52 protein-coding genes and 1 pseudogene (2 of these 53 running past the window's edge) are annotated in these 57,671 nt (G+C 56.9%); 37 read left to right on the top strand and 16 right to left on the bottom strand.

The annotated features are described in order from the left end of the window. On the top strand, window positions 1-1,722 hold the 3' portion of the coding sequence (locus P349_RS19650; RefSeq protein WP_032651080.1) for an efflux RND transporter permease subunit. The gene continues 1,356 nt to the left of window position 1, outside the view; 1,722 of the gene's 3,078 nt are visible here — the last part of the coding sequence; its start codon lies off the left edge, out of view; the stop codon is at window positions 1,720-1,722. Between the two features lie 22 nt (window positions 1,723-1,744). Here the strand turns inward: P349_RS19650 and P349_RS19655 are convergent, their stop codons facing one another. Further along, window positions 1,745-2,512: an arylamine N-acetyltransferase family protein gene (locus P349_RS19655; protein WP_032651079.1), complete on the bottom strand. Its 768-nt coding sequence runs from the start codon at window positions 2,510-2,512 to the stop codon at window positions 1,745-1,747. 96 nt (window positions 2,513-2,608) lie between these two features. On the opposite strand from P349_RS19655, the gene P349_RS19660 reads away from it, so the two are divergent. Beyond that, complete coding sequence (locus P349_RS19660; protein ID WP_032651077.1) at window positions 2,609-4,063, top strand: aminotransferase-like domain-containing protein; 1,455 nt, start codon at window positions 2,609-2,611, stop codon at window positions 4,061-4,063. Here P349_RS19660 and P349_RS19665 read toward each other — a convergent pair. Beyond that, complete coding sequence (locus P349_RS19665; protein ID WP_032651076.1) at window positions 4,035-4,919, bottom strand: LysR family transcriptional regulator; 885 nt, start codon at window positions 4,917-4,919, stop codon at window positions 4,035-4,037. The genes P349_RS19660 and P349_RS19665 overlap by 29 nt on opposite strands. Window positions 4,920-5,047: 128 nt before the next feature. On the opposite strand from P349_RS19665, the gene P349_RS19670 reads away from it, so the two are divergent. Continuing rightward, window positions 5,048-6,028 carry an NAD(P)H-dependent flavin oxidoreductase gene (locus tag P349_RS19670; RefSeq protein WP_032651075.1) on the top strand — a complete coding sequence of 327 codons (981 nt, stop codon included), beginning with the start codon at window positions 5,048-5,050 and terminating at the stop codon, window positions 6,026-6,028. Between the two features lie 40 nt (window positions 6,029-6,068). Here the strand turns inward: P349_RS19670 and P349_RS19675 are convergent, their stop codons facing one another. Then, a complete protein-coding gene (locus tag P349_RS19675; protein WP_032651074.1) occupies window positions 6,069-7,124 on the bottom strand; it encodes an SDR family oxidoreductase in 1,056 nt (351 codons plus the stop codon). 97 nt (window positions 7,125-7,221) lie between these two features. Between P349_RS19675 and P349_RS19680 the strand changes: the two genes are divergently transcribed. Both P349_RS19680 and P349_RS19685 read left to right on the top strand, forming a co-directional pair. Further along, a complete protein-coding gene (locus P349_RS19680) occupies window positions 7,222-8,109 on the top strand; it encodes a LysR family transcriptional regulator (RefSeq protein ID WP_024909159.1) in 888 nt (295 codons plus the stop codon). Window positions 8,110-8,191: 82 nt separating this feature from the next. Further along, on the top strand, window positions 8,192-8,461 hold the full coding sequence (locus tag P349_RS19685; RefSeq protein ID WP_032651072.1) for a hypothetical protein: 270 nt from the start codon (window positions 8,192-8,194) through the stop codon (window positions 8,459-8,461). A gap of 12 nt (window positions 8,462-8,473) precedes the next feature. Here P349_RS19685 and umuC read toward each other — a convergent pair whose 3' ends face one another. The 3 genes from umuC to P349_RS19700 form a co-directional block, all read right to left on the bottom strand. Continuing rightward, complete coding sequence (umuC, locus tag P349_RS19690) at window positions 8,474-9,736, bottom strand: translesion error-prone DNA polymerase V subunit UmuC (RefSeq protein WP_032651070.1); 1,263 nt, start codon at window positions 9,734-9,736, stop codon at window positions 8,474-8,476. After that, window positions 9,720-10,154, bottom strand: coding sequence for a translesion error-prone DNA polymerase V autoproteolytic subunit (gene umuD / locus P349_RS19695; RefSeq protein ID WP_024909162.1), 435 nt, complete (start codon window positions 10,152-10,154; stop codon window positions 9,720-9,722). Before umuD ends, umuC begins: the two co-directional genes overlap by 17 nt. Window positions 10,155-10,313: 159 nt before the next feature. Beyond that, window positions 10,314-11,180 carry an aldo/keto reductase family oxidoreductase gene (locus tag P349_RS19700; RefSeq protein ID WP_032651069.1) on the bottom strand — a complete coding sequence of 289 codons (867 nt, stop codon included), beginning with the start codon at window positions 11,178-11,180 and terminating at the stop codon, window positions 10,314-10,316. 144 nt (window positions 11,181-11,324) lie between these two features. Here P349_RS19700 and tcp point away from each other — a divergent pair, with 144 nt between their 5' ends. After that, window positions 11,325-12,986, top strand: coding sequence for a methyl-accepting chemotaxis citrate transducer (tcp, locus tag P349_RS19705; RefSeq protein WP_024909164.1), 1,662 nt, complete (start codon window positions 11,325-11,327; stop codon window positions 12,984-12,986). A 27-nt stretch (window positions 12,987-13,013) separates the two neighbouring features. Here the strand turns inward: tcp and smrA are convergent, their stop codons facing one another. Together smrA and P349_RS19715 are read right to left on the bottom strand one after the other, a co-directional pair. Beyond that, window positions 13,014-13,577 carry a DNA endonuclease SmrA gene (gene smrA, locus P349_RS19710; protein ID WP_032651068.1) on the bottom strand — a complete coding sequence of 188 codons (564 nt, stop codon included), beginning with the start codon at window positions 13,575-13,577 and terminating at the stop codon, window positions 13,014-13,016. Window positions 13,578-13,933: 356 nt separating this feature from the next. Continuing rightward, a complete protein-coding gene (locus P349_RS19715; RefSeq protein WP_032651067.1) occupies window positions 13,934-14,845 on the bottom strand; it encodes a LysR family transcriptional regulator in 912 nt (303 codons plus the stop codon). Between the two features lie 175 nt (window positions 14,846-15,020). On the opposite strand from P349_RS19715, the gene P349_RS19720 reads away from it, so the two are divergent. The 7 genes from P349_RS19720 (at window position 15,021) to uspE (ending at window position 22,190) form a co-directional block, all read left to right on the top strand. Beyond that, window positions 15,021-16,331, top strand: a complete 1,311-nt coding sequence (locus P349_RS19720; protein WP_032651066.1) for a M20 family metallo-hydrolase — start codon at window positions 15,021-15,023, stop codon at window positions 16,329-16,331. Further along, the gene (locus P349_RS19725) at window positions 16,331-17,776 is read left to right on the top strand and encodes a M20 family metallopeptidase (protein ID WP_032651065.1); all 1,446 of its coding nucleotides are present in this window, start codon (window positions 16,331-16,333) and stop codon (window positions 17,774-17,776) included. The genes P349_RS19720 and P349_RS19725 overlap by 1 nt, the downstream gene beginning before the upstream one ends. Before the next feature lie 36 nt (window positions 17,777-17,812). Then, a complete protein-coding gene (abgT, locus tag P349_RS19730) occupies window positions 17,813-19,339 on the top strand; it encodes a p-aminobenzoyl-glutamate transporter (protein WP_032651064.1) in 1,527 nt (508 codons plus the stop codon). Window positions 19,340-19,349: 10 nt separating this feature from the next. Next, complete coding sequence (ogt, locus tag P349_RS19735; RefSeq protein WP_032651063.1) at window positions 19,350-19,865, top strand: methylated-DNA--[protein]-cysteine S-methyltransferase; 516 nt, start codon at window positions 19,350-19,352, stop codon at window positions 19,863-19,865. Between the two features lie 183 nt (window positions 19,866-20,048). Next, window positions 20,049-20,801 (top strand): fumarate/nitrate reduction transcriptional regulator Fnr, encoded by a 753-nt coding sequence (fnr, locus tag P349_RS19740; protein WP_006174991.1) that lies wholly within the window; start codon window positions 20,049-20,051, stop codon window positions 20,799-20,801. Window positions 20,802-20,947: 146 nt separating this feature from the next. Beyond that, the gene (locus P349_RS19745) at window positions 20,948-21,130 is read left to right on the top strand and encodes a hypothetical protein (protein WP_014883604.1); all 183 of its coding nucleotides are present in this window, start codon (window positions 20,948-20,950) and stop codon (window positions 21,128-21,130) included. Between the two features lie 109 nt (window positions 21,131-21,239). After that, entirely contained in the window at window positions 21,240-22,190 is a 951-nt protein-coding gene (gene uspE / locus P349_RS19750) for a universal stress protein UspE (protein WP_024909171.1), read from the top strand. Between the two features lie 122 nt (window positions 22,191-22,312). On the opposite strand, the gene pntB is transcribed toward uspE, so the two are convergent. Together pntB and pntA are read right to left on the bottom strand one after the other, a co-directional pair. Then, window positions 22,313-23,701 (bottom strand): Re/Si-specific NAD(P)(+) transhydrogenase subunit beta, encoded by a 1,389-nt coding sequence (pntB, locus tag P349_RS19755; protein ID WP_024909329.1) that lies wholly within the window; start codon window positions 23,699-23,701, stop codon window positions 22,313-22,315. 10 nt (window positions 23,702-23,711) lie between these two features. After that, on the bottom strand, window positions 23,712-25,241 hold the full coding sequence (gene pntA, locus P349_RS19760; RefSeq protein WP_032651061.1) for a Re/Si-specific NAD(P)(+) transhydrogenase subunit alpha: 1,530 nt from the start codon (window positions 25,239-25,241) through the stop codon (window positions 23,712-23,714). Between the two features lie 535 nt (window positions 25,242-25,776). Here pntA and ydgH point away from each other — a divergent pair. The 7 genes and pseudogenes from ydgH to tus all read left to right on the top strand — a co-directional run bounded on the left by ydgH (window position 25,777) and on the right by tus (window position 32,761). Next, the gene (ydgH, locus tag P349_RS19765) at window positions 25,777-26,721 is read left to right on the top strand and encodes a DUF1471 family protein YdgH (protein WP_024909331.1); all 945 of its coding nucleotides are present in this window, start codon (window positions 25,777-25,779) and stop codon (window positions 26,719-26,721) included. A gap of 184 nt (window positions 26,722-26,905) precedes the next feature. Continuing rightward, window positions 26,906-28,288, top strand: coding sequence for an amino acid permease (locus P349_RS19770; protein ID WP_023335474.1), 1,383 nt, complete (start codon window positions 26,906-26,908; stop codon window positions 28,286-28,288). 39 nt (window positions 28,289-28,327) lie between these two features. Beyond that, window positions 28,328-29,050, top strand: coding sequence for a dihydromonapterin reductase (gene folM, locus P349_RS19775; RefSeq protein WP_032651058.1), 723 nt, complete (start codon window positions 28,328-28,330; stop codon window positions 29,048-29,050). Window positions 29,051-29,160: 110 nt separating this feature from the next. After that, on the top strand, window positions 29,161-29,877 hold the full coding sequence (gene rstA / locus P349_RS19780) for a two-component system response regulator RstA (RefSeq protein WP_024909333.1): 717 nt from the start codon (window positions 29,161-29,163) through the stop codon (window positions 29,875-29,877). 247 nt (window positions 29,878-30,124) lie between these two features. Then, entirely contained in the window at window positions 30,125-30,385 is a 261-nt protein-coding gene (locus P349_RS19785; protein ID WP_032651056.1) for a hypothetical protein, read from the top strand. A gap of 74 nt (window positions 30,386-30,459) precedes the next feature. Beyond that, window positions 30,460-31,758 (top strand): two-component system sensor histidine kinase RstB, encoded by a 1,299-nt coding sequence (gene rstB, locus P349_RS19790; RefSeq protein ID WP_032651054.1) that lies wholly within the window; start codon window positions 30,460-30,462, stop codon window positions 31,756-31,758. Window positions 31,759-31,831: 73 nt separating this feature from the next. Then, window positions 31,832-32,761: pseudogene (gene tus, locus P349_RS0124085) on the top strand (DNA replication terminus site-binding protein). Here tus and fumC read toward each other — a convergent pair. Continuing rightward, window positions 32,762-34,156: a class II fumarate hydratase gene (gene fumC, locus P349_RS19795; RefSeq protein WP_032651052.1), complete on the bottom strand. Its 1,395-nt coding sequence runs from the start codon at window positions 34,154-34,156 to the stop codon at window positions 32,762-32,764. Between the two features lie 182 nt (window positions 34,157-34,338). Next, window positions 34,339-35,985, bottom strand: a complete 1,647-nt coding sequence (gene fumA, locus P349_RS19800) for a class I fumarate hydratase FumA (protein ID WP_023311463.1) — start codon at window positions 35,983-35,985, stop codon at window positions 34,339-34,341. 199 nt (window positions 35,986-36,184) lie between these two features. Here fumA and manA point away from each other — a divergent pair, with 199 nt between their 5' ends. Then, window positions 36,185-37,369 carry a mannose-6-phosphate isomerase gene (manA, locus tag P349_RS19805; protein WP_032651050.1) on the top strand — a complete coding sequence of 395 codons (1,185 nt, stop codon included), beginning with the start codon at window positions 36,185-36,187 and terminating at the stop codon, window positions 37,367-37,369. Between the two features lie 214 nt (window positions 37,370-37,583). Continuing rightward, window positions 37,584-39,116, top strand: coding sequence for a YdgA family protein (locus P349_RS19810; protein ID WP_032651048.1), 1,533 nt, complete (start codon window positions 37,584-37,586; stop codon window positions 39,114-39,116). 121 nt (window positions 39,117-39,237) lie between these two features. Here P349_RS19810 and P349_RS19815 read toward each other — a convergent pair whose 3' ends face one another. Beyond that, window positions 39,238-40,266, bottom strand: a complete 1,029-nt coding sequence (locus P349_RS19815) for a Mal regulon transcriptional regulator MalI (RefSeq protein ID WP_032651046.1) — start codon at window positions 40,264-40,266, stop codon at window positions 39,238-39,240. A gap of 177 nt (window positions 40,267-40,443) precedes the next feature. Here P349_RS19815 and malX point away from each other — a divergent pair, with 177 nt between their 5' ends. The 3 genes from malX (at window position 40,444) to add (ending at window position 44,355) form a co-directional block, all read left to right on the top strand. Next, window positions 40,444-42,036, top strand: a complete 1,593-nt coding sequence (gene malX, locus P349_RS19820) for a maltose/glucose-specific PTS transporter subunit IIBC (RefSeq protein WP_032651044.1) — start codon at window positions 40,444-40,446, stop codon at window positions 42,034-42,036. Between the two features lie 48 nt (window positions 42,037-42,084). Then, complete coding sequence (locus tag P349_RS19825; protein WP_032651043.1) at window positions 42,085-43,257, top strand: MalY/PatB family protein; 1,173 nt, start codon at window positions 42,085-42,087, stop codon at window positions 43,255-43,257. Window positions 43,258-43,353: 96 nt separating this feature from the next. After that, complete coding sequence (gene add / locus P349_RS19830; protein WP_032651041.1) at window positions 43,354-44,355, top strand: adenosine deaminase; 1,002 nt, start codon at window positions 43,354-43,356, stop codon at window positions 44,353-44,355. Between the two features lie 52 nt (window positions 44,356-44,407). On the opposite strand, the gene P349_RS19835 is transcribed toward add, so the two are convergent. Next, on the bottom strand, window positions 44,408-45,448 hold the full coding sequence (locus P349_RS19835; RefSeq protein ID WP_032651040.1) for an oxidoreductase: 1,041 nt from the start codon (window positions 45,446-45,448) through the stop codon (window positions 44,408-44,410). A 243-nt stretch (window positions 45,449-45,691) separates the two neighbouring features. Here P349_RS19835 and blr point away from each other — a divergent pair, with 243 nt between their 5' ends. The 12 genes from blr (at window position 45,692) to gstA (ending at window position 55,857) form a co-directional block, all read left to right on the top strand. Next, window positions 45,692-45,817, top strand: a complete 126-nt coding sequence (gene blr, locus P349_RS0124080) for a division septum protein Blr (RefSeq protein WP_169814161.1) — start codon at window positions 45,692-45,694, stop codon at window positions 45,815-45,817. 231 nt (window positions 45,818-46,048) lie between these two features. Continuing rightward, a complete protein-coding gene (gene ydgT / locus P349_RS19840; protein WP_013096896.1) occupies window positions 46,049-46,264 on the top strand; it encodes a transcription modulator YdgT in 216 nt (71 codons plus the stop codon). A gap of 86 nt (window positions 46,265-46,350) precedes the next feature. Continuing rightward, window positions 46,351-46,791: a DUF2569 domain-containing protein gene (locus P349_RS19845; protein ID WP_024909347.1), complete on the top strand. Its 441-nt coding sequence runs from the start codon at window positions 46,351-46,353 to the stop codon at window positions 46,789-46,791. A 76-nt stretch (window positions 46,792-46,867) separates the two neighbouring features. Further along, window positions 46,868-47,449 (top strand): electron transport complex subunit RsxA, encoded by a 582-nt coding sequence (gene rsxA / locus P349_RS19850; protein ID WP_008500564.1) that lies wholly within the window; start codon window positions 46,868-46,870, stop codon window positions 47,447-47,449. After that, the gene (rsxB, locus tag P349_RS19855; RefSeq protein WP_032651039.1) at window positions 47,449-48,027 is read left to right on the top strand and encodes an electron transport complex subunit RsxB; all 579 of its coding nucleotides are present in this window, start codon (window positions 47,449-47,451) and stop codon (window positions 48,025-48,027) included. The genes rsxA and rsxB overlap by 1 nt, the downstream gene beginning before the upstream one ends. After that, entirely contained in the window at window positions 48,020-50,041 is a 2,022-nt protein-coding gene (gene rsxC, locus P349_RS19860) for an electron transport complex subunit RsxC (RefSeq protein ID WP_032651037.1), read from the top strand. The genes rsxB and rsxC overlap by 8 nt, the downstream gene beginning before the upstream one ends. Further along, window positions 50,042-51,094, top strand: a complete 1,053-nt coding sequence (gene rsxD, locus P349_RS19865; protein ID WP_032651036.1) for an electron transport complex subunit RsxD — start codon at window positions 50,042-50,044, stop codon at window positions 51,092-51,094. Window positions 51,095-51,104: 10 nt separating this feature from the next. Continuing rightward, complete coding sequence (gene rsxG, locus P349_RS19870; RefSeq protein WP_032651034.1) at window positions 51,105-51,725, top strand: electron transport complex subunit RsxG; 621 nt, start codon at window positions 51,105-51,107, stop codon at window positions 51,723-51,725. 2 nt (window positions 51,726-51,727) lie between these two features. Continuing rightward, a complete protein-coding gene (locus P349_RS19875; protein ID WP_023617347.1) occupies window positions 51,728-52,414 on the top strand; it encodes an electron transport complex subunit E in 687 nt (228 codons plus the stop codon). Next, the gene (nth, locus tag P349_RS19880; RefSeq protein ID WP_008500570.1) at window positions 52,411-53,046 is read left to right on the top strand and encodes an endonuclease III; all 636 of its coding nucleotides are present in this window, start codon (window positions 52,411-52,413) and stop codon (window positions 53,044-53,046) included. The genes P349_RS19875 and nth overlap by 4 nt, the downstream gene beginning before the upstream one ends. Before the next feature lie 591 nt (window positions 53,047-53,637). Next, window positions 53,638-55,146: a dipeptide/tripeptide permease DtpA gene (gene dtpA, locus P349_RS19885; RefSeq protein WP_024909352.1), complete on the top strand. Its 1,509-nt coding sequence runs from the start codon at window positions 53,638-53,640 to the stop codon at window positions 55,144-55,146. 105 nt (window positions 55,147-55,251) lie between these two features. Then, the gene (gstA, locus tag P349_RS19890; RefSeq protein WP_032651032.1) at window positions 55,252-55,857 is read left to right on the top strand and encodes a glutathione transferase GstA; all 606 of its coding nucleotides are present in this window, start codon (window positions 55,252-55,254) and stop codon (window positions 55,855-55,857) included. A gap of 90 nt (window positions 55,858-55,947) precedes the next feature. Here gstA and pdxY read toward each other — a convergent pair whose 3' ends face one another. Both pdxY and tyrS read right to left on the bottom strand, forming a co-directional pair. Further along, on the bottom strand, window positions 55,948-56,808 hold the full coding sequence (gene pdxY / locus P349_RS19895) for a pyridoxal kinase PdxY (protein WP_024909354.1): 861 nt from the start codon (window positions 56,806-56,808) through the stop codon (window positions 55,948-55,950). A gap of 66 nt (window positions 56,809-56,874) precedes the next feature. After that, window positions 56,875-57,671: the 3' portion of a tyrosine--tRNA ligase gene (gene tyrS / locus P349_RS19900; protein ID WP_023335449.1), read on the bottom strand. It continues 478 nt past the right edge of the window; the window shows 797 of its 1,275 coding nt (coding positions 479-1,275); its start codon lies off the right edge, out of view — the gene reads right to left on this strand; it ends in the stop codon at window positions 56,875-56,877.

Here is a 57,671-nt window from a genome sequence, read left to right as displayed (position 1 = left end):
TTTATTCCCGTTGGTTTTGCGGCCTCCAGCGCCGGTGAATACTGCTTTTCCCTGTTTGCGGTGGTGCTCATCGCCCTGCTCTGTTCCTGGGCTGTCGCGATCCTGTTTTCGCCGTTGACGGGGACGTGGCTGCTGCCGGAAAAAGTCAGACATCACGCGGCGGGACCGGGAAGGATCGCGCGCGGGTACGGCCGGCTTTTACGCCTGGCGCTCCGCCACCGGCTCTCCACCGTGCTGATTGCGCTTGCCGCGCTGGGGTTGTCAGCGTACGGCACGACGTTTATGCAGGGCGAGTTTTTCCCTGCCTCCGACAGGCCTGAACTGCTGGTCAGCCTGACGCTTCCGGCCAACGCCTCGCAGCCGGAAACCCTCAGAGAGGTGGAAAAGCTGGAAAAAGCGCTGGCCGACAACGGCAATATCGATCGCTTTTCGACGTACGTTGGCTCAGGCGCCATCCGTTTTTACCTGCCGATGGACGTGCTGCTGGAAAATGAAAATATCGCCCAGATGGTTGTGGTGGCTAAGGATCTTGAGGCGCGGGATCGTCTGCACGCACAGCTCAACACGATCCTGGCGACGCAGTTTAGCGACATCATCACGCGGGTGTCGCCCCTTGAGCTGGGGCCGCCCGTCGGCTGGCCAATCAAATACCGGGTGAGCGGGCCGGATTATCTGCAGGTCCGGGCGTTTGCGAACCGACTCACGGACGCGATTGGCCGCTCCCCGTACTCACGCGACGTTAACCAGACGGCCGGAGAGCCGGAGAGGGTCATCACCCTTAAGGTGAATCAGACGGCGGCCAGAGCAGCGGGAATATCGTCAGAAAGTCTCGCCCGCACGCTGAATACCGTCTGGTCCGGCAGCGTTGTCACGTCCATCAGAGATAACGACCGCCTTGTCGACGTGGTGCTCTGGGCCACAGACAATGCGCGCCACAGCACCGCCACCCTCTCCTCACTCACGATTCAGGGGAACGACGGTAAAAAAATTCCGCTCAGCGCCGTCGCGACGCCGGTCTGGGGCGTGGACGATCCGGTCATCTGGCGTCGCCAGCGCGTGCCCTTTATCACGGTGCAAACGGATCTTGCCCCGGGGCTGAAGGCTGAAGCGGTATCCGCGGCGCTGCGTCCGGCGGTCGATAAACTGCGCGCGAACCTGCCGGCAGGTTACGGCATTGAAGAAGGCGGCGCGGTTGCCGAATCGGATAAGGGGAACAACTCCGTCTTTACCGTTCTTCCGGTAACGCTGGTCATCATGCTGTTGCTGCTGATGCTTCAGCTGCGGCGATATTCCCGGATGCTGCTGGCACTCCTGATGGCCCCGTTTGGTTTACCGGGGATCGTGCTGGCTATGCTGCCCGGCGGAACGCCGATGGGGTTTGTCGCGCTGCTGGGCGTCATCGCCCTGGCGGGGATGATCGTGCGGAACGCGGTGATATTGATTAGCGAGGTTGACAGCAATCTTGCTCAGGGGATGACAAACGATGCCGCGATTATGGCGGCTGCGGAACACCGGGCCAGACCCATCTGTCTGACCGCCTGTGCCGCCATTCTGGGCATGATCCCCATTTCTCACCAGGTCTTCTGGGGTCCAATGGCCTATGCCATCATCGGCGGGCTGCTGGTTGCGACGCTGGTGACGCTGACCGTGTTACCCGCGTCGTTTAGCCTGCTGTTACAGTGGGGCGCTCAGCGCAAAGCCACAGAAGATGAACTGCGCTGAGGCTCCACCCTTGCCCGGCTGATTACGCGGCGGTCAGTGCAAAACGGTCCTTCAGGACATGGCGGATTTCATCCTCCGCCAGCTGCCGCGTTTCAGTGCCGTTCGCGGTGATGGTTTTCAGCATATCGCCCAGTAAAATCTGACGTCCTTCCGGGCTGTGCTGCACCACCACCCGCTTCTGCACAAAGATCGCATCCGGGTGCGTGGAGTTAAGGTAGTTGGCCGGGACGAAATCAATCCATTCCTGAGGCGCGAGATCAAAGCCGTATTGCCGGGCCCACTCCCCCTCCACCTTCGCCTCAAGCAGATATTCGCCCTCCGCACTGCGGCTTAGCCGAAACGTGTCGAAATCCTGCGTGATATCCACATCAAGCGTGTCCAGCGCCATTGGCGCACGAATGCCGTAGCTGCCGAACCCGAGGTCGCAAAGCCACTGTCGGCTCTCCACCTCGGCAATCAACGCCATATGGGTTTTCGGCCGCCGCGCGGGGTAGAACATCGGGCGCGCCGCCACGAAACGGTAAGGTATCCCTAACGCCGCCAGCGCCATGGCAAAAAGCCCGTTTACCTCGTAGCAGTAGCCGCCGCGCCCCTGCGTTAACACCTTATCGGCAATGTCGTCTGGCGCCAGCGAGACAATTTTACCCGCCTGTACGTCCAGATTCTCAAAGGGAACGGAAAAGAGCTGATGACGCATCAGCGCATGCAGGGTGGCCGTATCGGCCGCCGCCGGTCCGGTGTAGTTTATGCGTTTGAAATAGGTGGAAATGTTGAAATTATCGCTATGCATAATGCCTCCTTGTCCTGAACATGCCGGACACTATAGATGGCGCACATCATTGGCTGTATAGTCAGTTTTATCGAAAATTAGCCTGAACAGATACCCATGTCTGCTCCGTCCCAGTCGTCCCCACACTATCGCCGAATTGCCGAGATGCTGCGCCTCACGCTGACGTCTGGCGCGCTGCGCGCCGGTGACAGGATGATCTCCGCGCGTAAACTGGCCGAGCGCGAGCACGTTAGCCTTCCGACGGCGCTGGAGGCCCTTCGCTGCCTCGAGGCTGAAGGGCTGATCGTTGCGCGCCCGCGTTCAGGTTACTACATCCGCCAAACCAGCTTGCCACCGCGCGTGGAGCCCGCGCGCTCCCCGGCAGGCCCGGTCCCCGTCACCTTGTCCACCGTGGCCCGGTCGCTGTTCAGCAGTGCAGAAGCCCGACTGATACCGCTGGGCGCCGCCCTGCCCGATCCCGCGTGGCTGCCAGGAGACGCGCTGCAGCGGGCGTTACACTCTGCGGGCCGTCGTCTGGACGCGCATGGACAGAGCTACAGCCTGCCCCCGGGAAGAGCAGACCTACGAAGTAAGATTGCCGCGCGTTCTGCGCAATGGGGAGCCCGGTTCGGCGCGGACGATCTCATTATCACCTCGGGCGCGACGCAGGCGCTGCGCCTGGCACTTCGGGCCGTGTGTCAGCCAGGTGATGTGGTGGCAATTGAGCAGCCCGCCTACTTTGGCACGCTCCTGCTGCTGGAGGATTTAGGCCTGAAGGCCTTAGCGATCCCCACCGACCCTGTGGAAGGCCTGCTGCTGGAACCGCTGACTGACGCCATTCGCTGCCATCGCCCCGCTGCCGTCCTGGCCTCACCCACCGTGCAAAACCCGTTGGGTGCCAGCATGCCCGTCGCACGCAAGCAGGAACTGGTTGCCCTGCTTGAAGAGGCAGAAATTCCGTTGATTGAGGACGATGTTTACGGAGATCTGGTCGGTGAGGGGCAACGCCCTCCGGCCTGCAAGGCGTTCGACCAGAGCGGGAATGTGATTTACTGCAGCTCCCTGTCTAAAACGCTTGCGCCGGGGTGGCGAATCGGCTGGATTGCCGCCGGACGCTACCACACGCAGGTCTTGCAGGCCCGCATGGCCGGAGACTGGGCCGGTGCGCCGCTGCTGGAAGCCGCGACGAGCGAGATGCTGGCAAGCGGAGACTACGACCGTCACCTGCGGCGGCTAAAGCGGCGTATCGCAGAGGGAATAGCCGCCGTCGTGGCGCGGGTCGAGGCCAGTTTTCCCCCCGGAACCCGCGTTAGCGTACCCGCAGCCGGTTTCCTGCTGTGGGTAGAACTGCCTCAGCAGATCAACGCCCTGGAGGTGCATCGTCGCGCGCTGGCGCTGGGTATTGGCGTCAGCCCCGGTCCCCTGTTTTCTCCTGGCGCAGAACTCACGCACTTTCTGCGGCTAAACTGCGCAAACGAGCCGACGCCCCGCCTGCTCAATGCCGTAGGGCAGATTGGGGCCCTATGCCATGAACTGGCCGTTTTCACACCAGACTCTCCAGCCACTCGGTAAATACCCGCACTTTGCGGGAGAGGTGACGGTGTGGGTAGAGCAGTGACAGCTTGCGGTCCGGCGAGCGATAGGCTGGCAAGACCTCAACCAGCAGGCCGCGGTCAATGTAAGGCTGGAGAAAGAGATTCATCCCCTGCATTAACCCCAGCCCGGCCAGGCCTGCCGCGATGTAGGCCTCGGAGTTATCCACCACAAGCTTACCGGGCAACGTCATCTCCGCGACGCCTTCTGGCTTGGTAAACGTCCACGGATGAATATGTCTGCTGCTGGTATTAATCCAGTTGATGGCCTGATGTTTGCGTAAATCATCCGGCGTTTCTGGCGTACCGTGTTTTGCCAGCCAGGCCGGGCTGGCGCAGGTCGTGATTTTGATGTTCCCGATTTTACGCGCGATATAATCGCCGTCGTCCAGCTCTCCCACCCGCAGCACGCAGTCCAGGCCATCCCGCAGCATATCCCGACGGCGGTCAGAGCTGCTCAGAATGATGTCGATCTCAGGATGCTGACGATAAAAATCAGGCAGATTGGGTATCACCCGCAGCGTAGCAAAAGAGACCGGCATATCCACACGCAGCTGACCGTGTATTGCCCGGTCCGTACCAAACGACTCCAGTAATTCGTCCGCCTGCGCCAGCAGGGGTTTACTCTGGCGATAGAACGCCTCCCCATCCGGCGTCAGGCTAATCCGACGCGTTGTGCGCTGCAGGAGCCGCGTGCCGCTGTGTTGCTCCAGAAGCTGTAACGCTTTGGTGACTGCAGGGCGATGGACCTGCAGATTCTCCGCAGCCTGGGTAAGACTGCCTGACTCGACAATTTCAATAAAAATTCGAATAGATTCAAAGAGGTTTATTTGCATAAAGGATTTCAAACCGCGAACGGGATATTGTTATTGATTTTATAACAGTGATGAATCTTTTAGGCTATTTATCCTAACAATATTGCACCCTACACTCTCCTCCATTCAAACGTAAGGGAGAGTCTGCTATGAAAAATAACCGTATCTGTCAGATCCTGGGTATCGAAAAGCCTGTTATTCAGGGGCCGTTATCCTGGCTTACCGATGCCCGTTTAGTTGCCGCGGTCAGCAATGCCGGCGGGCTCGGCGTGCTGGGACCCAATGCAGGCTTAACCGCCGACACCGCGGTCTCCACGCCGGAAGCGACAGCCGAAAAAATGCGCGAAGAAATTCGTAAAACTAAACGGCTGACCGAAAAACCGTTTGGCGTGAACCTGATCCCCACCGCCGTTAATGACGTCTGGACTGGACCAATTCTTAAGGTGGTGAAAGAGGAAGGCGTCAGGGCCGTGGTGTATACAGGCTATGGGGAAGGCAGCATTATTCCCGCGCTGTTCAGTGAGTTAAAAGAGGCAGGGATCGCTATTATCTACCGCGACATCAATCCCACGCCGGAAAACACCCGTCTCGCAGAAGATCTGGGGGCAGACATTATCGTCGCCACCGGTTTTGATGAGGGCGGAACGTTACCCGCAACGGCGCTGGGCACCTTTTCCATCGTGCCGCTGATTGCCGATGCCGTGAAGCACATCCCGGTGATGGCCGCGGGCGGTATTACCGATAATCGCACCGCCAGAGCAGCACATGCGTTAGGTGCGGAAGGCGTGTTTGCCGGATCGGTCTTTATCAGTACCGAAGAAAGCCGCGTGCCGCAGGGGGTCAAAGAGAAAATTGTTGCCGCCAACGGCCTGGACTTGCTGCTTTTTCGCACCGTGCCCCATTACTACCGCGCGCTTCCCGGCAAGCTGGCGGAAAAACTGGCATCGATGGATAAAGCAGGCGCAAGCAACGACGCGCTGGGCAAGACGATGGGCGGATTACGGGGCCTGCGTCTGGGCATGCTGGAAAATAACACCGATGAAGGCTATATCGCGCTCGGCACGGGAATTGGGAACATCCGCAGCGTGAAAAGCGTGGCCGAGATCGTCAATCTGTTAGCGGTTGAGTAAGCCCTCGGCGTCCTGACGGTTATCAGGACGCCCTGTGTTTTCAGGGAATAATTCGCGCGGCTCTCAGTTGCGCAAACAGGCGGAAAAACATCTCATCGGTCGCCTGCATTTGCGTAAAGCCCGCCCTGCGCAGCTTGCTCCCGTCACCGAACATGTCGTAATCCCAGCTAAAGACAAAATCGGCAAACCGCCCGTCGCTTAGCTGCAAAATATCCGCTTCCACCAGCCGCTCTCCGGCAAGCTCGCGCCATACGCCGCGATAGTCGTTAAACAGCTGATGAAATGACAACCTCACCGGCGGCGCAGAGTCCAGTTCAAACCAGCGTGCGATGCGCGGCCACAGCTCGCTCCAGCGCCAGATATCGCCATTGTTTACGTTGAAGGCCTGATTCTGTGCCGCAGGTGACGTGGCGGCCCACAGCGTTGCCTCGGCCAGCAGCCCGGCGTCGGTATGGTCAACAATGCTGTGCCAGGTCTGTTCTGAACCGGGAAAACGCAGCGGTAAACCCAGCGCCTTACACAGGGAGGCGTACAGAGCGATGCTCAGCGCAAGATTCATGGCATTGCCCGGCACCGCGCTCCCCACCACGCCCGGCCTGATGGCATTCCAGTGCCAGCCTTTCCCCCGCTGAAACTGGCTGAGCCACGTGAGCTGCGCGGCGTTAAATTCGGCACCCGCTACGCCGGGATCGCTTTCCCGCGCCGGGGTTTTAAACGGCCCCAGATGCGCACCATAGACTTTATACCCCTGCATCAGGCTTACCGTCTGCAAAGTTGCCGTCTTTTCGAGGGTGCTGACCAGATTACGCAGCATGGTGACGTTCGGCTCAACCATGTCTGTCCAGTTCGCCGCGTTCGCCCAGGCGCTGTAAAAAATGTGGGTGACACCGTTCAGGGCGTGCAGCGCCCGTGTAGTGTCCTGCGCATCCAGTAAATCGACGTTCACCACGGGGATGCCGTCAGGATGAGATGCGGCATGGCGGCTAAGGCCGATCACCTCCCACTGATTGTTCAGGAGCGTGTTGACCAGCTGTCTGCCGACTATGCCGCTGGCGCCCGCGACCAGGGCGACGTTGTGTTGCTGCATCTTGTTCATGGTGTTTCTCCGCAAAGGGTGACAGACGCAGTGTGATATATTATTTTTTCTGGAGATATCCCCTGAAACCGATGGCACTTATAAGCAGAATCATTAAATGAATAATAAGCTCAATGCCATTTCTACCTTTCTGCGCGTCGCTGAAGCGGGCTCGTTTTCTGCGGCCGCCCGTCAGACCGGTATTAAGCAGTCCGCCGTCAGTCAACAGATCGCGGCGCTTGAGGAATCACTGGGTGTGGTACTGCTGCACCGTACGACGCGTAAGATGAAGCTGACCGAACAGGGTGAACGTTACCGGCGTGATATGCAGCTTGTGCTGGACGCCATGGGAGAAGCGGAGAGGCGTTTACATCCTGTCGATCATAGCGTTCAGGGACGCGTCCATGTCCAGTTACCGAGCGGCCTGGGGCAGATTTTTTTGCCGCATCTGCTGGCGCTGCAGCGTCTGCATCCCGAGCTGCAGCTGATGCTTTCCCTGGATGACCGCCTTGCCGATCTGGTGACGGAGGGCGTGGATGTCGCGATACGGCTGAGCAGTGAGCCCCCGCAGGCGCATGCGGCGCGCGTGCTGGGGCGTATTGAAACCAGGCTGTTTGCCGCCCCCGGCTTTCAGGCGGTACGCGCCGTCAGCGAGCTGGCGACGCTGCCACACGTGCGGTTCAGCGGCATTCCGCTGGGTGCTCCCCTGCGCCTGATGTCTGACGAGGAGACGGTCGAGGTCAACGTGAATACTGTTTTCCGTGCCAACACCAGCGACGCGCTGCTGCAGGCGCTGGAGTCCGGCATTGGTATCGGCGGTATGCAGCAGCCGCTCGTGACACGCGCGCTGCAAACCGGCACGCTGGTACCGGTGCTGCCCGACTGGCGGTTACCCGATCGCTTCCTCTATGCCGTCTATCCTGACGCCCGCTTTATTCCGCAGCGCGTCAGAAAGGTCGTCAGCGTGATTGAGCAGTTACTGCCTGAAATAATAAAGAAAAACTGATTGTTTCCGCCGTAAATCACGTGCATTTTTTAATCGCAAAGAATAGAGTGTTTTTACCGTATTCCCTCTTTCTGGAGCACGTATGCCGGATTACCGTTTTTTCCAAAAAGGCCCGAACCTCATTGCGATTGAGAGCGCAAACACCGATGCGGCCGCTCAGCTCATCGCTCAGGGGTTTGAAAAACAGTTTGAGGAGATCGGCGCTGCGGATGAAAAAGAGGCACTTACCCGCCTTGCGGATATCCGTAAAAATAATGAGATCGATCGCCATAACTTCCTGTCCGGAGCGGGCGAAATGCCGCTGATCGGCGTGCTGGCGGCTGCGGCAACCTGGTTGATGCAAAAGAAATAACGCAACCATCCTCTACCTCGCCACCGGCAAATCGGCGTACCGCGTCGTATAGGCCGGTGACAACATCTCTCGCTTCATTGCCCACGGTTTCTCAATCCCCTGCCCGGCGAACCATATCTTCCCTTTGCCGGAGTGATTTACGCTGTCGATCATCTCCATCAGCGCCGCGCTGTTGGCGCGCAGACGATTATCGTCAAACAAATTAAGCTGGGCGACGCCGCTGCTGAAAAAATCCGCCAGCATGACCCCGGCCTTCATATAGCGATACCCATCAAGCCATATCCGCCCCAGCGCCTCCGTGGCGGCGCGGATGATATCGCGCGAGTCATTGGTGGGCGTCATCAGGGTGACAGAAGCCTGATTGCCGTAATAAATTTCGTTGTCAGCGTGCGGGCTGGTGCGCACAAACACGCTGATAAAACGACAGTATTGATGCTCGCCGCGCAGTTTCTCTGCGGCGCGTTCCGCGTAGGCGCAAATCGCCTGATGCATCTCTTCGTATTGGGTAATGCGGTGTCCAAACGAACGGCTACAGATAATTTGCTGCTTCGTGGGGGTGTACTCTTCCATGTCAAGGCAGGGCTCGCCGCGAAGCTCGCGGGCCGTACGTTCCAGTACCACGTTGAAATGTTTGCGAATGACCCAGGTTGATGCTTCCGCCAGCTCCAGCGCTGTGGTAATCCCCATCGCGTTCAGTTTTTTCGTGATGCGCCGCCCTACCCCCCACACCTCCTCTACCGGCACCTTTGCCAGCAGTTTACGCTGCCGCTCCCGGCCTGAGAGATCGACCACGCCGCCGGTGCCCGCCCACCGCTTCGCCGCATAGTTGGCCAGCTTCGCCAGCGTTTTTGTCGGGGCAATGCCGACGCCAACGGTTAAGCCCGTATTTTTATAGACCTGCGTGCGCATCTGGTGTCCGAACGCTTCCAGTGCAAGGCAGTTACCGATCCCTGAAACGTTCACGAACGCCTCGTCGATCGAGTAAATTTCTATGGCCGGAGCGAGATCCGTCAGCGTCTGCATCACCCGACTGCTGAGATCGGCATACAGCGCATAGTTCGAACTAAAGACGTAAACCCGCGACGGATAGCCCTTCTCTTTGAATTTAAAATAGGGCTCCCCCATTTTTATGCCGAACTGCTTTGCCTCCGGCGACAGTGAAATAATGCAGCCGTCGTTATTGGACACCACCACGATGGGCTTCCCCTGCAGATCGGGGCGAAATACCTTCTCGCAGGAGGCATAGAAGCTATTCACATCAACCAGCGCGAACATGTTTATGCGTTTTAAGCGTGTGGGTGACGACGCCGAAGATCTGCAGCTCCTCTTCGGACTGAAAGGTAATCGGCTGATAGCGGGCATTATGTGGCAACAGCCTCAGAACCGGGCGGGTCTGTAGCTCTTTCACCGTAAACTCACCGGCGACCGACGCCACGACGATGTCCCCATGTTCGGCATTTAACGAACGATCGACCACCAGCAGATCGCCGTCGCCGATCCCCGCGCCAATCATGGAGTCTCCACTCACCTTGATAAAATAGGTCGCACTGGGGTGTCTCACTGCCAGCCGGTTAAGATCGAGACGATCTTCCACATAGTCCTGCGCCGGACTGGGGAAGCCACAGGCTACACGCTCTGCAAACAACGGTAATTCAATAGATTGGTTTGGATGATAAGAAAAGAGAGTGTCCATAGTGCCTTTCTCGCCAGATACTGTATATAAATACAGTATTACGGATTGTGGCCAGGGATCAAGGTCATTTCCGGAGGCGAACCCAAACGCGTTGAAGTGTCAGAAGATTTAAAACGCGCAAAGCCCGGAAGCACATGTCCGGCTTTGCGCCTGTGACGATCAGTCCATCAGCGTATTCAATGTTTCCAGTGCGTCAGGCGGCAGCTGCAGTTCCCCTGCCGCGAGGTTTTGCCGCAAATGCGCCACGGAAGAGGTGCCCGGGATCAGCAGGATATTTGGGGAACGCTGCAGCAGCCATGCCAGCGCAACCTGCATTGCCGTGACGCCCAGTGAATCCGCCACAGCCTTCAGCCCGGACGATTGCAGCGGCGTAAAGCCGCCCAGTGGGAAGAACGGCACATACGCAATCCCCTGCTGCGCCAGCAGATCCACCAGCGCGTCGTCACCCCGGTTCACAATGTTGTACATATTCTGCACGCACACCACCGGCACCAGCTTCCGGGCTTCCGCGACCTGGGTGGCCGTGACGTTGCTCAGGCCAATATGCCGCACCAGCCCCTGCTGCTGTAATTCGGCCAGGGTGGAAAGCGGTTCAGCAATCGATCCTTCCGCCGGCCCGTGTGCGCTAAACATGATCCGCAGATTCACCACGTCCAGCACGTCCAGCTGCAGATTACGCAGGTTGTCATGCACCGCCTGCGTCAGTTCCTGCGCGGAAAAGGCCGGCAGCCAGGCGCCTTTGTCATCGCGACGGGCGCCGATCTTGGTGACAAGCGTCAGATCGTCCCGGTACGGGTGAAGCGCCTCGCGGATCAGCTGGTTAGTGACATGAGGGCCGTAAAAATCACTGGTATCAATGTGGTTCACCCCCGCCGCCACCGCTTCGCGCAGCACCTCCAGCGCGGCCTGCTTATCCTTCGGCGGCCCAAAGACGCCAGGCCCGGCCAGCTGCATCGCGCCGTAGCCCAGCCGTTTCACCGTCCGCGTCCCGAGCGCGTACGTCCCGCTTTTATCAATGCTGCTCATGTTGACCTTCCTCATAAAAATGATCCGGATTTACAACAGGTTCCCTCAGGGAGCCCTTAGTTAAGCGCGAGTTAAATTAAAGTTTAAATTCTATACGACGATAGTATTGGTGTACCTCTGCATCCTTTCTAACGGACGACCGCTATGCTGAAAAATCTGCACGTGATTACCGGTATTATCTTTGCCCTCACCATATTCTGTCTGCTGCAAGTTGTCACGGGAGGGTTGTTCTACTCTGCCGTCAGTAACGATCGCCATAACTTCCAGAACTCCGGCGTGCTCAATGCCCAGCAGGAAAGCCTGAGCGACAGCGTGAACACGCTGGTGAAAACGCGCGTCACCGTCACCCGCGTGGCGATCCGCTATCTGAAAAACCAGCGTGACCCGGCTTCCCTGGCGGCGATCAATAAGCTGCTTGGCACCGCAGGCGACTCGCTGGCAAAAGCCGAAGCCTATAACAAAGAGTGGCAGAAACTGCCGCAGGTTAAGGGCCAAGAGGCGGCATTGACCGACGAGATGCAGAAATCCTGGAACCAGATGCACGAAGTGATGCGCTTATCGATTGAGTATCTGCGTGCCGATAACTATCAGGCCTATGGGGATCTGGACGCGCAGCAGGCGCAGGACGACATGGAAGCGGTCTATAACCGCTGGCGCGCCGAAAACAACACCCTGCTGAAGGCCGCAACCGAAGAGAACCAGAGCAGCTTCACGCAGATGCAGTGGACCCTGGCGGCAATTCTGCTGGCCGTTATCGCGGTTCTGGTGGTCATCTGGCAGGGTTTACAGCACCTGCTGTTAAAACCACTCCATTCCATTATGAACCATATTCGCGCCATTGCAGGGGGCGACCTGACGCAGGATATCGCAATATCTGGCCGCAACGAGATGGGTCAGCTGGCCGCTGGCCTGCATGAGATGCAGCAGTCGCTGGTGACCACCGTCAGCGCCGTGCGCGGAAGCACCGATTCCATCTACACCGGCGCAGGCGAAATTGCTGCAGGAAGCAACGATCTGTCCGCCCGCACCGAGCAGCAGGCCGCTTCGCTGGAAGAGACTGCCGCCAGCATGGAAGAGCTGACTGCGACGGTTAAACAGAACTCCGATAACGCCCGTCAGGCCACGCTGTTGGCGAAAAACGCCTCTGAAACGGCCGCGCGCGGCGGTCACGTCGTGGATAACGTGGTTCGCACCATGAACGAAATCGCCGACAGTTCGCAGCAAATTGCGCATATTACCAGCGTGATCGACAGCATTGCGTTCCAGACGAACATTCTGGCGCTTAACGCCGCGGTGGAAGCGGCACGCGCCGGAGAACAGGGGCGTGGTTTTGCGGTTGTTGCTGGCGAAGTCCGTACGCTGGCGAGCCGCAGCGCGCAGGCGGCGAAAGAGATCAAAGGGCTTATCGAGAACTCCGTCAGCCGGGTGAATACCGGTTCTGAGCAGGTCAGCGAGGCGGGCACCACCATGAAGGAAATTGTCGCTGCCGTCACCCGCGTGACCGATATCATGGGTGAGATTTCATCGGCCTCTGACGAGCAGAGCCGCGGTATTGAGCAGGTGAGCCTGGCCGTTTCGCAGATGGACAGCGTGACGCAGCAAAACGCCGCGCTGGTGCAGGAGTCCGCCACGGCGGCTGCGGCGCTGGAAGATCAGTCCGAGCAGCTGCGTCAGGCGGTGGCCGCGTTTCGTCTGAACGGCAAAGAAAAAGCGGTCGCTCCACGCCCGGCCAATCTGAAAACGCCACAGCTGCTGCGCCCGGCAACGACAAACGCCTCCACCGACAGCAACTGGGAAACGTTCTGAGTCTCAGGCGGGCGAGAATATCGCCCGCTAGCGGCTGCGCTTGGCGTGCCGCTCCCAGTTCTCCTGTTTTGCTTCATCGGATTTTCGCAGTGAAACGTAACATGCCCCGCTGCCGCCGTGATGCGGCAGCGCCACGCAGAAGGCCTGTACATCCTCGAACTCGGTTAACCAGCGCGCCAGGTAGCTGCGCACCACATTCGGATGCGAGTTCTGCTCCCGCCCTTTCCCGTGAATAATAATCAGGTTACGTAACCCGTCACGTCTGGCCTGGCAGATAAAAGAAAACAGCATCTGACGGCAGCGTTCGGCAGGCTGACGCAAGAGGTTTAAGCTGGCCTGGCGGGCATATTTGCCCGAGCGTAGCTTATCGATAACGCCCTGCTGCACCCCTTCGCGCTGGAACGCCAGCGGTTCTTCCAGGGGAAGAAGGTCAAGAAAATCGAGCGTCAGGAAGTTATCCAGCTGTTCACTATCCACCTCCTGTCGCGTCCGCGTATTGCGGCTGGGCTGCCAGTGAATATCCGGGCCACGCTTCAGCGGCTGGACATCTTCCATGGCGTCAAGAAAAAAGGATTTGTCGTCAGGGTTCATGGATATCCTCCGGCTACAACTGAGGACGGTACTATACCTGCGCCCGAGACAGGCCTCAATCACCGTTACAGGCCGTCGTGCGCAACAAATATTAACCTGATGAATATATATAGTATTTATAAAATAAACTTAAATATGACTTAACTAAAATTTCAGCAAAGATGAAATAAGTGATTTGTGTTAAATTTTCGTAAAATCAAACACTCAATATCCTTTCATTTTGCGGGAAAGGTGTTATACCTAAATATACCTGCTTCATGGATATAATACTCAGGATTGGCGAAAGGACGCACTGCTGTGTGTACTGGAGGATCTGTCTGATGTCGGGCAGATCCTGTTTTTTTATTATCTCACTTTCACGCCACGATTATTTTCCTCGCTTCCCGCCTGAACTGTGTAATTAATGATTCAGCCAGGGGCGTCTGACGTGAATCGCGGCGCTGAATTAAATAATATGCTGCTTTTGGAAGCGACTCGACAACCGGCAGCATGACCAGGCGATGCGCCAGCAGCGGGTCACACCCTAGCTCCTGCGGCAATATGCTTAGAAAATCACTTTGCGCAACCAGGCTAATACAGGAGGAAAAGGTTTCACAGACCACACCAATTCGCGGTATTTGCGAGCGATGGCTAAATACCTCTTCTAACTGCTTATAATAACTTCCCCGCGGGGTCGGCATTGTCCAGTTATAATGCAGAAGTTCATTAATAGACGTTGCTCCCGTCGCCGGATGCCCTTCCCGACAAAATACCGCAAACGGTTTTTCGAAAAGTTTTTCAAACGTAAATTCCTGGTCGTAAGGCCCCTGATAATAGGTATTGATGGTGAAATCCAGTTCGCCCTGGCGTAATTCATTGATCATCGATACCAGCTGCCCTTCCATAATCCGCACCTTGACCTGCGGATGCTGCGCGTGAAAGCGGGTAATGACGGCGGGCATCAGGCTGCGTGAAACGCTGGCCCCCATCCCGATGTTGATCTGCCCGGCCAGCTCCCCCTGCCGCTGACGAATGTCATCCTGCGCCGCGCGCAGCTCTTCCAGGATCAACCTGGCACGCTGGTAAAAACCCTCACCGCATTCCGTCAACGCGACGCCCTTACTCCTGCGCACGAAAAGCTGCGCCGCCATGCCCTCCTCCAGCTCTTTGATGGATTTGGTCAGCGCCGGCTGGGAAAGATTCAGCGTCCTGCTGGCACCGCGAATGCTGCCCTGACGCGCAACCTCAACAAACGCCCGGATTTGATGAAATTTAATCTGAAATGACATAGCCCGACCGATAACCGTTGTTTATCAGAGTAAAGAAACTGTCATCTACTTTAATGGAAAGGGATGTGCGAGGGTAATTCCTGAACGGTTAAAACTGTGAAAAATCGGTTAGTGATAAGTAAAAACTATCACAGCGTGAAGCAGTTCACATATTTTAATGATGACAGGAACAGATATGGACACACTGGCGCAGTACATCCAGACGTTAACCCCGCAGCTGAGCGCATGGCGTCGTGATTTTCACCATTTCGCGGAATCCGGTTGGGTAGAGTTTCGTACCGCCGCGAAAGTCGCGGAAATCCTGGACTCGCTGGGTTACGAACTGGCGATGGGGCGCGACGTGGTCGATGCCGAAAGCCGGATGGGGCTGCCCGATGCCGCTACCCTGGCGCATGAGTTTGCCCGTGCGCGGGCGCAGGGCGCGCCTGAGAAATGGCTGGCGCCGTTTGAAGGCGGCTTTACCGGCATTGTGGCCACCCTGAATACCGGCCGCCCTGGCCCAACCCTGGCGTTTCGCGTGGACATGGACGCCCTTGATCTCAGCGAAGCGCTCGACGACAGCCATCGCCCGTTCCGCGACGGGTTTGCCTCCTGCAACGCAGGAATGATGCACGCCTGCGCGCACGACGGCCACACCACCATTGGTCTGGGGCTGGCGCAGGTGCTTAAGCAGAATGAAGCCCGGCTGAACGGCACCATCAAGCTGATCTTCCAGCCCGCCGAAGAAGGTACGCGCGGCGCGCGCGCCATGGTTGCCGCCGGGGCGCTGGATGACGTGGACTATTTCACGGCTATCCATATTGGTACTGGCGTGCCTGCCGGAACGGTGATCTGCGGCAGCGATAACTTTATGGCCACCACCAAGTTCGACGTGAGCTTCACCGGCGTGGCCGCACACGCGGGCGGTAAGCCGGAGGACGGTCGTAACGCCCTGCTCGCCGCCGCGCAGGCCACCCTCGCTCTGCACAGTATTGCCCCGCACAGCGAAGGTGCCTCCCGGGTGAACGTCGGGGTGATGCAGGCGGGCAGCGGACGCAACGTGGTGCCCGCCAATGCTCTGATCAAAGTTGAAACCCGCGGCGAAACCGAAGTGATTAATCAATACGTCTTTGAACGCGCGCAGGCGGTGATTACCGGCGCGGCGGCGATCTACGGCGTGAACGCCGAGATGCGCCTGATGGGGGCTGCCACCTCCAGCGCACCGACGCCGGCCTGGGTGGATTATCTGCGCGAGCAGGCGAGTCAGGTTTCCGGGGTTGTTCACGCCATCGATAAGGTGAAGGCGCCAGCAGGCTCCGAAGACGCCACACTGATGATGGCCCGCGTGCAGCAGAACGGCGGCATGGCGTCCTATATGGTGTTTGGCACGGAGTTGAGCGCCGGACATCACAACGAAAAATTCGACTTCGATGAGCAGGTCATGCCTGTCGCCATCGAAACGCTGGCGCGAACTGCGCTCAATTTCCCGTGGACGCGAGGTGTGTAATGCAGGAGAACTACGCTTTTATTGCCGATGCGATCGACACGCGATGTCGGACGTTAACCGATATTGCCGATGCGATCTGGGATCGTCCCGAAACCCGCTTTGAAGAGTTCTGGTCCGCCGAACGGCTGGCCAGCGAGCTGGAAGCAGAAGGCTTCACGCTGACCCGCGAGGCAGGCGGTATTCCAAATGCCTTTATCGCCAGCTTCGGCAGCGGGAAACCGGTTATCGCCCTGCTGGGCGAGTACGACGCGCTGGCCGGATTAAGCCAGCAGGCACACTGCGCGACCGCGCAGACCGCCACGCCGGGAGCCAACGGCCATGGCTGCGGGCATAACCTCTTAGGCACCGCGGCGCTGGCGGGCGCGGTGGCGGTGAAAAGCTGGCTGGAGCAGCACGGCGGCAGCGGAACGGTGCGTTTTTACGGCTGTCCCGGTGAAGAAGGTGGCTCCGGGAAAACCTTTATGGTGCGCGAAGGTCTGTTTGATGACGTCGATGCCGCCGTCACCTGGCACCCGGAAGCCTTCGCCGGGATGTTTAACGTCAGCACGCTGGCGAATATTCAGGCCGCCTGGCGTTTTCACGGCGTGGCGGCGCACGCGGCCAACTCCCCTCACCTGGGACGGAGCGCGCTGGACGCCGTGACGCTGATGACCACCGGCACCAACTTCCTCAACGAACACATCATTGAGAAAGCGCGCGTCCATTACGCCATTACCGATACCGGCGGGATTTCGCCCAACGTGGTACAGGCGCAGGCCGAGGTGCTGTACCTGATCCGCGCCCCGGAGATGGCCGATGCGCAGCAGATCTACGAGCGCATCGAGAAAATCGCCCAGGGCGCGGCGCTGATGACCGAAACCACCGTCGAATGCCGCTTTGATAAAGCCTGCTCCAGCTACCTGCCGAACCGCACGCTTGAGGCGGCTATGTATCGCGCCCTGCAGCACTACGGCACGCCGGAGTGGACCGATGAGGAGCGAGAGTTTGCCCGCCAGATCCGCGCCACGCTGACGCCCAACGATCTGCAAAACAGCCTGAAAAATATTGCCGCCACGGGTGGCGAAGCGGGTAAAGCCTTTGCCCGTCGTCATCAGGCGACGCTGCTGGTGGATGAAGTCGCGCCCTACGCTATTACCGACAACGTGCTGGCGGGCTCAACGGACGTGGGCGACGTCAGCTGGAAAATGCCGGTCGCCCAGTGCTTCAGCCCCTGCTTTACCGTCGGCACACCGCTGCACACCTGGCAGCTGGTGTCCCAGGGGCGTACTTCCATTGCTCACAAAGGCATGCTGCTGGCCGGAAAAGTGATGGGTGCGACCGCGCTCAATCTGCTGCAGGACGCAGCGCTGCTGAACAAATGCCGTGAAGAGTTCGAACAACAATTACAAGAAAAACCGTACGCGTGTCCGATCCCCCAGGGCGTGACACCGTCACCTTTAAAATAAAAAAACACAACAACACAACACTCCCGAGGAACGCCCATGAGTATGTCATCCATACCTTCGCATTCCCCATCCGGTAAGCTCTATGGCTGGGTTGAAAGGATTGGCAATAAAGTGCCGCACCCTTTCCTGCTGTTTATCTATCTGATTGTGATTTTGATGGTCGCCACCGCCGTGCTCTCCGCCTTTGACGTGAGCGTGCGCAGCCCGGCTGACGGCAGCCTGGTGGCGGTGAAAAACCTGCTCAGCGTTGACGGACTGCACTGGTTTTTACCTAACGTCATCAAAAACTTCAGCGGTTTCGCCCCGCTGGGCGCCATTCTGGCGCTTGTGCTGGGCGCCGGGCTGGCAGAACGCGTTGGCCTGCTGCCCGCATTAATGGTGAAGATGGCTTCCCACGTCAGCGCGCGGTACGCGAGCTACATGGTGCTGTTTATCGCCTTCTTCAGCCATATCTCCTCCGACGCCGCGCTGGTGATCATGCCGCCGATGGGGGCGCTGATTTTCCTCGCCGTCGGGCGTCATCCCGTGGCGGGCCTGCTGTCGGCGATTGCGGGGGTGGGCTGCGGATTCACCGCTAACCTGCTGATCGTCACCACCGACGTGTTGCTCTCGGGCATCAGCACGGAGGCGGCGAAGACTATTGATGCGGCAATGCACGTCAGCGTGATCGACAACTGGTACTTTATGGCCTGCTCGGTCATTGTCCTGACGATTGTCGGCGGGCTGATTACCGATAAGATCGTCGAGCCGCGCCTGGGCAAATGGGAAGGCCGTAGCGATGAAAAGCTGGAGACCCTGAGCAAAGAGCAGCGCTTCGGCCTGCGCGTGGCTGGCGTGGTCTCGCTGGCCTTTATCGCGCTGGTGGCGCTGATGGTGGTCCCGGAAAACGGCATATTGCGCGATCCGGTTAAACATACGGTCCTGCCGTCACCGTTTATTCAGGGCATTGTGCCGCTGATTATCCTCTTTTTCTTTGTCGTTTCGCTGGCCTACGGTATCGCTACCGGCAAAATCCGCCGTCAGGGCGATTTGCCGCAGCTGATGATCGAGCCGATGAAGGAGATGGCGGGCTTTATCGTGATGGTGTTCCCGCTGGCGCAGTTTGTGGCGATGTTTAACTGGAGCAACATGGGCAAGTTTATGGCCGTGGGCCTGACCGACGCGCTGGAGGCTGCCGGATTAAGCGGCGTACCAGCGTTTGTCGGCCTGGCGCTTCTGTCATCCCTGCTGTGCATGTTTATCGCCAGCGGCTCCGCCATCTGGTCGATTCTGGCCCCGATCTTCGTACCGATGTTTATGATGCTGGGGTTCCACCCGGCTTTTGCCCAGATTCTGTTCCGCATCGCGGACTCTTCGGTTATTCCGCTGGCGCCGGTTTCGCCGTTTGTTCCGCTGTTTTTAGGCTTCCTCCAGCGCTATAAACCCGAGGCCAAACTGGGTACCTACTATTCGCTGGTTTTACCCTACCCGCTTATCTTTTTAGGGGTATGGCTGGTGATGCTGGTGGCGTGGTATCTTGTCGGCCTGCCGATTGGACCGGGGATTTACCCGAGGCTGAACTAAAGGAATGAGGATGCTGAGATTACTCGAAGACAAGATTGCGACGCCGCTCGGCCCGCTGTGGGTGATCGCGGACGAGCAGTTCTGCCTGCGCGCCGTCGAATGGGAAGAGCACAGCGACCGCATGGAAGAACTGCTTGCGATTCACTACCGCTCACAGGGATATGAACGTATCCGCGCCACCAATCCGGGCGGGCTGAGCGACAAGCTTGCGGCGTACTTCGAAGGCGATCTCAGCATCATCGATACTCTGCCGACCGCCACGGCGGGCACGCCTTTTCAGCGCGAAGTGTGGCAGGCGCTACGTTCGATTCCATGCGGGCAGGTCATGCATTACGGCCAGCTTGCGGAGCAGCTAGGCCGCGCAGGAGCAGCACGCGCGGTGGGTGCCGCGAACGGCTCTAACCCGGTGAGCATCGTGGTACCCTGCCATCGCGTCATTGGCCGTAACGGTACCATGACAGGCTATGCCGGTGGCGTGCAGCGAAAAGAGTGGCTGCTGCGTCACGAAGGGTATCTCTTGCTCTAGTTCCCAGGCTTTTTGTGCTTAATTTTCTACCGGTTAGGCTAAAAATCCATAATCAAGCTGTGGAATTTCAAGAAGATGGCGACACGTTGCCGTCTCTTGTCCTTATTGAGGGTTTGTCAGGCTTACGTACTTACCAAAAAGATGTTAAAATTGACCAATATCAATTAAGGCTTGAGCAAACCTATGATCCCGGAAAAGCGAATTATACGACGCATTCAGTCTGGCGGTTGTGCTATCCATTGCCAGGATTGCAGCATCAGCCAGCTCTGTATCCCGTTTACCCTGAATGAGCATGAACTCGATCAGCTTGATAATATCATCGAGCGCAAAAAGCCTATTCAGAAAGGGCAGACGCTGTTTAAAGCGGGAGACGAACTGAAATCGCTCTATGCTATCCGTTCTGGCACCATCAAGAGCTACACCATCACCGAACAGGGTGATGAGCAGATCACCGGCTTCCATCTGGCGGGCGACCTGGTGGGCTTTGATGCTATCGGCACGGGCCATCACCCGAGCTTTGCTCAGGCACTCGAAACCTCAATGGTTTGTGAAATCCCGTTTGAAACCCTGGACGATCTGTCCGGCAAGATGCCTAACCTGCGTCAGCAGATGATGCGTCTGATGAGCGGTGAGATCAAAGGCGATCAGGACATGATCCTGCTGCTTTCCAAAAAGAATGCAGAAGAGCGCCTGGCCGCGTTTATCTACAACCTCTCCCGCCGCTTCGCCGAGCGTGGCTTCTCGCCGCGTGAATTCCGTCTGACGATGACGCGTGGCGATATCGGTAACTACCTGGGTCTGACCGTGGAAACCATCAGCCGTCTGCTGGGTCGTTTCCAGAAAAGCGGGATGCTGGCCGTTAAAGGTAAATACATCACTATCGAAAACGGTGAAGCGCTGGCCGTTCTTGCCGGGCACGCCCGCAACGTGGCATAACTTTCCACCTGTTGATGACCAGACTGATAAATTCTTGTGATTTATTGGTCTGGTATAATCACTTTCGTTTCAAGATATTTTCACCGTAGTACGTCCCCACACAGCGCCCGAAAGGTTCTCGTTGAGGTTATGAATTGAGAGAAAGTTTGTTTTTCGTTTCAGTCGTGATCGCCTCAGTGACCTTTATCTTCATCTGGATCATGCTTGTCGGCCCAATGAAGGGGGAGGAAAAAACCTACGTTCAGGACTCCACGACCTTTGCGATAGCGGTGATGGTGCTGCTGTTTATTGCGTTTATCGCGGTGACGACCACAGTGCTTTTCCTCTGATAAATTTTCATGAATTATTGATCTGGCAAAACCTCCCCTCTGTTTCATTCAGGATATATAGGTTACTCTTTTAATTACAGACTGTGGTGACAGTAGTAAGGAGACCTGTATGGCCAAGTATCAAAACATGCTGGTAGCTATCGATCCGAATCAGGACGATCAGCCGGCATTACGACGTGCTGTGTATTTACATCAACGGATTGGTGGCAAAATCAAAGCGTTTTTGCCGATCTATGACTTCTCGTATGAGATGACCACCCTTCTGTCGCCTGACGAGCGCACCGCTATGCGTCAGGGCGTCATCAGCCAGCGTACCGCGTGGATCCGTGAACAGGCGAAGTATTACCTGGAAGCGGGTGTGCCCATTGATATTAAAGTGGTCTGGCATAACCGACCTTTCGAAGCCATCATCCAGGAGATTGTCGCCGGTGGGCACGACCTGCTGCTGAAGATGGCGCACCAGCACGACAAGCTGGAATCTGTGATCTTCACCCCGACCGACTGGCACTTGCTGCGTAAATGCCCTTGCCCGGTCTGGATGGTGAAAGACCAGCCGTGGCCTGAAGGCGGGAAAGCCGTTGTGGCGGTAAACCTCGCGAGCGAAGAGGATTACCACAATTCGCTGAACGAGAAGCTGGTGAAGGAGACCCTCCAGCTTGCCGATCAGGTGAATCATACTGAAGTGCATCTGGTGGGCGCCTATCCGGTCACCCCGATTAACATTGCCATTGAGCTGCCTGAATTTGACCCGAGCGTGTACAACGACGCGATCCGCGGTCAGCACCTGCTGGCCATGAAAGCGCTGCGCCAGAAATTCAGCATTGATGAGAAAATGACCCACGTGGAAAAAGGGCTGCCTGAAGAGGTGATCCCGGACCTGGCGGAACACCTGCAGGCGGGGATTGTGGTGCTGGGCACCATTGGCCGGACCGGTATTTCTGCCGCCTTCCTCGGCAATACCGCCGAACAGGTGATCGACCATCTGCGCTGCGACCTGCTGGTCATTAAGCCGGATGAGTACCAGACGCCGGTTGAGCTGGACGATCCGGAAGACGATTAACCAGCAAGATGAAAAAAAACCGTCGGGGAACCGGCGGTTTTTTTTGCCGGGTGGCGGCTTCGCCTTACCCGGCCTACGGGTTTGGTAGGCCCGGTAAGCTTGCACCACCGGGCTTTACCCTGTCAGAGTGATTTCAGAATCGCATCCACGCTGGCTTTGGCATCGCCAAACAGCATGTGGGTGTTCTCTTTGAAGAACAGCGGGTTCTGAACCCCGGCATAGCCGGTATTCATGGAGCGTTTAAACACAATCACGTTCTGCGCCTTCCACACTTCCAGAACCGGCATACCGGCGATTGGGCTACCCGGATCGTCCTGTGCAGCAGGGTTAACGGTATCGTTGGCGCCAATGACCAGCACGGTGTCGGTGTCGGCGAAATCATCGTTGATCTCGTCCATTTCCAGCACGATGTCGTAAGGCACTTTCGCTTCCGCCAGCAGCACGTTCATGTGGCCAGGCAGACGCCCTGCCACCGGGTGAATACCAAAGCGAACCTTAATGCCCCGCGCGCGCAGCTTCTCGGTGATTTCCGCCACCGGATACTGCGCCTGCGCCACCGCCATGCCGTAGCCCGGAGTGATGATCACGGAATGCGAGTTTTTCAGCATGTCTGCGGTATCTTCCGCAGAAATTTCACGGTGCTCACCCACTTCTTCATCCGCACTGGAAGAAGACCCATCGGTCCCGAAACCACCGGCGATAACGCTGATGAACGAACGGTTCATCGCCTTACACATGATGTAAGACAGGATCGCACCGGAAGAACCCACCAGCGCACCGGTGACGATCAGCAGGTCGTTGCTCAGCATAAAGCCTGCCGCCGCTGCCGCCCAACCGGAGTAGGAGTTCAGCATCGAGACAACCACCGGCATATCCGCACCGCCGATGGACGCCACCAGGTGCCAGCCGAACGCCAGCGCGATGATGGTCATCACCAGCAACGCCAGCACCTGCAGACCGACGCTTTCGGTACGCACGAAGACCACCAGCAGTACAAACGACACCACCAGCGCCGCCAGGTTCAGCTTATGACGGTTTGGCAGCATCAGCGGCTTAGAGGAGATCTTCCCGCGCAGTTTGCCAAACGCGACAATAGAGCCGGTGAAGGTCACCGCACCGATGAAGATACCGAGGAACACTTCCGTCAGGTGGATGTTTACCAGAATCGGTTCCAGGCCCGGTTCGTGATACAGGTAGCTGTTGAAGCCCACCAGCACCGCCGCCAGACCCACGAAGCTGTGCAGAATAGCGACCAGCTCCGGCATCTCGGTCATTTCAACGCGTTTCGCGAGGCGAATACCAATCGCGCCGCCGATGATCATCGCTACCAGGATCCACGCCACGTTGCCGGTATCCGGCCCGAAGATGGTGGCAATCAGCGCAATCGCCATCCCGGCGATACCAAAGTTATTCCCCTGCTGAGACGTTTCGTGTTTGGAAAGCCCCGCCAGACTGAAAATAAACAGGATTGCAGCAACAATGTATGCGGCTGTCACTAATCCTCCAGACATATGCTACCCCTTAGCCTTTACGAAACATTTTCAGCATGCGCTGAGTCACGGTGAAACCACCGAAAATATTGATACTGGCGATCAGCACCGCGATAAAGCTCAGGAAGCTGATCCAGCCGCCGTGACCAATCTGCAGTAACGCCCCCACTACGATGATCCCGGAGATGGCGTTGGTTACCGACATCAGCGGCGTGTGCAGCGCATGGGAGACGTTCCACACCACGTAGTAGCCTACGACGCAGGAGAGCGCGAAGACGGTAAAGTGGCCGAGGAACTCTTTCGGCGCGACGTCAGCCAGCCAGCCGAACAGAATAATCACCAGCGCCATGATCGCGTATTTGCGCCACGGAGAAGCCGGTTTGGCGGGCTCTTTAGGCGCGGGCGCCGCTTTCGCTGCCGCCTGAGGCTGAGCAGAAACCTGAATAGGCGGCGCAGGCCAGGTAATATCACCTTCACGGACCACGGTGACGCCGCGCACCACCACATCGTCAAAATCGACGGTGATGTTGCCGTCTTTCTCTTTGCAAAGCAGCTTCAGCAGGTTGACGAGGTTCGTGCCGTACAGCTGAGAAGACTGCGTTGGCAGACGGCCCGGCAGATCGGTATAGCCGATCACCTTCACACCGTTAGCGGTCGTGGTCACCTGATTCGGTACGGTATATTCACAGTTACCGCCGTTTTGGGCGGCCAGGTCGACAATCACGCTGCCCGATTTCATGGAGTCAACCATCTCACGGGTAATCAGCTTCGGTGCCGGTTTACCGGGGATAAGCGCGGTGGTGACAATAATGTCGACATCTTTCGCCTGGGCAGCGAAAAGTTCCATTTCGGCTTTGATAAAGGCTTCGGACATCACCTTCGCGTAACCGTCGCCGCTGCCTGCCTCTTCCTTAAAGTCCAGCTCTAGGAATTCGGCCCCCATACTCTGAACCTGTTCCTTTACTTCAGGACGGGTATCAAAGGCGCGTACGATAGCGCCCAGGCTGTTTGCCGCACCGATGGCGGCAAGGCCCGCTACGCCCGCGCCAATCACCATCACTTTCGCCGGAGGGACTTTACCCGCGGCGGTGATTTGACCGGTAAAGAAGCGACCAAATTCGTGGGCCGCTTCAACAATGGCGCGGTAGCCGGCAATGTTTGCCATGGAGCTTAGGGCATCCAGCGACTGCGCGCGCGAAATGCGCGGCACGGAGTCCATCGCCATCACGGTCACGCCACGGGCCGCCAGCTTCTCCATCAGCTCCGGGTTTTGCGCAGGCCAGATGAAGCTCACCAGGGTCGTCCCCGGATTCAGCAGCGCAATTTCACTCTCTTCCGGTGCGTTGACCTTCAGAATTACCGGCGACTGCCAGACGTCAGCACCGTCGACCACTTCTGCGCCAGCCTGGATAAAGGCCTCGTCATCGAAACTCGCCAGTTTGCCTGCGCCGCTTTCGACCGCGACCGTAAAACCCAGTTTAAGCAGTTGCTCCACCGTTTTCGGTGTTGCCGCTACGCGGGTTTCATTGGCTAACCGTTCTTTTGGTACCCCAATACGCATAGTTTTCCCTTCCATCGGTTTTTGATGATGGTTTATCGATAAATGCCCGCGGTTTGTATCAATTTTCGCCATCGCGCGAGCGACGAGATATGATTAACCCCGGAAAATAAAACAGTAACAAACTGTCTATAACCTACTGAAAATAGCGCCAGTGATCTACCGCCAGAAAACACTATTTCTTACTTTATCTGTGAAAAATAAGCGATCGGCGTCACTGACAGTGATATTTACCTTAAATTCATCGCCAGAACCGATAAATCGCGCAAACGAAGCGGTAAAAACATGATATAGCGCCATAAGAGAACAACTTGTTAACATTAAATTAACTTGTAAAAGTCATATGCTTTATCAGTTTTACTTGTCAAACGCGTGTTTTTTCAACATATCACTAAATGTTATCGAATAAGGTGATTCAGTAAGCACGGGCAGTGAAAAATGGCGCAGACAGCGACGGGTTTTAAATGCAATAATCGGGACAGTCTCAAATTAACAACAATACCAGTACATGGTTTGCGCAAGGCGAAGGATCATTTTTATGAAGCTTAAGAACACACTCCTGGCGTCCGCACTTCTTTCCGCGACCGCCCTGTCTGCGAATGCCGCAACAGAGTTAACGCCGGAGCAAGCGGCAGCGTTAAAACCTTTTGACCATACGGTCATTGTGGGTCGTTATAATTCTATTGGCGACGCCGTCGCCGCGGCATCAAAAGCTGCTGATAAAAACGGGGCTGCCTCGTTTTATGTCGTTGACCAGTCCGATTACGGCAACAGCGGTAACCAGCGCGTGACCATTGCGCTGTTCAAAGACAATGCGCCAAAAGCTGACGCACCGAAAAACCGCGTGATCAACGGTGTTGTTGAACTGCCGAAAGATCAGGCGATTGAGCTGGAACCTTACGACACTGTCACCGTTCAGGGCTTCTATCGCAGCCAGCCTGAAGTGAACGATGCCATCACCAAAGCAGCGAAAGAGAAAGGGGCCTACTCGTTCTTCATCGTGCGTCAGGTCGATGCTAACCAGGGTGGCAACCAGCGTATTACCGCGTTCATCTATAAAAAAGATGCGAAAAAACGTGTTCTGCAGAGCCCGGATGCCATCCCGGCGAATTCAGAAGCAGGTCGCGCGGCAATAGCAAAAGGCGGCGAAGAAGCGAAGAAAGTTGAAATTCCAGGCGTAGCAACGACGGCTGCCCCAAGCGCTGAAGTGGGCCGTTTCTTCGAAACGCAGTCCACGAAAGGTGGCCGCTATTCCGTTACGCTGCCGGACGGTACCAAAATTGAAGAGCTGAACAACGCCACTGCAGCGCAGATGGTGCCGTTCGACAGCATCAAGTTTACCGGCAACTACGGCAACATGACGGAAGTCTCTTACCAGGTCGCGAAGCGTGCGGCGAAGAAAGGGGCGAAGTACTACCACATCACCCGCCAGTGGCAGGAACGTGGTAACAACGTGACCATCAGCGCCGATCTGTACAAGTAACAAAATCGTTTACGAAAGGCGGCGCAATGCCGCCTTTTTTGTTACTTTTTTTGAATTTCTGCCACACGTCATTGCATGCTTTCGTTACACTCCGTAAAATCCCGCGCCTTAGTGTGATCCACCATTTTTATGCGCCTGAGCGAAATAATTATTCTGGATTTTGACCTTTCATAACAGGAAGCCAATGGAAAAGAAACTTGGCCTGAGTGCTCTGACTGCACTCGTTTTAAGCTCAATGCTGGGTGCAGGCGTATTCAGTTTGCCGCAAAATATGGCGGCCGTCGCGAGCCCTTCCGCGCTCATCATTGGCTGGGGCATTACCGGTGTCGGAATACTGCTGCTGGCCTTCGCCATGCTGCTCCTCACTCGCATTCGCCCGGACCTGGACGGCGGCATTTTCACCTATGCCCGTGAAGGCTTCGGCGAGCTGATTGGCTTCTGTTCCGCATGGGGATACTGGCTGTGTGCCGTTATCGCCAACGTCTCCTATCTGGTGATCGTCTTCTCGGCGCTCAGTTTCTTTACCGATACGCCTGAGCTGCGTCTCTTTGGCGACGGGAATACCTGGCAGTCTATTGTGGGCGCCTCGGTGCTGCTGTGGTTCGTCCACTGGCTGGTATTACGCGGCGTACAAACGGCCGCCAGCATCAATCTGGTGGCGACGCTGGCGAAATTGGTTCCGCTCGGCCTGTTTATTGTTCTGGCCTTTATTGCGTTCCGTATGGACGTATTCAAGCTCGATTTCAGCGGCGTTGCGCTGGGCGTTCCCGTCTGGGAGCAGGTGAAAAACACGATGCTGATTACCCTGTGGGTGTTCATCGGTGTGGAAGGTGCGGTCGTGGTTTCTGCCCGTGCGCGGAATAAACGCGATGTGGGCCGCGCCACGCTGCTGGCCGTACTGGCCGCGCTCGGGGTCTATCTGCTGGTGACGCTGCTGTCGCTGGGCGTGGTGGCGCGTCCTGAGCTGGCGGAAATGCGTAACCCGTCAATGGCAGGCCTGATGGTGAAAATGCTCGGTCCCTGGGGCGATGTGGTGATTGCCGCAGGACTGATCGTCTCCGTCTGCGGCGCTTACCTGAGCTGGACCATCATGGCGGCTGAAGTGCCGTTCCTGGCCGCGACGCACAAGGCGTTTCCACGCCTGTTCGCCCGTCAAAACAAAAACAGCGCGCCGTCGGCATCACTCTGGCTGACCAACATCAGCGTTCAGGTCTGCCTGGTGCTGATCTGGCTCACAGGTTCAGACTATAACACGCTGCTGACCATCGCCTCGGAGATGATTCTGGTACCCTATTTCTTAGTGGGTGCGTATCTGTTAAAAATTGCCACACGCCCGGCGCATTATGTCGTGGGTGTCGGAGCCTGTATTTACGGCCTGTGGTTGTTGTATGCTTCCGGACCTATGCATCTGCTGCTGTCGGTAGTGCTGTACGCACCGGGTCTGCTGGTGTTTATCTACGCCCGCCGCACGCATCAGCTGGAGAATGCGCTGAAACGCCGTGAGATGGCATTAATTGGACTGCTACTGGTTGCTGCCCTGCCGGCAACCTGGATGTTAATGGGATAGCATCGCCTTTCCCATTGTTGAACTGTAAAGGAGAATACGATGGGAAATGCACCGCTTCGCCCAATACTGATTACCGGTGGAGGCCGCCGTATCGGCCTCGCTCTTGCCCATCACTTTCTCAACCTTCGCCATCCTGTCATTGTCAGCTACCGTACGGAATACCCGTCGATTGAAGGGCTACGCAAAGCCGGTGCTGTCTGCATTCAGGCTGATTTTTCAACCGATGAAGGCATTCTGGCTTTCGCGGAAGAGGTGAAGTCCACCACGACGGGGCTGCGCGCCGTGATCCATAACGCCAGCGCATGGCGTGCCGAAAAACCCGGTGCGTCACTCAGCGAAACGCTCTCCGCCATGTTGCAGATCCACGTTAATACCCCTTATCTGCTCAACCATGCTCTGCAGGATCTGCTGCGCGGCCATGGGCATGCTGCGGGCGACATCATTCACTTCACTGATTATGTGGTGGAGCGCGGAAGCGACAAGCACATCGCCTACGCGGCCAGTAAAGCCGCACTGGATAATATGACGCGCTCGTTTGCCCGCAAGCTTGCGCCCGAGGTGAAGGTGAACGCCATCGCCCCGGCGATGATTTTGTTTAACGAAAACGATGATGCGGAGTATCGCCATCAGGCGCTGAATAAGTCGCTTATGAAAATCGCCCCTGGCGAGAAAGAGGTCATCGACCTCGTGGATTACCTGCTCACCAGCTGCTATGTCACCGGCAGAACCTTTTCCGTGGACGGCGGACGCCCGCTGCGCTAGTGAAAACGAATAACAACCAGAATTACGGAACCGGCGTTAATTTTGAAAGATTAATGGAAGGTTAAGGTTCCGCGGTGTATGTTGGCTTTTTTCACGAAAACAGACGCTGTATGAATAAGATTGTTTATGTTGAAGACGAACCCGAAGTCGGGCAGTTGATCGCCGCCTATCTGGGTAAACATGATATGGACGTCATTGTTGAACCTCGCGGCGATCGTGCCGAAGAGGTGGTCGTCCGTGAAAACCCCGATCTGGTGCTGCTGGATATCATGTTGCCAGGCAAAGACGGCATGACGCTCTGCCGTGACCTGCGCGCCCGGTGGGAGGGCCCTATCGTCCTGCTCACCTCACTGGACAGCGATATGAACCATATTTTGTCGCTGGAAATGGGTGCCAATGACTACATTCTGAAAACCACACCGCCTGCCGTCCTGCTCGCTCGCCTGCGCCTCCATTTGCGCCAGCACGCCAGCATCGAACGCGAAGCGCCCGCGGCGTCTCTGACGCCGCACAAAGCGATGCGCTTCGGTACGCTGTCTATTGACCCCATTAACCGCCAGGTACTGCTCTCTGGCGAGCTTATCGCCCTCTCCACCGCGGATTTTGACCTGCTGTGGGAGCTGGCAACGCACGCCGGGCAAATCATGGACCGCGACGCGCTGCTGAAAAACCTGCGTGGCGTGAGCTATGACGGAATGGACCGCAGCGTTGACGTGGCGATTTCGCGTCTGCGCAAAAAGCTGCAGGATAACGCTACCGAGCCCTACCGCATTAAAACCGTGCGTAATAAGGGTTACCTGTTTGCCCCCCACGCCTGGGAAACCTGATTCCGTTATCCGGTTAGCATAACATGCGCGAAATGAAGGCATTACACAGTGATACCCTCTCTTTCGCGCCTTTATTTATCCGTTTGCGCAACAATTAACTTGCTAAGCACGCGAACTATCCCATAATTAAACCTTCTACTGTCCTTTCTTCAGCTGGCACTGACCCGGCTACAACGCTTTCTCACCGTGAAGTTCTCACGAAACCTCTCCCATAAAATCTTGATATGAGGATTTAAGCCCATGAAATATGTATAGCTACAGTCAGGTAGAAGCCATCAAAACCAATCTTGAATGGATTGTTAATCAGGCAGCGCTTAGCCATACCTCTCCCTCACGCGCCGATCGGAAAGCGCTCTTTGATCTCCTTGAACTCATCCAGTCTTACGAAATACTTCTGGATTTAATTAATGAATTTGGAACTGTCGTGATTGATACGCACATTGCGGAAGGTCTGGCCGTAACGGAAACACTCATCGCCAAGGTAAAAAGAAGTGCGCACGCGATGTAATGCGCTTCACAGACATGAAAATATCGGCGGGTTTCATGTATATTCTGCACAAAGCGTTTCTTCGGTGAGATCCAATGAAAAAGCTGTTTGTGCAGTTTTATCTTTTGCTGTTTGTCTGCTTCCTGGTCATGACCATGCTGGTCGGGCTGGTCTATAAATTCACCGCCGAACGTGCAGGCAGGCAGTCGCTGGACGACCTGATGAAAAGCTCGCTCTATCTGATGCGCAGCGAGCTAAGAGAGATCCCGCCGCACGACTGGGCGAAAACCCTGAAAGAGCTGGATCTCAATCTGTCATTCGATTTACGCATTGAGCCGTTAAAAAATTTTGAGCTGGACCCACCCGCCATGCAGCGTCTGCGCGACGGGGACATCGTCGCGCTGGATGAGAAATACACCTTTATCCAGCGTATCCCGCGCAGCCATTACGTGCTGGCCGTCGGCCCGGTTCCCTATCTCTATTATCTGCACCAGATGCGCCTGCTGGACATGGCGCTGATGGCCTTTATCGCCATCTCGCTCGCGTTTCCGGTCTTTATCTGGATGCGCCCGCACTGGCAGGACATGCTGAAGCTGGAATCCGCTGCGCAGCGTTTTGGCGAGGGGCATTTTACCGAGCGCATTCACTTCGACAGCGGTTCCAGCTTTGAACGTCTGGGCGTGGCCTTTAACCAGATGGCCGATAACATCAATGCCCTGATCGCCAGTAAGAAGCAGCTGATCGACGGGATTGCGCACGAGCTGCGCACGCCGCTGGTGCGCCTGCGCTATCGTCTGGAGATGAGCGAAAATCTGACGGAAGCAGAGTCTCAGGCCCTTAACCGCGACATTGGCCAGCTTGAGGCGCTGATTGAGGAGCTGCTGACCTACGCGCGCCTCGATCGCCCGCAAAACGAGCTGAACCTCAGCACGCCAGATCTTCCTGCCTGGCTGCAAACCCACATTGATGACGTTCAGAGCGTAAACCCGCAGCGCACGCTGTTAACGCGCGTGACGCCGGGTGATTACGGCGCGCTCGATATGCGCCTGATGGAACGCGTGCTGGATAACCTGATGAACAACGCCATGCGCTACAGCGAAAGTACGCTACAGATTGGGCTGGATTTGCAGGGCAATCAGGCAAACCTGACGGTGGAGGATGACGGCCCGGGGATAGCTCCGGAAGCGCGAGAAACCGTGTTTGAACCGTTTGTCCGTCTCGACCCCAGCCGCGATCGCGCTACTGGCGGATGTGGCCTGGGGCTGGCGATTGTCTACTCTATCGCGCAGGCAATGGGCGGCACGGTGCATTGCGAGGAGAGCGAGCTTGGCGGCGCGCGCTTCTGCTTTAGCTGGCCGGTATACCATAACATCGCCCTTCCCGTTCCTGTCTGACCTAAACCGCACGCTGGCCTGACCCGGCGTGCTGTGCTATATGATAAGTATGTTGTAACTAAAGAGAGTGTTTATGGCCAATTACGATCTCCTCGAACGGCTGAACAGCACGTTTCGGGAAATAGAACACGAGCTCCTGACCCTGACCGAACGTTTGCAGACCTGCCGTCTGCTGGCCGGGCGCGTCTTTACCCTGCCCGAGGTAGCTAAAGGGGCAGAACACGACCCGCTGGACACCATCGAGGTTGAACAGCACATCGGCAGCGCCGCCCTTGAGCTGGCGCTGAAACACTATCGTCGCCTGTTTATCCAGCAGCAGTCTGAAAACCGCAGCAGTAAGGCGGCCGTGCGTCTGCCCGGCGTGATCTGCCTGCAAACCGATGCGACAACGCGCGAAGCGCTGGAAGCCCGGATTACCCATATCAACACCCTGAAAGCGGCATTTGAAAAGATCGTTACCGAAGAGTCCGGCCTCGCCCCTGCCGCCCGGTTTGAATGGGTGCACCGTCAGCTTCCTGGGTTAATTACCCTGAATGCCTATCGCACGCTGACGGTACTGCGTCACCCCGCTACGCTGCGCTTCGGCTGGGCGAATAAGCACATCATTAAAAACTTCACCCGGGATGAGATTCTGGCGCAGTTGGAAAAAAGCCTGAAGACGCCGCGCACCGTCGCACCGTAGTCGCGTGAGCAGTGGATTGAGCGCCTGGAGCAGGAGTACCACAGCATCGCCTCGCTACCGGTGGACACGCGCCTCAAGATAAAGCGCCCGGTGAAGGTGCAGCCTATCGCCCGCGTCTGGTATTCCGGTCAGCAAAAACAGGTTCAGTATGCCTGTCCGACGCCGCTGATTGCGCTCTTTGATGCCAATCAGGGGGCCATCGTGCCGGATATTGGTGAGCTTTTGAATTACGATGCGGACAATGTCCAGCACCGTTACAGACCTCAGGCGCAGCCGCTGCAGCTGATTATTCCGCGGCTGCACCTGTATGTGGCGGGTTGATTATTTCAGGCTGCCGACCATCGCTTCCGGGCGAACCCAGGCGTCGAACTCCGCCTCCGTCAGATAGCCCAGCGCCAGGGCGGAGGCTTTCAGCGTCAGCCCCTCTTTATGCGCTTTTTTAGCGATCTCGGCGGCCTTGTCGTAGCCGATATGGGTATTCAGCGCCGTCACCAGCATCAGGGATTCATTGAGCAACTGGTTGATACGCTCGCGATTCGGCTCAATCCCTACCGCACAGTGCTCGTTAAAGCTCTCCATCCCGTCCGCCAGCAGACGAATCGATTGCAGAACGTTGTGGATCACCATCGGGCGATAGACGTTCAGCTCGAAGTTGCCGGATGCACCGCCCAGGTTGACGGCCACGTCGTTGCCCAGTACCTGACAGCAGAGCATAGTCATGGCTTCACACTGGGTCGGGTTGACTTTGCCCGGCATGATGGAGCTGCCCGGCTCATTTTCCGGAATGCTGATTTCACCAATGCCGCAGCGCGGGCCCGAGGCCAGCCAGCGCACGTCGTTGGCGATTTTCATTAATGATGCCGCCAGCCCTTTCAGCGCGCCGTGGGTGTGGACCAGCGCGTCGCAGGTCGCCAGCGCTTCGAACTTGTTGGGCGCCGTGACGAACGGCTGCCCGGTGATGTTTGCCAGCTCCTTCGCCACGCGCACCGCGTATTCTGGATGGGTGTTTAACCCGGTCCCGACCGCCGTCCCGCCGAGCGCCAGCTCCGCCAGGTGCGGCAGACTGTATTCAATGTGCTTCAGGTTATGTTCCAGCATCGCCACCCAGCCGGAAATCTCCTGGCCGAGCGTCAGCGGCGTGGCGTCCTGCAGGTGCGTACGGCCAATTTTAACGATGTCGCGGAAGGCCTGCGCTTTCTCATTGAGCGTGGATTTCAGAACGTTGAGCTGCGGAATAAGCTGCTCGCGGATAGCAATCACCGCCGCCACGTGCATCGCCGTGGGGAAGACGTCGTTAGAGCTCTGGCTTTTGTTGACGTCATCGTTCGGATGGATCTTACGCTCCATGCCGCGCACGCCCCCCAGCAGTTCGCTTGCCCGGTTCGCCAGCACTTCGTTCATGTTCATGTTGCTTTGGGTGCCGGAACCGGTCTGCCAGATGGCGAGGGGGAATTCGTCGGGATGCTTACCCGCCAGCACTTCGTCGGCGGCGTTGATGATGGCGGTTGCCTTGTCTGCCGCCAGCAGGCCTAAATCCTGGTTCACTTTCGCAGCTGCACGTTTGGTGAGCGCCAGCGCCTGAATCAGCGAGACGGGCATTTTTTCAGTCGAGATACGGAAATGCTCCAGCGAACGCTGGGTTTGCGCGCCCCATAGCTTGTCGGCCGGGACGTCGATGGCGCCCATCGAATCTTTCTCATGGCGTACCGTGGTCATTACTTTCTCCTTGATAACAAAAGAGGGATTGCTCACATGCTTAAGGGATAAGTATTGATGACTTCTGAGAAACGTTATGGCGCTTTGTGCGCTCTTTTTGGTGTCGTGTGGCGGCTGCGCCTTACCCGACCTACGAGAATACAGGCCGGGTAAGCGTCAGCGCCACCCGGCAATTTACAGAATTACTTCACACACGCCGAACATTGGGACGACTGGATCTGCTTGAAGAAGTCGTTGCCTTTGTCATCCACGAGGATAAACGCCGGGAAGTCTTCCACTTCAATTTTCCAGATCGCTTCCATACCCAGTTCCGGGTATTCCACGCACTCCAGGCTCTTGATGCTGCCCTGCGCCAGCACCGCTGCCGGGCCGCCGATGCTGCCGAGGTAGAAGCCGCCGTGCTTGTGGCAGGCGTCCGTCACCTGCTGGCTGCGGTTACCTTTCGCCAGCATGATCATGCTGCCGCCGTTGGCCTGCAGCTGGTCGACATACGAGTCCATACGCCCTGCCGTGGTTGGGCCTAACGAGCCAGAGGCGTAGCCTTCAGGCGTTTTAGCCGGGCCAGCGTAGTAGATCGGGTGATCTTTAATGTACTGCGGCAGCCCTTCGCCATTGTCCAGACGTTCTTTCAGCTTCGCGTGCGCGATGTCGCGCCCCACGATAATCGTGCCGTTCAGGGAGAGACGGGTCGAGACCGGATACTGCGAAAGCTGCGCCAGAATCTCTTTCATCGGACGGTTCAGGTCAACGCGAACCGCTTCACCCTCACCTGCTTTACGCAGCTCTTCCGGAATGTACTTGCCCGGGTTGTTTTCCAGTTTTTCGATCCACACGCCTTCGCGGTTGATCTTGGCCTTGATGTTGCGATCCGCAGAGCAGGAGACACCCATACCGACCGGACAGGAGGCACCGTGACGCGGCAGACGGATCACGCGCACGTCGTGGGCAAAGTATTTGCCGCCAAACTGCGCGCCGAGACCCAGGTTACGCGCCTCTTCCAGCAGTTCCTGCTCAAGCTGTACGTCGCGGAACGCCTGGCCGTGCTCGTTACCTTCGGTAGGCAGGCCGTCATAGTATTTGGTTGAGGCCAGCTTGACGGTTTTCAGCGTGCTTTCAGCCGAGGTACCGCCAATCACAAATGCGATATGGTACGGCGGGCACGCCGCGGTGCCGAGGGTGCGCATCTTCTCAACCAGGTAGTTCTTCAGCTTGCCCGGGGTGAGCAGCGCTTTGGTTTCCTGGTAGAGATAGGTTTTGTTGGCTGAACCGCCGCCTTTGGCGATACAGAGGAATTTGTACTCATCACCGTCGACGCTGTAGAGGTCAATCTGTGCTGGCAGGTTGGTGCCGGTGTTGACCTCTTTGTACATGTCCAGCGCGGCGTTTTGCGAATAGCGCAGGTTGTCTTCGGTGTAGGTGTTATAAACGCCGTGCGCCAGCGCCGCTTCGTCACCGCCGCCGGTCCAGACGCGCTGGCCTTTTTTACCGACGATGATCGCCGTGCCGGTATCCTGACAGGTTGGCAGAATGCCTTTCGCGGCGATATCGGAGTTACGCAGGAACTGCAGGGCAACGTATTTATCGTTTTCGCTGGCCTGCGGGTCGCTCAGGATATCGGCAACCTGCTGCTGGTGCGCAGGGCGGAGCATAAACGAGGCGTCGTGGAAAGCGTGCTGCGCCAGCAGCGTCAGCGCCTGCGGATCGACTTTGAGGATCTCTTGTCCTTCAAACTCAGAAACGGAGACGTGATCGCGGGTTAACAGGTAATACTCGGTCCGATCCTTACTGAGGGGGAAAGGATCTTGATAATGGAAGGGTTTATTCGACATTGGTCTCTCACTTACTGCTTCGGTCTGTTTATTCAGGGCAGATGTTCCGCTGCCCGGCTTAAAAGCGAGTCAGCTTATCCTACACAATTTTTTAACAAAAACTGAGACTAGTACGACTTTTTACATCCACAGGTTACTTCCATGAGGTTTATTGCTTTAATACCCGGAGTTAATTCCACAATTGAATCAGGGCTTGATAATGCAAAAACTCATTAACTCAGTGCAAAACTACGCCTGGGGAAGTAAAACTGCGTTAACGGATCTCTACGGTATCGCGAACCCGAACAACCTGCCGATGGCAGAACTGTGGATGGGCGCGCACCCGAAGAGCAGCTCAAAAATTGAAGACGCCAACGGCCAGGTACGCAGCCTGCGCGACGTGATTGATGCCGATAAAGCCGCGCTGCTGGGTGACAAGGTCGCTCGCCGCTTCGGCGAACTGCCGTTCCTGTTTAAGGTGCTGTGCGCCGACCAGCCGCTCTCCATCCAGGTTCACCCGAACAAGCAAGCCTCTGAAATCGGCTTTGCGAAAGAGAACGCGGCGGGTATCCCGTTAGACGCCGCCGAGCGTAACTACAAAGATCCCAACCACAAGCCGGAGCTGGTGTTCGCGCTGACGCCGTTCCTGGCGATGAACGCGTTCCGCGAGTTTTCGGAGATCATTTCTCTGCTGCAACCGGTCGCGGGTGCCAACAAGGCTATCGCCCACTTCCTCGAAAACCCGAACGCCGACGCGCTGAGCCAGCTGTTTGCCAACCTGCTGAATATGCAGGGTGAAGAGAAATCCCACGCGCTGGCGGTGCTGAAAGCCGCCCTGGACAGCCAGCAAGGTGAACCGTGGGAGACTATTCGTCTGATTTCCGAATTCTACCCGGACGACAGCGGCCTGTTCTCCCCTCTGCTGCTGAACGTGGTGAAGCTGAACCCGGGCGAGGCAATGTTCCTGTTCGCGGAAACCCCGCACGCCTACCTGCAGGGCGTGGCGCTGGAGGTGATGGCCAACTCCGATAACGTGCTGCGCGCGGGCCTGACGCCGAAATACATCGACATTCCTGAGCTGGTTGCCAACGTGAAGTTCGTGGCGAAACCTGCCGCGGAGCTGCTGACGCAGCCGGTGAAAAACGGCGCAGAGCTGGACTTCCCGATCCCGGTTGAGGATTTTGCCTTCTCCCTGCACGACCTGAGCAGCGCCGAAACGTCGGTGGCTCAGGAGAGCGCGGCGATTCTGTTCTGCGTTGAAGGCGAAGCGACGCTGCGCAAAGGCGAACAGCGTCTGGTGCTTAAGCCCGGAGAGTCAGCATTCGTTGCAGCCAATGAGTCCCCGGTCAGCGTGAGCGGCACCGGTCGCCTCGCGCGCGTTTTCAATAAGCTATACCCTAAATAATTCGAGTTGCATGAAGGCGGCGACGCAGCGAATCCCCAGGAGCGTACATAAGTACGTGACTGGGGTGAGCGAGGAAAGCCAACGCACAGGCAACTTGAAGTATGACGGGTATTAGGGACTTACTGATTTTTTTAACAACTCTTGCTAAGCTAGTTGCAGGCTTAATATCTCCAGGCGGTTTTTACCGCCTGGTTTCATTTTAGGGATAGTCGCAATGAAAAAATCGGTCGTAGCGGTTGGAGTGATTGTAGCGTTAGGCGTGGTCTGGACGGGTGCCTCCTGGTTTACCGGGAAACAGCTGGAAGGCCGTCTGGCTGAAATGGTGGCGCAGGCTAACGGAGAGATTAAGCGCAGCGCGCCGGAAGCAGGTCTGGAACTGAGCTACCAGAACTATCACCGCGGTGTGTTTACCAGCCGTATGCAGCTGGTGGTGAAGCCAGTTGCCGGTGCTGAAAACGGCTGGCTGAAACCGGGCCAGAGCGTGGTGCTGGACGAGGTGGTGAGCCACGGTCCGCTGCCGCTGGCGCAGCTGAAGTCCTTTAACCTGATCCCGTCGATGGCGTCCGTTCATACCGTGCTGGTGAATAACGACGTCACCAAACCGCTGTTTGACCTGGCAAAGAATGAATCGCCTTTCGACATTAATACCCGAATTAGCTATGCCGGTGACACCCGTTCCGATATTGCGCTGAAAGCGCTGAACTACGAGAAAGAGAATGAAAAAGTCGCCTTCAGCGGCGGCCACTTCAAACTCGATGCTGACCGCGACGGAAACGTGTTCTCCCTGACGGGTGAAGCGGAGAGCGGCCTGGTCAATGCCGTGAACGAATATAACCAAAAAGTTCAGCTCACCTTCAGCAACCTGAAAGCCGACGGCAACAGCCGAATGACCGATTTCCAGGAGCGTATTGGCGATCAAAAACTGTCTCTCGATAAAGTCGCCATTGCGGTTGAAGGGAAAGAGATGGCCGTGCTGGAAGGCATGGACGTCAACGGCAAATCCGACGTTTCCAAAGACGGTAAGAGCATCAATACCCAGCTGGATTACACGCTGAAGAGCCTGAAAGTACAGAATCAGGATCTGGGCACCGGCAAACTGTCGCTGAAGATCGGCAATATCGACGGCCAGGCGTGGCACGAGTTTAGCCAGAAATACAGTAAAGAGAGCCAGGCGCTGCTGACCGATACCGCGCTGCAGCAGAACCCGGAAGTGTACCAGCAGCAGGCGATGGCGGTGCTGTTCAACAACCTGCCAATCCTGCTGAAAGGCGAGCCGGTGATAACCGTTGCTCCGCTGAGCTGGAAAAACAGCAAAGGCGAAACCAGCTTCAACCTGTCTCTGTTCCTGAAAGATCCGGCCACTGCAACGGGTGAACCGCAGACGCTGGCGCAGGAAGTGGATCGCAGCGTGAAGTCGCTCGACAGCAAGCTGACCATCCCGATGGATATGGCGACCGAGTTTATGACCCAGATTGCGAAGCTGGAAGGCTACGGCGATGAAGATGCCGGCAAGCTGGCGAACCAGCAGGTGAAAGGTCTGGCGGCCATGGGCCAGATGTTCCGCATCACCAAAGTGGAAAACAACACGATTTCCACCAGCCTGCAGTACGCCAACGGCCAGGTCACGCTTAACGGCGACAAAATGCCGCTGGAAGACTTCGTCGGTATGTTTGGTATGCCTGCTCTGGGGATGCCGGAACCGGCTGAACCGGCAGCGCCAGCCGAACCGGCGGCACCGCAGCAGTAAACGTCAAAACCCCTCGCATGAGGGGTTTTTTATTGCCGGGTCGCGGCGACGCTTACCCGGCCTACAATCGACCTTGTAGGCCCGTGCAAGCGCAGCGCCGCCGGGCGATGTGCAGCGGAGATTATTTCACCGTCACCAGCCGCGCTGCCACAATCTGGTGCCCGGCCTGCACATCCGCATTGTCGATGCGCTGCATGATCCTGTCCGCCAGGGTATAACCCATCTCCCGCGCTGGGGTGGTGGCCCAGACGATCGGCAGATCGTCGAGGGCGTTTTCCCCGACGTCGGCGAACGCCCCCAGCGCCACCTGGTGGCCGAAGAAGGTTTCCACCCCGCCCTCGCCGCTCTGACGCCCGGCGCGGATCAGGCCAAACCAGGCGCCCATAGCGATCACATCGTTATAGCAAATCACGGCGCTGATCGTCGGGCTGCTTCGCAGCAGCGCGCCTATCGCTTCCGCCGCCATCTTCTGGCTGGATTCACACTCCACGACCCACTCGCTGTGGAACGGCAGGCCGTATTTAATCAGCGTCGCGCAGTAGCCGCCTACCCGCTCGGCGCGGGTCAGGGACGAGCTTTTACCACCCAGCCAGGCAATACGCTGATGCCCGCGACGAATAAGATGCTCGGTCAACATTTGCGCGGCCTGCATGTTATCCGGGCGCAGCGTATCGGCTTCGTCGAGGTAGCTGGCGCGCGAGGCAAACACCAGCGGCACGCCTTTTTCGGCGGCGCGCTCGCACAGTTCGCTGCCCACGCCCGATGCCCCGGCGACGATCACCCCGTCCACACCCTGATTCAGCAGCATATCGAGCCGGGAAAGCAGCTGATCGGCCTCGCGACCGCCGTGAAGCAGAAAGACCATCCGCCCCTGCGCTTCAAGCGCTTCGGTTAACCCTGCGGTCAGCTCCGCATAGAAAGGTGATGTCAGATCGCGAACAATCAGGCCAATCACACCGCTTTGCCCGCCGCGCAGCGCCGACGCCTGACGGTTACGCACAAAGCCCAGCTGTTCAACCGCCTCGTTCACCCGCTGACCGGTGGCAGGAGAGATGCGCCCCTTCCCACTTAGCACCAGAGAAACGGTGCTGACGGAAACACCCGCCGCAAGCGCGACATCGTTGATGGTGATTTTTTTCGCTACAGCCATGTGTCGGCGTGACTCCCTGAAATGAGATCGGTAAAACGTTTTATCAATACGTTATCTTTATACTACCAGTCAAAGCCTGAGAATGTGATTTAGCGCGCACTAAACTTTGATAAAACGTTTTATCTTCTCGCAGCATTGAAGCAGACAAACTGATTTTAACAATAAAGGAGTCGTTTTATGACGGCGAAAGCAGCACAAAAAATATCGCTGTGGGAATTTTTCCAGCAACTGGGTAAAACCTTTATGCTGCCCGTGGCACTCCTCTCGTTCTGCGGGATCATGCTCGGGATCGGCAGCTCGCTCAGCAGTAAAGACGTCATCACGTTGATCCCGTTCCTCGGTACTCCCGTGCTGCAGGCCATCTTTATCTGGATGAGTAAAGTCGGCTCCTTTGCGTTTAGCTTCCTGCCCGTCATGTTCTGTATCGCTATCCCGCTGGGCCTGGCGCGCGAAAATAAAGGCGTCGCGGCGTTTGCCGGTTTTGTGGGTTACGCGGTGATGAACCTCGCGGTTAACTTCTGGCTGACCGCGAAAGGCATACTGCCGACCACCGACGCTGCCGTGCTGAAGGCCAACAACATTCAGAGCGTGATTGGCATCCAGTCTATTGATACCGGGATCCTCGGGGCGGTGATCGCGGGTGTGATTATCTGGATGCTGCACGAGCGCTTCCACAATATCCGTCTGCCGGATGCCCTGGCCTTCTTCGGCGGCACCCGCTTCGTGCCGATTATCACCCTGGTGGTGATGGGCCTGTTTGGTCTGATCATTCCGCTGATCTGGCCGGTCTTTGCGCTGGGCATCAACGGCATTGGCCGCATCATCAACGGCGCGGGAGATTTCGGTCCGATGATCTTCGGCACCGGCGAGCGTCTGCTCCTGCCGTTTGGCCTGCAGCACATCCTGGTGGCCCTGATTCGCTTCACCGAAGCGGGCGGGACGATGGAGGTGTGCGGCCACGACGTGAGCGGTGCGTTGACCATCTTCCAGGCGCAGCTGAGCTGCCCGACCACCCACGGCTTCTCCGAAAGCGCCACCCGCTTCCTGTCTCAGGGTAAAATGCCTGCCTTCCTCGGCGGCCTGCCGGGTGCCGCGCTGGCGATGTACCACTGCGCACGCCCGGAAAACCGTCATAAAATTAAAGGGCTGCTGATTTCCGGCGTGATCGCCTGCGTCGTAGGTGGTACCACCGAGCCAATCGAGTTCCTGTTCCTGTTCGTTGCGCCGGTGCTGTATCTGATTCACGCTGTGCTGACCGGTCTGGGCTTTACCGTGATGGCGGTGCTGGGCGTCACTATCGGTAACACCGACGGCAACGTCATCGACTTCGTGGTCTTCGGCATCCTGCACGGCCTCTCCACCAAGTGGTATCTGGTCCCGGTCGTGGCGGCAATCTGGTTCGTGGTGTACTACGGGATCTTCCGCTTCGCCATCACCCGCTTTAACCTGAAAACGCCAGGCCGCGATACCGATACGGCCACCAGCGTGGAACAGGCGGTTGCCGGTACCGTGGGCAAATCCGGCTACAACACCCCTGCCATTCTGGCGGCGCTGGGCGGTGCGGATAACATTACCTCGCTGGATAACTGCATTACCCGCCTGCGTTTGTCGGTGGCGGATATGTCAAAAGTGGATACCAACGCCCTGAAAGCCAACCGGGCCATTGGCGTGGTACAGTTAAATCAGCACAATTTGCAGGTGGTTATCGGCCCGCAGGTACAGTCGGTGAAGGATGAGCTGGCCACCCTGATGCGAACAGTAGAAGCCTGATGCCTCAGCCCCCTCTTATGAGGGGGTTTTACTTTAAGGATTAACGTCATGTTTGATTTTTCTACCGTCGTGGATCGACACGGCACCTGGTGTACGCAGTGGGACTACGTCGCCGACCGCTTTGGCGCAGCCGACCTGCTGCCCTTCACCATCTCGGATATGGATTTCGCCACCGCGCCCTGCATTACCGACGCGCTGCATCAGCGCATCAATCACGGCGTGTTGGGCTACAGCCGCTGGAAGAACGATGAGTTTCTCGCCGCCGTTGCGCACTGGTTCCAGCAGCGCTTTCACAGCAAGATTGAGACCGAATCGGTCGTTTATGGCCCTTCCGTTATCTACATGGTGTCAGAGCTGATTCGTCTCTGGTCAAACCCCGGCGACGGCGTGGTGGTACACACCCCGGCATACGATGCGTTTTACAAAGCCATTGAAGGCAATGCGCGTCATGTGGTGCCCGTAGAGATGGAAAAGCAGGCTGCAGGCTGGCAGGGAAACATGGCTGCGCTGGAAGCGGCCCTCGCGAAACCGGAAAACAAAATTTTACTGCTGTGCAGCCCGCAAAACCCGACCGGCAAGGTCTGGACGCGGGATGAGCTGACGCAGATGGCGGAACTGTGCGCACGCTATGACGTGGCGGTTATCAGCGATGAAATCCATATGGACATGGTGTGGGGAGAGCGTCGTCACACGCCGTGGAACGCGGTGGCGCGCGGCAAATGGGCGCTTCTCACCTCCGGCTCGAAAAGCTTTAATATTCCGGCGCTGACGGGCGCTTACGGCCTGATTGGCGATGAAGAGAGCCGTAACGGTTACCTCAGCGCGCTAAAAGGCCGGGACGGGCTCTCTTCCCCTTCCGTGCTGGCGCTGACGGCGCATATCGCCGCCTATCAGCAGGGGGAGCCGTGGCTGGATGCCCTGCGGGGTTATCTCGAAGATAATTTGTTGTATATCGCGCAGGAAGTAAACCGCGCTTTTCCGAAACTGAACTGGCAGCCGCCCGAAGCGACCTATCTGGCCTGGATCGATCTGCGCCCGCTGAACATTGACGATCGGACGCTGCAAAAAGTGCTGATCGAGCAGCAAAAGGTCGCCATCATGCCGGGATATACCTACGGCAAAGAAGGAAATGGCTTTGTTCGCCTGAATGCGGGCTGCCCGCGCAGCAAGCTGGAACAAGGTGTGCAACGCCTCATTGCCGGGATTAACACGCTCCTGTAATCAATTTGCGCAACGGAATATTCCCTTGCGCAAATAGCTTTTTACCCCGTTTTGTTTTTATAATATGGCGCACTTTAACCAGAAAAGAGTGCGACCATGATTGATACACGCCTGCCTTTAACTGATATTCATCGTCACCTTGACGGTAACATTCGTGCCCAAACCATCCTCGATCTTGGCCGCCAGTTCAATTTAACGCTTCCTGCTCAGACCCTTGAGTCCTTGATCCCTCACGTACAGGTGACCTCTAATGAACCGGACCTGGTCAGCTTCCTGAGCAAACTCGACTGGGGCGTGAAGATGCTGGCGTCGCTGGATGCCTGCCGCCGCGTGGCGTTTGAGAACATCGAAGATGCAGCCCGCAACGGCCTGCACTACGTCGAGCTGCGCTTCTCGCCGGGCTATATGGCGATGACCCACAACCTGCCCGTTGCAGGCGTGGTGGAAGCCGTCATTGAAGGTGTGCGCGAAGGGTGTAAAACCTTCGACGTTCAGGCTCGGCTGATCGGCATCATGAGCCGTACGTTCGGTGAAGCCGCCTGCCTGCAGGAGCTGGAAGCGCTGCTGGCCCATCGCGATGCCATCACCGCCGTCGACCTCGCCGGCGACGAGCTGGGCTTCCCGGGCAGCCTGTTCCTCTCCCACTTCAACCGCGCGCGCGATGCCGGCTGGCACATTACCGTGCATGCGGGTGAAGCGGCAGGCCCGGAAAGCATCTGGCAGGCCATCCGCGAGCTGGGCGCCGAGCGTATCGGTCACGGCGTGAAGGCGGTCGAAGATCGCGCCCTGATGGATTTCCTGGCGGAGCAGCGTATCGGGATTGAGTCGTGCCTGACGTCTAACATTCAGACCAGCACCGTGGCGACGCTGGCGCATCACCCGCTAAAAACGTTCCTCGAGCACGGCGTGCTGGCCTCGCTGAACACTGACGACCCGGCGGTTCAGGGCGTGGATATTATCCACGAGTACAACATCGCCGCACCGCAGGCGGGTCTGAGCCGCGAGCAGATCCGTCAGGCGCAGATCAACGGGCTGGAAATTGCCTTCCTGACGCCTGCTGAGAAGCAGGCGCTGAAAGATAAAGTGGCTCGCGGTTAACACCGTTGCCGGGTGGCGCTGACGCTTACCCGGCCTACAACATATTAAAAAATTATGCCAGACAGAGCGTCGCGCGATGTTTGGCAGATTCGATGCCCAACTCAATCAGCTCCATAATCTGAATCGCCTGGCTGGCCGGAACCGGATTCTCTCCCGTGCCGTTCAGCGCATCGCGGATAGCGGCATAATACGCCGGATAATTCCCCGGTATCGTCAGCAAGGTCTCCTCGACCAGCTCCTCGCCTTCGACCCGCGTTACCACGCCGTCGCGCATATCATAGCCCCAGTCTTCCTGCGGCAGACGTTCACCGTTTTTAAGCCTGTCTTCCTGCGGATCGAGACCAAACTTCACGTAGCTCCCGCGCGTACCGTGAATGATATAGCGGGCCGATTCTGCGGCCGCGACCATCGTGCCGTGCAGCACAATCCGCCGCTGCGGGTAACTGAGCACCGCGTGGAAGTAATCGGTTGTCTGCGCGCCGGGCCTGAGCTGGGCGAGATCGACCGTCATGCTCACCGGCAGACCAAAAAGATTGACGACCTGATCCAGCAGATGCGGGGCTAAATCGTACCAGATGCCGCTGCCCGGACCGGCCTGTTCGCGCCAGCGGTTTCTCACCTGCGGACGAAAGCGGTCAAAGTGCGATTCAAAAAAGAGGATCTCCCCTAGCGTGCCTTCACTGAGAAGCCTTTTTACCGTCAGAAAGTCGCTGTCCCAGCGGCGGTTATGGAACACCGACAGCAGCCTGCCCAGACTCCTTGCCAGCGCATCCAGCTCGCGTGCCTGTGACAGCGTCACGGTGAAGGGCTTATCGACCACTACGTGCTTACCGGCCTCCAGCGCGGCCTTTGCCAGCGGAAAGTGGGTGTCGTTCGGTGTGGGGATGACGATTAAATCAATATTCGGATCGTTGAAAAGGTGTTTAGGTTCAGAGACAACCGGCACGGAAGGCCAGTCGACATGGACTTTAGCGGCATCGCTGCTGGATACCGCCGCCAGCACCATCCCCGGCGTCCCGGCTATCAGAGGCGCATGAAACGTTTTGCTCGCGTACCCGTAGCCGATAACCCCGACGCGGATATTATCACTCATAGTGCCATCCTCTTTTATGACGTTCTTATTTCACACTGGCTAACCTGGCATGAGCACAGATTAATAATGTGCCCTATGACTTAAAATAGCAGGTTGTACGGGTTGTTTTTGTTACATAGTATTAACCTACTGATTTTGTTTAAGGGAACCGTTCCCAAAGCGCTTGCCGTCAGGGAGACGTCACTGTAACATTTGCGCCCTGTCTTTATGGATAAAGTACAATTACGCATTATGACGTCAATTATTAATCGAATCATTGAATTAGCGGGATGGATTGTCCTTGGAGTTTCGGTCATTTTGCTGGGCGTCGCCAGCCATATCGATAACTACCAGCCGCCGGAGCCTGTCACCATCGCCCAACCTAAGTAACCGGTTACTGCAATAAAGAGTGACATAATATGTCAGTTTCGTATTGCCAGCCCTGGTGAACACGGTTAACCTTCTCTTCCAGGCATCGTCTGATGCCTGAATTTCAGCAAAGAAAACTCCTAATTTCGTCGCGTTACCTGAGTGGGCTGTTTACGTCTTTATTAATCCGTTTATTATTCGACCGAATTACCTTAACTGGTATTACTCACTTTTATATGGAAACTTATTAATATGACAGTTCAGGACTATTTATTAAAATTTCGCAAGATCAATTCGCTTGAGAGCCTGGAAAAACTGTTTGACCATCTGAACTACACCCTGTCGGATAATCAGGACATCATTAATATGTATCGCGCCGCAGACCATCGCCGCGCGGAGCTGGTTTCCGGTGGTCGTTTGTTCAACGTCGGTGAAGTGCCTAAGTCTGTATGGCGTTACGTTTTATAAGAAAGTAGCCATCCGCGCGAAATGTTATATACTCTCCGCCCTGCAAACTGGCTGTACAACATTTCGCGCAGATTATGGGAGAGTTCATGACCGCAACGCCTGGAGAACGCATTGGAGGCTGGTTAATCGCCCCACTGGCATGGCTGCTGGTTGCCTTATTAAGCGCATCGCTTGCGCTGCTGCTGTATACCACCGCACTGATTACCCCTCACGCCATCCAGACCCTGATGTCGCAAAGCGTGCTGAATATTGCTTTGTGGTTTGTGTCGTTCGTTTTCGCGATTGGAATGTGGTACTACACGCTGTGGCTGACCATCGCCTTCTTTAAGCGCCGCAAGAGTGTGCCTAAGCACTACATTATCTGGCTGCTGATTTCGGTCCTGCTGGCGGTGAAAGCGTTTGCCTTTTCGCCCGTATCAGACGCGCTGGCCGTTCGTCAGCTGCTATTCCCGTTGCTGGCTGCGGCGCTGCTGGTGCCCTATTTCAAACGTTCGACGCGGGTGAAAAACACCTTCGTGAACCCGTAATAACCCTACAGATAACCTGTTGTCGCCTGCGTCGGTTTGTCCGATAATAGGCGGCTTTTTTATTTCAGGCTAAATAATGACCGATTACTTACTGCTCTTTGTCGGCACCGTGCTGGTTAACAACTTCGTTCTGGTGAAGTTCCTTGGCCTGTGTCCGTTTATGGGCGTTTCCAAAAAGCTGGAAACAGCAATGGGTATGGGGCTGGCGACGACCTTCGTGATGACGCTGGCGTCCATCTGCGCGTGGTGGATCGATACCTGGATCCTCATCCCGCTGGGATTAACCTATCTTCGTACGCTGGCCTTTATTCTGGTTATCGCGGTGGTGGTGCAATTTACCGAAATGGTGGTGCGTAAAACCAGCCCGGCGCTTTATCGCCTGCTGGGTATCTTCCTGCCGCTGATCACCACCAACTGTGCGGTTCTCGGCGTAGCGCTGCTGAACATCAACCTTGGTCATAACTTTATGCAGTCGGCGCTGTATGGTTTCTCTGCGGCAGTCGGTTTCTCTCTGGTGATGGTGCTGTTCGCCTCCATTCGCGAGCGCCTGGCAGCAGCGGATATCCCTGCGCCCTTCCGCGGTAACGCGATTGCGCTGGTGACCGCAGGTTTAATGTCTCTGGCCTTTATGGGCTTTAGTGGTCTGGTGAAGTTGTAATGAATGCTATCTGGATTGCCATCGCCTCTATCAGCGTTCTGGGGTTGGTGTTTGGCCTTATCCTGGGCTACGCCTCCCGCCGTTTTGCGGTAGAGGACGATCCCGTTGTAGAAAAAATTGATGAGCTTCTGCCACAAAGCCAGTGCGGGCAGTGCGGCTACCCCGGCTGCCGCCCTTATGCCGAAGCGGTAGGGGTTCAGGGTGAAAAAATTAACCGCTGTGCGCCCGGCGGCGAAGCGGTGATGTTGAAAATTGCGGCCCTGCTTAACGTTGACCCGCAGCCTGTTGACGGCGATGCGGACGTGCAGGAGCCGGTTCGTGCGCTGGCCGTGATCGACGAAGCCAACTGTATCGGCTGCACCAAATGTATTCAGGCCTGCCCGGTTGACGCCATTGTGGGCGCAACCCGCGCCATGCACACCGTCGTGGCGGACCTCTGCACCGGCTGTAACCTCTGCGTGGCCCCCTGCCCGACGCAATGTATCGAGCTGCGCCCGGTTGAAACGACTACCGAAAGCTGGAAGTGGGATCTTCAAGCCATTCCGGTTCGCAATATTCCTGTGGAACAACATGCTTAAGTTATTTTCTGCTTTCAGAAAAGAGAAGATTTGGGACTTTGACGGCGGTATTCATCCACCGGAGATGAAAACCCAGTCTAACGGCACGCCGCTGCGTCAAATTCCGCTGGCGACCCGTTTCGTCATGCCGCTCAAGCAGCACATCGGCGCTGAGGGTGAGCTGTGCGTGAAAGAAGGCGATACGGTTCTTCGCGGTCAGCCGCTAACCTTTGGCCGCGGACGTATGCTGCCGGTGCACGCCCCCACCTCAGGTAAGGTGGTCGCCATTGCCCCTCATACGGTGGCTCATCCGTCCGCGCTCTCAGAGCTGAGCGTGATGATTGAAGCCGATGGCGAAGACCGCTGGATTGACCGTGACGGCTGGAGCGATTACCGCGCCCACAGCCGCGAAGCGCTTATCGAGCGCATTCATCAGTTCGGCGTTGCTGGTCTGGGTGGTGCAGGCTTCCCGACCGGTGTCAAACTCCGCGGCGGTGGCGATAACATTCAGACGTTGATTATTAACGCCGCCGAGTGCGAGCCGTATATCACCGCCGACGATCGTCTGATGCAGGACTGCGCCGCCCAGGTGGTGGAAGGTATCCGCATCCTCGCGCACATTCTGCAGCCGCGGGAAGTGCTGATCGGTATCGAAGACAATAAACCGCAGGCTATTTCAATGCTGCGCGCCGTGCTGGCGGGCAGTCACGATATTAGCCTGCGCGTTATCCCGACCAAGTACCCTTCCGGCGGCGCAAAACAGCTGACGCAAATTCTCACCGGCAAGCAGGTCCCGCATGGCGGACGCTCTTCGGATATCGGCGTGCTGATGCAAAACGTCGGCACCGCGTATGCCGTGAAGCGCGCGGTGATTGACGGCGAACCGTTAACCGAGCGCGTGGTGACGCTGACCGGGGAATCAATTTCTCGTCCGGGCAACGTCTGGGCGCGTCTGGGTACGCCGGTGCGTCATCTGCTGGAACAGGCTGAGTTTTGTCCGGGCAGCGACCAGATGGTGATCATGGGCGGCCCGCTGATGGGCTTTACCCTGCCGTGGCTGGACGTGCCGGTAGTGAAAATTACCAACTGCCTGCTCGCGCCTTCTCCGACCGAAATGGGCGAGGAGCAGGAAGAGAAAGGCTGCATCCGCTGCAGCGCCTGTGCCGACGCCTGCCCGGCGGATCTGCTGCCGCAGCAGCTGTACTGGTACAGCAAAGGCCAGCTGCACGACAAGGCAAAAGCCCATAACCTGGCCGACTGCATTGAATGCGGTGCCTGCGCCTGGGTATGCCCTAGCAACATTCCTCTGGTGCAGTATTTCCGCCAGGAGAAGGCTGAAATTTATGCCATCTCCATGGAAGAAAAACGCGCGGCAGAAGCCAAAGCGCGCTTCGAAGCGCGCCAGGCGCGACTGGAACGCGAAAAAATCGCCCGTCAGGAGCGCCATAAGCAGGCCGCCGTTCAGCCTGCCGAGAAAGATCAGGATGCGATTAACGCCGCACTGGCGCGCGTTCGCGAGAAAAAAGCCACTGCGGCGCAGCCTGTGGTGATCCCGGCTGGCGAGAAACCGGACAACAGCGAAGCGATTGCCGCGCGTGAAGCACGTAAGGCCGCAGCGCGCGCCCGCCAGGCTGAAAAAGCGCAAACGGTCCAGGCAGAGGCGGAGATCGACCCGCGTAAAGCCGCCGTTGAGGCAGCGATTGCCCGGGCCAAAGCCCGCAAAGCCGGTGAGCAAAATGTAGTGGTCGAGCAGGAAGCCGTCGACCCTCGCAAAGCGGCCGTCGAAGCGGCGATTGCCCGGGCTAAAGCGCGCAAAACGGCGCAGCAGACACAAACCGCAGAACCCGAAGCGCCGGTCGACCCGCGTAAAGCCGCCGTCGAAGCGGCGATTGCCCGCGCTAAAGCCCGTAAAGCGGCGCAGCAGGATGAGCAACCGCAGGCCGCCAACGATGACCCGCGCAAGGCCGCCGTCGCCGCCGCCATTGCGCGCGTTCAGGCGAAGAAAGCCGCACAGCAAGCAGTTAACGAGGATTAAATGGTTTTCAGAATCGCAAGCTCCCCTTACACCCACAATCAGCGCCAGACATCGCGCATCATGATGCTGGTCTGCCTGGCGGCGCTGCCGGGCATTGCCGTTCAGTGCTGGTTTTTCGGCTGGGGAACCCTGTTCCAGATAATCCTGGGCTGCGCCAGCGCCCTGGCGGCGGAAGCCCTTGTGCTTAAGCTGCGTAAGGCGGCTGTCTCCCGCATTCTTGCCGATAACTCCGCGCTGCTGACCGGCCTGCTGCTGGCCATCAGTATCCCACCGTTCGCCCCATGGTGGATGGTGGTCCTGGGTACCGTGTTTGCGGTGATCATTGCCAAACAGCTGTACGGCGGGCTCGGCCATAACCCGTTCAACCCGGCGATGATTGGCTACGTGGTGCTGCTGATCTCCTTCCCGGTACAGATGACCAGCTGGCTGCCTCCGCATGAGATTGCTGCCACGGTTCCGGGCTTTATGGATGCCCTGCACGTGATCTTTACCGGCCATACGGCGCTCGGTGCGGATATGAACGCGCTGCGCATGGGCGTGGACGGTATCAGCCAGGCGACGCCTCTCGATACCTTTAAAACATCCCTGCATGCCGGGCACAGCGTTGAGCAGATCATGAAGTCCGCGATCTACAGCGGCATGCTGGCGGGTGCAGGCTGGCAGTGGGTCAACCTGGCGTATCTGCTGGGCGGCCTGTTCCTGCTGCAGCAGAAAGCCATTCGCTGGCATATTCCGGTCAGCTTCCTCGTGACGCTGGCGGTTTGCGCCACGCTGGGCTGGGTCTTCTCGCCTGAATCACTGGCCAGCCCGCAGATGCATTTGCTCTCCGGCGCGACCATGCTGGGTGCCTTCTTTATCCTGACGGATCCGGTGACAGCGTCCACGACTAACCGTGGACGTCTGATCTTCGGCGCGCTGGCGGGCCTGCTGGTATGGCTTATCCGCAGCTTTGGCGGCTACCCGGACGGCGTGGCCTTTGCCGTCCTGCTTGCCAACATAACCGTTCCGCTCATCGACTATTACACGCGTCCACGCGTGTACGGTCATCGCTAAGGGTTTCGCCATGTTAAAAACGATGCAAAAACACGGCGTCACGCTGGCTGTCTTCGCCGCGGTCCTGACGGGGCTGACGGCACTGGTTAATGCGCTGACCAAAACGACCATCGAAGAACAGGCCTCGAAGCAGCAAAAGGCGCTGTTCGATCAGGTGATCCCGTCCGATTTCTACGATAATGACCTGCAAAAAAGCTGCTTTGTGGTAGACGCGCCGCAGCTTGGGAAAGGCCCGCACCGCCTCTTTATCGCCCGCAAAGGGGATAAACCGGTCGGCGCAGTGATGGAAGCGACGGCGCCTGACGGCTATTCCGGCGCCATTCAGCTGCTTGTGGGCAGCGATTTCTCCGGCACCATACTGGGCACCCGCGTGACGGAGCACCATGAGACGCCGGGTCTTGGCGATAAAATTGAAACCCGTCTGAGCGACTGGATTTTGCACTTTGCCGGTAAGGTGATCCATGGCGAAGGTGACACCGCGTTTGCAGTGAAGAAAGATGGCGGCGAATTCGACCAGTTCACCGGGGCGACCATCACCCCACGTGCGGTGGTGAATGCCGTAAAACGAGCCGGGCTGTATGCTGAAACGCTGCCCGCGCAAATCAACAATCTTCCGGCCTGTGAGGAGTAATCATGAGCCAGGTTAAAGAGGTTATTGTCCAGGGGTTGTGGAAGAACAACTCCGCGCTGGTACAGCTTCTGGGCATGTGCCCACTGCTGGCGGTAACGTCCACCGCCACCAACGCGCTCGGTCTGGGTCTGGCAACCACGCTGGTATTAACCCTGACCAACCTCTCCATCTCTGCCCTGCGCCGCTGGACGCCGTCGGAAATTCGTATTCCGATTTATGTCATGATCATTGCGTCGGTGGTCAGTATCGTTCAGATGCTGATTAACGCCTACGCGTTTGGCCTGTACCAGTCGCTCGGGATCTTTATTCCCCTTATCGTCACCAACTGTATCGTTGTCGGGCGCGCGGAAGCCTTCGCGGTGAAAAACAGCCCCGCCATGTCGGCGCTGGATGGGTTTTCCATTGGCATGGGTGCCACATGCGCCATGTTCGTGCTGGGCTCGCTGCGCGAGATCCTCGGTAACGGTACGCTGTTTGACGGCGCAGATGCGCTGCTCGGCGGCTGGGCCAAAGCGCTGCGTGTTGAAGTGTTCCACACCGATACGCCATTCCTGCTGGCAATGCTGCCGCCCGGCGCATTTATTGGCCTTGGCATGATGCTGGCGATAAAATACCTGATTGATGAAAAACGTAAGCGCCGCGCGGCTGAGCGCAGCGTTCTGGAAGGGACACCCGAGAAGGCTTCATGAATAAAGAAAAGCGCATTGCGATCCTGACCCGTCTGCGGGACGAGAACCCGCACCCGACGACGGAGCTGAATTTTACCTCCCCGTTTGAGCTGCTGATCGCGGTGTTGCTTTCTGCACAGGCGACCGACGTGAGCGTCAATAAAGCCACTGCCCTGCTCTATCCGGTCGCCAATACGCCGAAGGCCATGCTGGAGCTGGGCGTGGAAGGCGTGAAGTCGTATATCAAAACCATCGGCCTGTTTAACAGCAAAGCCGAGAACGTCATCAAGACCTGCCGGATCCTGCTGGAACAGCACGGAGGCGAAGTGCCGGAGGACCGCGCTGCGCTGGAAGCCTTACCGGGCGTGGGGCGTAAGACCGCAAACGTGGTGCTTAACACTGCGTTTGGCTGGCCCACTATCGCCGTGGATACGCATATATTTCGCGTGTCTAACCGGACCAACTTCGCGCCGGGCAAAAACGTCGAGCAGGTCGAAGAGAAGCTGCTGAAAGTGGTTCCGGCAGAATTTAAGGTGGATTGCCATCACTGGCTGATTCTGCACGGCCGATATACCTGTATTGCCCGCAAGCCTCGCTGCGGCTCCTGCATTATTGAAGATCTCTGCGAATACAAAGAAAAAGTGTATCCCTGATCACCTCAATCCCATACTAAAGGAAGGGCTATCGAATGCTCTTCTTTTGGCCGTTACTTGTCCGTCTTTCGCTTACTCTGACCTGTCACTTGTTCGGTTGTTTAACGCTCAAACAGGTTAATACTTTTTTCATAGCCAAAAATTTCTATACATCTGTGATCGCGATCACCCTGATAACTTCATGTTGAATTTTTGTTGTCAAAATCGGCCTAAACCCTTTGTCTGACAACATACTCACCTCCCACCACCGAAGATAAGACCAGCTATTTTTCAGAATATGGGCTATATCACTGCGTAAAGCGACAAATAGCAGAACATATCGCCAAAAGCCGATCCGGACCGGTCATTACCAGTCGAAAAAACTACCTTTACTCATCGTATGAAATTTAACGCTGAATAACATTTGCATGAACCGACGATTATACCACTCCAGATATATGTAACAGATTATTACAAACGTATTGCCAGATGGGGCAGGATAGTGAACATTACCCGCCGTTTCTCCTCCCAATATAACTATAAGGCGTATGGACTACGGCCATCACGCTATGAACACCCCCATTAATATGGGATGTAAAAAAAGAGGTATATGTGTCTACTGCAAACAATAAACCAACAGATGAAAGCGTGAGTCTTAACGCTTTTAAACAACCTAAAGCGTTCTATCTCATCTTCTCTATCGAGTTATGGGAGCGTTTTGGTTATTACGGCCTGCAAGGGATCATGGCGGTTTACCTGGTAAAACAGCTGGGTATGTCCGAAGCCGATTCCATCACGCTGTTCTCTTCCTTCAGTGCTCTGGTGTACGGTCTGGTCGCGATTGGCGGCTGGCTGGGCGATAAAGTCCTCGGGACTAAACGCGTCATCATGCTGGGCGCCATTGTCCTGGCGATTGGCTATGGTCTGGTTGCATGGTCAGGGCATGATGCCGCTGTCGTGTATATGGGTATGGCGACGATTGCCGTCGGTAATGGTCTGTTCAAAGCGAACCCGTCCTCTCTGCTTTCGACCTGCTACAACAAAGACGATCCGCGCCTGGACGGTGCATTTACCATGTACTACATGTCCATCAACATCGGTTCGTTCTTCTCTATGCTGGCAACTCCATGGCTCGCGGCGAAATTCGGCTGGAGCGTGGCATTTGCACTGAGCTTCGTGGGTATGTTGATCACCGTGGTGAACTTCCTGTTCTGCCGCAGCTGGGTCAAAGACTACGGTTCAAAACCTGACTTCGAGCCTGTGCATATGGGCAAACTGCTGGCCACCATCGTGGGCGTTGTTGTCCTCGCGGCCATCGCCACCTGGCTGTTGCACAACCAGGGTATCGCACGTGCCGTTCTGGGCGTGGTTGCGCTGGGTATCGTGGTCATCTTTGCAAAAGAAGCATTCGCCATGCAGGGTGCGGCCCGTCGCAAGATGATTGTGGCGTTCATTCTGATGCTGGAAGCGATTATCTTCTTCGTGCTGTACAGCCAGATGCCAACTTCACTGAACTTCTTCGCCATCCGTAACGTAGAGCACTCCATTCTGGGTATCGCGTTTGAACCTGAGCAGTTCCAGGCACTGAACCCGTTCTGGATCATGATTGGTTCCCCAATTCTGGCCGCTATCTATAACAAGATGGGTGACCGTCTGCCGATGCCGCACAAGTTTGCGCTGGGTATGGTGCTGTGTTCTGGTGCCTTCCTGGTACTGCCACTGGGTACCAAATTTGCGTCCGACGCAGGTATCGTTTCCGTTAACTGGCTGATCCTGAGCTACGCGCTGCAGTCTATCGGCGAGCTGATGATCTCCGGCCTGGGACTGGCCATGGTTGCGCAGCTGGTTCCTCAGCGTCTGATGGGCTTCATCATGGGTAGCTGGTTCCTGACCACTGCCGGTGCGGCAATCATCGCGGGTAAGATTGCTAACCTGATGGCTGTTCCGGAAAATGTAACCGATCCACTGCTTTCCCTGAACGTCTACGGTACCGTGTTCATGCAAATTGGTATCGCGACTGCGGTAATTGCCGCTCTGATGCTGCTGACAGCGCCGAAACTGAACCGTATGACTCAGGACGACGACAAGACCGCTAAAGCGACAAACACCGCTACCGCGTGATTTCCGTGAGAAACAACTGACCAGAAGCCGCTAATGCATTAGCGGCTTTTTTTTTATCCGTTTGCGCACTAACATAGCTGAAACCTCAGCAAAAAGGAGTTACCGATGAAACTGTTCTACAAACCGGGTGCGTGCTCTCTTGCTTCCCATATCACCCTGCGCGAGAGCGGCAAAGATTTCACGCTGGATGGCGTTGACCTGATGAAAAAACGTCTGGAAAACGGCGATGATTTTCTTGCCATCAACCCGAAAGGACAAGTTCCGGCGCTCTTGCTGGATGACGGTACTCTGCTGACCGAAGGCGTGGCGATTATGCAGTTCCTGGCCGATAGCGTACCCGATCGCCATCTGCTGGCGCCGGTCAGTACCATTTCGCGTTATAAGACGCTGGAATGGCTGAACTACATTGCCACCGAGCTGCACAAAGGCTTTACCCCTCTGTTCCGCCCGGATACGCCAGAGGAGTTCAAACCGACCCTGCGCGCCCTTCTTGAGAAAAAGCTGCAGTACGTTAACGCATCGCTGAAAGACGATCAGTGGATTGCGGGTCCGCGCTTCACGATTGCCGACGCATACCTGTTCACCGTGCTGCGCTGGGCGCGCGCGGTTAAGCTTAACCTGGAAGGGTTAGACCATATTGCAGCGTATATGAAACGCGTGGAAGAGCGTCCTGCGGTGGCTGCAGCGCTGAAAGCGGAAGGGTTGAATTAACCGAGCAGACTGTGTTGCCGGGTGGCGCTGACGCTTACCCGGCCTACGAATTCCGTAGGCCCGTGCAAGCGCAGCGCCGCCGGGCGGTGTTTAAAGCTGGGTTGCGCTGAAATAGTGCTCCGGCTTCGCGATACGATCCTGTGCCGCGACCACCTGCAGTTCATATTCCTGCATCTCTTTCGTCGCAATCATGATTTCGTACACCGCCGCAGTAACATGCTCGAGCGCGTCGCGCATTGTCGCCCCTTGCAGTAATTTCACCAGCAGCAGACCGCTGGTGACATCTCCGACCCCAACCGGCTGGCGCTGGCCAAAATCCACCAGCGGACGGCTGATATGCCAGGCGTCATCTTTCGTTACCAGCAGCATCTCAAAACGGTCCTGGCTCAGCCCTGCGCGCGCAAGATGTTTTACCAGCACAACGTCAGGCCCCAGCGCGATAAGCTCGCGGGACGCGCTTACGGCCTCTTCTACGCTGTTAACCGGACGCTCGCAGAGAATTTCGAGTTCGACCAGGTTTGGCGCAATGATATCGCTGGCGGGCAGCGCGTGGCGGACGTGAAACTCTGCAACGCCCGGCGCCACGATGCAGCCTTTCTCCGGATGGCCCATGACGGGGTCGCAGAAGTATTTTGCCGACGGGTTGGCGGCTTTCACCTGGCGCACGATACCGAGGATATGCTCCCCCTGCTCCGCTGAGCCGAGGTAACCGCTCAGCACGGCGTCACAGCGTTTGAGCTGGTCGATATCGGCAATACCCTGCACAACCTCAGTGAGGTGCGAAGGCGGCATCACGCAGCCGGTCCATTTGCCGTATTGCGTGTGGTTAGAGAATTGCACGGTATTAAGGGGCCAGACGTTGACGCCGAGGCGACGCATCGGGAATTCCGCGGCGCTATTGCCCGCGTGTCCAAAAACAACGTGGGACTGAATGGCGAGGATGTTCTTCATTTTTTTCTTACCAAACCCTGAAAAAACAAAAGGGGCGTGGTTTCCCACGCCCCTGAAGACTGTTAATTACTTCCAGCAGACAAGGCAGTAATTTTTCTTGCCGCGACGCAGCAGCGTGTAGCGACCATACAGACGATCGCCGTCAACGAAGGTGTATTCCGGGTCGGCCTGCTTCTCACCGTTGATGGTGATAGCGTTAGACGCGATGGTTTTACGCGCCTGACCGCGGGAAGGCTGGAGCTCGGAGTCCACCAGCGCCTGCATCAGGTCAGCCCCTTTTTCCATCTCAACCATCGGCACACCGTCCTGCGCCAGCTGTTCGAAGTCTGCTTCGCTCAAATCGCTCAGGGTACCGTTGAACAGGCTTGCGGTAATGCGTTTTGCCGCGGCCAGACCTTCTTCACCGTGAACCAGTTTGGTCACTTCGTCCGCCAGCACGTACTGAGCGCGCGGTGCTTTACCGCTGTTCTTGTCTTCTTCTTCCAGCGCGTTGATCTCTTCAATGTCCATAAAGGTGAAGAACTTCAGGAAGCGGTAAACATCGGCATCCGCCGTGTTGATCCAGAACTGGTAGAACTTGTACGGGCTGGTTTTCTTCGGATCGAGCCACACCGCGCCGCCTTCGGTTTTACCAAATTTGGTGCCGTCGGCTTTGGTGATCAGCGGAACGGTCAGACCAAAGACCTGATTCTGGTGCAGGCGACGGGTCAGGTCGATACCGGAGGTGATGTTACCCCACTGATCGGAACCGCCAATCTGCAGGGAAACGCCGTGCAGTTTGTTCAGGCAGGCAAAGTCATACCCCTGCAGCAGGTTGTAGGAGAACTCGGTAAAGGAGATACCCTGGTCGTCGCGGTTCAGAC

The sequence above is a fragment of the Enterobacter sp. DC4 genome, from assembly GCF_000568095.1.
Classification (GTDB): Bacteria; Pseudomonadota; Gammaproteobacteria; order Enterobacterales; family Enterobacteriaceae; genus Enterobacter; species Enterobacter pseudoroggenkampii.
The sequence above is the reverse complement of the archived record's forward strand: the minus strand, read 5'-3'. Positions and strand labels throughout refer to the sequence as shown.

Excerpts from the sequence above, each read along its gene's own strand:
- P349_RS19655 (WP_032651079.1), bottom strand. The coding sequence starts at position 2,512 with ATGCATAGCGATAATTTCAACATTTCCACCTATTTCAAACGCATAAAC.
- P349_RS19660 (WP_032651077.1), top strand. The coding sequence starts at position 2,609 with ATGTCTGCTCCGTCCCAGTCGTCCCCACACTATCGCCGAATTGCCGAG.
- P349_RS19665 (WP_032651076.1), bottom strand. The coding sequence starts at position 4,919 with ATGCAAATAAACCTCTTTGAATCTATTCGAATTTTTATTGAAATTGTC.
- P349_RS19670 (WP_032651075.1), top strand. The coding sequence starts at position 5,048 with ATGAAAAATAACCGTATCTGTCAGATCCTGGGTATCGAAAAGCCTGTT.
- P349_RS19675 (WP_032651074.1), bottom strand. The coding sequence starts at position 7,124 with ATGAACAAGATGCAGCAACACAACGTCGCCCTGGTCGCGGGCGCCAGC.
- P349_RS19680 (WP_024909159.1), top strand. The coding sequence starts at position 7,222 with ATGAATAATAAGCTCAATGCCATTTCTACCTTTCTGCGCGTCGCTGAA.
- P349_RS19685 (WP_032651072.1), top strand. The coding sequence starts at position 8,192 with ATGCCGGATTACCGTTTTTTCCAAAAAGGCCCGAACCTCATTGCGATT.
- umuC (WP_032651070.1), bottom strand. The coding sequence starts at position 9,736 with ATGTTCGCGCTGGTTGATGTGAATAGCTTCTATGCCTCCTGCGAGAAG.
- umuD (WP_024909162.1), bottom strand. The coding sequence starts at position 10,154 with ATGGACACTCTCTTTTCTTATCATCCAAACCAATCTATTGAATTACCG.
- P349_RS19700 (WP_032651069.1), bottom strand. The coding sequence starts at position 11,180 with ATGAGCAGCATTGATAAAAGCGGGACGTACGCGCTCGGGACGCGGACG.
- tcp (WP_024909164.1), top strand. The coding sequence starts at position 11,325 with ATGCTGAAAAATCTGCACGTGATTACCGGTATTATCTTTGCCCTCACC.
- smrA (WP_032651068.1), bottom strand. The coding sequence starts at position 13,577 with ATGAACCCTGACGACAAATCCTTTTTTCTTGACGCCATGGAAGATGTC.
- P349_RS19715 (WP_032651067.1), bottom strand. The coding sequence starts at position 14,845 with ATGTCATTTCAGATTAAATTTCATCAAATCCGGGCGTTTGTTGAGGTT.
- P349_RS19720 (WP_032651066.1), top strand. The coding sequence starts at position 15,021 with ATGGACACACTGGCGCAGTACATCCAGACGTTAACCCCGCAGCTGAGC.
- P349_RS19725 (WP_032651065.1), top strand. The coding sequence starts at position 16,331 with ATGCAGGAGAACTACGCTTTTATTGCCGATGCGATCGACACGCGATGT.
- abgT (WP_032651064.1), top strand. The coding sequence starts at position 17,813 with ATGAGTATGTCATCCATACCTTCGCATTCCCCATCCGGTAAGCTCTAT.
- ogt (WP_032651063.1), top strand. The coding sequence starts at position 19,350 with ATGCTGAGATTACTCGAAGACAAGATTGCGACGCCGCTCGGCCCGCTG.
- fnr (WP_006174991.1), top strand. The coding sequence starts at position 20,049 with ATGATCCCGGAAAAGCGAATTATACGACGCATTCAGTCTGGCGGTTGT.
- uspE (WP_024909171.1), top strand. The coding sequence starts at position 21,240 with ATGGCCAAGTATCAAAACATGCTGGTAGCTATCGATCCGAATCAGGAC.
- pntB (WP_024909329.1), bottom strand. The coding sequence starts at position 23,701 with ATGTCTGGAGGATTAGTGACAGCCGCATACATTGTTGCTGCAATCCTG.
- pntA (WP_032651061.1), bottom strand. The coding sequence starts at position 25,241 with ATGCGTATTGGGGTACCAAAAGAACGGTTAGCCAATGAAACCCGCGTA.
- ydgH (WP_024909331.1), top strand. The coding sequence starts at position 25,777 with ATGAAGCTTAAGAACACACTCCTGGCGTCCGCACTTCTTTCCGCGACC.
- P349_RS19770 (WP_023335474.1), top strand. The coding sequence starts at position 26,906 with ATGGAAAAGAAACTTGGCCTGAGTGCTCTGACTGCACTCGTTTTAAGC.
- folM (WP_032651058.1), top strand. The coding sequence starts at position 28,328 with ATGGGAAATGCACCGCTTCGCCCAATACTGATTACCGGTGGAGGCCGC.
- rstA (WP_024909333.1), top strand. The coding sequence starts at position 29,161 with ATGAATAAGATTGTTTATGTTGAAGACGAACCCGAAGTCGGGCAGTTG.
- P349_RS19785 (WP_032651056.1), top strand. The coding sequence starts at position 30,125 with ATGTATAGCTACAGTCAGGTAGAAGCCATCAAAACCAATCTTGAATGG.
- rstB (WP_032651054.1), top strand. The coding sequence starts at position 30,460 with ATGAAAAAGCTGTTTGTGCAGTTTTATCTTTTGCTGTTTGTCTGCTTC.
- fumC (WP_032651052.1), bottom strand. The coding sequence starts at position 34,156 with ATGACCACGGTACGCCATGAGAAAGATTCGATGGGCGCCATCGACGTC.
- fumA (WP_023311463.1), bottom strand. The coding sequence starts at position 35,985 with ATGTCGAATAAACCCTTCCATTATCAAGATCCTTTCCCCCTCAGTAAG.
- manA (WP_032651050.1), top strand. The coding sequence starts at position 36,185 with ATGCAAAAACTCATTAACTCAGTGCAAAACTACGCCTGGGGAAGTAAA.
- P349_RS19810 (WP_032651048.1), top strand. The coding sequence starts at position 37,584 with ATGAAAAAATCGGTCGTAGCGGTTGGAGTGATTGTAGCGTTAGGCGTG.
- P349_RS19815 (WP_032651046.1), bottom strand. The coding sequence starts at position 40,266 with ATGGCTGTAGCGAAAAAAATCACCATCAACGATGTCGCGCTTGCGGCG.
- malX (WP_032651044.1), top strand. The coding sequence starts at position 40,444 with ATGACGGCGAAAGCAGCACAAAAAATATCGCTGTGGGAATTTTTCCAG.
- P349_RS19825 (WP_032651043.1), top strand. The coding sequence starts at position 42,085 with ATGTTTGATTTTTCTACCGTCGTGGATCGACACGGCACCTGGTGTACG.
- add (WP_032651041.1), top strand. The coding sequence starts at position 43,354 with ATGATTGATACACGCCTGCCTTTAACTGATATTCATCGTCACCTTGAC.
- P349_RS19835 (WP_032651040.1), bottom strand. The coding sequence starts at position 45,448 with ATGAGTGATAATATCCGCGTCGGGGTTATCGGCTACGGGTACGCGAGC.
- ydgT (WP_013096896.1), top strand. The coding sequence starts at position 46,049 with ATGACAGTTCAGGACTATTTATTAAAATTTCGCAAGATCAATTCGCTT.
- P349_RS19845 (WP_024909347.1), top strand. The coding sequence starts at position 46,351 with ATGACCGCAACGCCTGGAGAACGCATTGGAGGCTGGTTAATCGCCCCA.
- rsxA (WP_008500564.1), top strand. The coding sequence starts at position 46,868 with ATGACCGATTACTTACTGCTCTTTGTCGGCACCGTGCTGGTTAACAAC.
- rsxB (WP_032651039.1), top strand. The coding sequence starts at position 47,449 with ATGAATGCTATCTGGATTGCCATCGCCTCTATCAGCGTTCTGGGGTTG.
- rsxC (WP_032651037.1), top strand. The coding sequence starts at position 48,020 with ATGCTTAAGTTATTTTCTGCTTTCAGAAAAGAGAAGATTTGGGACTTT.
- rsxD (WP_032651036.1), top strand. The coding sequence starts at position 50,042 with ATGGTTTTCAGAATCGCAAGCTCCCCTTACACCCACAATCAGCGCCAG.
- rsxG (WP_032651034.1), top strand. The coding sequence starts at position 51,105 with ATGTTAAAAACGATGCAAAAACACGGCGTCACGCTGGCTGTCTTCGCC.
- P349_RS19875 (WP_023617347.1), top strand. The coding sequence starts at position 51,728 with ATGAGCCAGGTTAAAGAGGTTATTGTCCAGGGGTTGTGGAAGAACAAC.
- nth (WP_008500570.1), top strand. The coding sequence starts at position 52,411 with ATGAATAAAGAAAAGCGCATTGCGATCCTGACCCGTCTGCGGGACGAG.
- gstA (WP_032651032.1), top strand. The coding sequence starts at position 55,252 with ATGAAACTGTTCTACAAACCGGGTGCGTGCTCTCTTGCTTCCCATATC.
- pdxY (WP_024909354.1), bottom strand. The coding sequence starts at position 56,808 with ATGAAGAACATCCTCGCCATTCAGTCCCACGTTGTTTTTGGACACGCG.